This is a genomic window from Longirhabdus pacifica, assembly GCF_004115085.1.
GTDB classification, from domain to species: domain Bacteria; phylum Bacillota; class Bacilli; order Paenibacillales; family DSM-105158; genus Longirhabdus; species Longirhabdus pacifica.
In genome coordinates, this window is sequence record NZ_QXJP01000018.1 from 1 (window position 1) to 57,671 (window position 57,671).

Genomic DNA, 57,671 nt, shown 5'->3' on the forward strand with positions numbered 1-57,671 from the left:
CCACTCTCATAAAGTTTTACCATCTGTTGTTTAAATTCAGGTGTAAATGTTCTTCTTGTTCTTTTGGTCATTGTAGAACTCGCTCCTCTAATATATTAATTCTAGTCTACTTGACCTTAATTTTTCTGTCTAGCTAAGTGTAGCCGATCCACTTTTTTCCCATAGGAATTAATGAGTTTTGTATACGATTCCATTGTTTAATAGAGGACTCTGATTGTGACTGCTGTGCATGATATGCTTTCGAAGCAAGGTAATCTATCTGCTCTATAATTTTTTGACTATTTTTCTGTCCTAATTTATAAATACCTTCATTAATTTGCTGTAAATTTTCTACTACCGGGTTATACAAGTCGCTAAACTGTGCTTTAATGGAAGCGAACGTTTCTTGTAACTGTAACGTATCTTCTTTACGTAACCATGCCTCTTTTTTCTCATCAAAATGAAAAAACACATCTTCTACAGTAAGGTCATACTTGGTCATGTGCTTCTGAATCGCTTTTTCCACCATCGTATATTCTTGTCTTGGGATCAGAATAGGCAACTTCATTTGAAACTGCTGAAATACATCTTTTAGCATGCCCCAGTAAGCTAGTTCACTAGGTCCTAACACAGTTTTAAGCACTGGGAATACGTATTCTTGCATGATAGGCCGTGTGAAGACATTATTACTCAGCAGCCATGGTTCATGCGTCGCATATTTCTCTAACTGCGCTATGTCTAGATGCCATTGTTTCTTTTTATCAAAAATGTCTTTACCATCTCTAAACAATAATTTCCTTTTACCATCCTTTACGAAGAACATATTCATGCTTTGTTCTTGTACACTGGCTTCCGGCTGAAAGCCAGCTGCTTGTAACTGGTCATGAACTTGTGAAAGCAATGCATTCACTTCATTAGACTGTTGTATCATAGGGAGAAACATTTCTGTTTGTAGTGATCTCATTTGTTGATCTGCGGCATCGACTAACACTAGGCCATATTTTCCGAACAACCAACTCATGACACGAGCAAAAAAATCAGATAAGTTAGTAGATTGTTTAGAAAAAGTATAAAGTTTATCCAATATACTATCTTTAAAGTCTGTTTCTGGCAAAATATCCGCTAGATCTGTTATGACTTTATGCCACTCATTTTCATGAATGTCCACGTAGCTTATAGAACTGTGATTGTTTTCGTCTTCTTTAGCAATAGTTAGTTTACATGGTTGCTGACTTTTATCCATTACGTATGTATGATTCACTTCAGCCCAGTCGTGGTCTTCTCCTGCAATCCAGAACACTGGAATAACGGGTCTCTTTAATGTTTTTGCTGCTGCTCTTGCATGCTGAATAATGGTAATGGCCTTATGCATTACCATCATCGGTCCGGTAAATAATCCTGCTTGCTGACCACCAATGACAACAAGTGCATCATGTTGTTTTAATGCATGTATATGTTGTAGTGCTGCATCTTCGTTGTCTACAAATGTATTATAGGCAAGTAGTGCCTTCACCAGCATATCTCGATCTGCCTTTTTGTGATCGGCTTGATCAAGCCAATTTGCTCGTTCCTCTAGATGCGCTGCATCTTTTATATTATATTCATAGAACGATTCAACATTGGAAAAATTATGAATATAGGCTTCTGCCAGCTTATTTTTTGTAACGTTTATGGAATACTCAGTATTCATCTTTATCCCCTTTGTCTAAACACTTATAATCATAACTTTTTAAGAAGGTATATACATCGTAAAGTGTTCATTCATCTTTATCATAATTTTACATGGTTTTCAAACCGTTAGTCAAAGAGAAAAAATAAAATCGCCTCTCAAGGGCGATTTTATTTTAATCCATTTTATGTTATTCGGCATAGTGACAAGATGCCCAGTGACCTTCCTTCACTTCTACAAGTGGCGGTTTTTCTTCTGCGCACTTTTCCGTTGCCATCGGACAACGCGTACGGAAAGTACACCCACTAGGTGGATTAATAGGACTTGGCAAGTCACCACTTAACACGATGCGATCGCGATCTGCTTCTGCGTCTGGATCAGGTATTGGAATAGCTGACATCAACGCTTTCGTATAAGGATGAAGAGGATTTGCATACAATGCATCACTTGTCGTAATCTCTACGATTTCTCCTAAATACATAACCGCAACACGGTCACTAATCAATTTTACCATGGCTAAATCATGAGCAATAAATAAATACGTCAAGTCAAATTTGCGCTGCAAGTCTTTCAGCAAGTTAACGACTTGTGCCTGAATAGAAACGTCTAATGCTGAAATAGGTTCATCACAAACAATAAATTTAGGTTTAACTGCTAATGCTCTTGCAATACCTATCCTCTGCCGTTGACCTCCTGAAAACTCATGCGCGTAACGATTAGCATGTTCAGCGTTAAGCCCAACCAGCTCCAAAAGCTCTTCTACTCTCGCTTTGCGTTCTTTCTTATTGGCAGCAAGATTATGGATATCCAATGCCTCTCCAATAATGTCTAGCACGGTCATTCTTGGATTCAACGAAGCATAAGGATCTTGAAAAATCATTTGAATATCACGGCGTTTATCTTTCATTTGTTTCTTGGAAAGAGAGTAAATATCCGTATCATCAAATATCATTTCTCCACTAGTAGGTTCGTACAAACGCAACATCGTACGACCAACCGTAGACTTACCGCAACCAGATTCACCTACCATGCCAAGCGTTTCACCTTTGTTGATATGGAAACTGATATCGTTGACAGCTTTCAAATAGCTACCACCGCCAACATCAAAATGCATTTTTAAATTTTTAACGTCTACTAATGGTTTGCTCATTTTGATCTCACCTCTTGTGCTACAGGATCTAACAACCAACAACGTGCATATTGTGTGTCGCTAACATGATACTTATCTGCATCTTGTTTATTGCAAATATTCATCGCATAATCACATCGATCACAAAAAGCACAACCAGGTGGAGGGCTGAATAAATCAGGCGGAGTTCCGTAAATAGGTACTAACGGCTTATCTTTATCCTGATCTAAGCTAGGTACAGATTTTAGTAACCCTTTTGTATATGGGTGCTGTGGGTTTTTAAAAATTTCTTGAACCGTTCCTTCTTCCACTACTTTTCCAGCATACATCACGACAACACGATCACACACTTCGGCTACCACACCAAGATCATGTGTAATCATAATAATAGAAGTATTTAAGCGCTTTTGTAAATCTTTCATTACATTTAAAATCTGCGCTTGAATGGTTACGTCTAGTGCTGTAGTAGGCTCATCGGCGATGAGTAAAGATGGATCACAAGCAAGTGCAATGGCAATCATGGCACGTTGTCGCATCCCGCCAGAAAATTGATGTGGATACTGCTTTATTCGTTTTTCTGGGTTAGGCATACCGACTAAGTCCAACATTTCTACTGCACGTTTTGTCGCTTCTTTTCGACTTAGATTTTGATGTTTGATGAGCGGCTCCATAATTTGTGCACCGACCGTCATAGTAGGGTTAAGAGATGTCATTGGATCTTGAAATATCATGCCAATTTCTTTCCCTCTAACTTTTTGCATTTCTCTTTCCGTTTTCTTCAGTAAATCTTCACCATTAAACATAATAGAACCATTTTTAATTCGGGCAGGAGGCTGTGGAATAAGACGCATGATGGTTTGAGCCGTTACACTCTTTCCGCAACCTGATTCTCCTACAATGCCAATTGTTTCTCCTTTATTCACATGAAACTTTACACCACGAACAGCCTTTACTTCCCCTCCATGTACTTTAAAGGAAACTTCCAAATCATTTACTTCTAATAATTTTCCCATGCTATCCACCTCCTATTTTCTCATTTTTGGATCTAATGCGTCTCGAAGACCGTCTCCTAGAACATTACAAGCAAACATAATCAAACTAATAAACAAAGCTGGGAATAACATTCTCCATGGAAAATATCTCATCGCAGATAAACCATCATTTGCCATTGAACCTAAACTTGCAGCCGGAGGTTCAACACCAATTCCAAGAAAACTTAAAAATGCTTCTGCAAATATTGCAGATGGGATGGTAAGTGTTATCGTAACGATAATTGGTCCCATTGCGTTAGGAATTAAGTGCTTGAAAATCAAGCGTTTTGTATTAGCACCTAATGCACGTGCTGCAAGAACAAACTCTTGCTCTTTTAATTGTAAAATTTGACCGCGCACTATCCTAGCCATCGGAATCCATCCAGTAATAGATAATGCAATTATTATCCTGACTATACTATTTACGCTATCCCCCAGAACAACCATCAACAAAATAACAACAAGTAAATATGGAATAGAAGATAAAATATCTGCAAAGCGCATCATCACATTATCCGTTGTTCTACTGGAGAAAGCAGAGATACTACCATATATCACACCAATCGTTAAATCAATTAGTGCAGCAGATAATCCAATAAATAAGGAAATTCTCATACCATACCATATACGTTGATACATGTCCCTTCCTAAATCATCTGTACCAAATAAATGTTGAGATTCAAAAGACGGCGCTAAATTTTTATTTTCCAAGTCAGTAGTTCTATGATCATACGAACCATATAAAGGACCGAATATAGCAAGGAAAGTTAGCAGAGCAATAATGATCAATCCTGCCATTGCAAGTTTATTTTTTAGTAATCTTCGCCATGCATCTTTCCAGAAAGACACACTCGGTCTACTAATTACATCTAATTCTTTATTTTTAGTCAATGGCTGAAAGTCTGTAGCTTTATGTGGATTTTTTTGCATGGCTTACTCGCCTCCTTTACCTTTACCAGAAACTTTAATTCTTGGATCTATTACACCATATAATAAGTCAACGATGAGCACCATCACTAACAATATAATGGAATAGAATACGGTTGTACCCATAATAAGTGGGTAGTCCCTGTTATTAATACTTGTTACAAATTGCATCCCTAGTCCAGGAATACCAAAAATTTTCTCCACAACAAATCCACCTGTTACTACACCTGCAATTAAAGGCCCTAAATAAGTTATAACTGGTAGTAATGCATTTCGGAGTGCATGCTTAAATGTGGACACTAATCTGGACAAACCTTTTGCTTTCGCTGTTTTCATATAGTCTTGTTGTAATACTTCCAGCATGTTCGAACGAGTCAAACGAGCGATAACAGCAGTTGGTAAAGCAGCTAATGCAAATGCTGGTAAAATAGTTTGTTCAAATGAGTCTCCCCATCCTGCGGTTGGTAATATACCTAGTTTTAAAGAGAAATAATATTGGAACAATGCCGCCAACAAAAAGTTGGGTACTGACATGCCAATTACGGCTAAAATCATACTAATGTAGTCTGGTACTTTATTATGAAACATGGCTGCAATAACACCTAAAATTATTCCCATCCCAATAGCTAAAAACAAGGCCTCTAGTCCTAGTAAAGCTGATACGGGAAAACCATCATTAATAATATCATTTACAGTCTGAGCTTTATATTTCATGGACGGCCCAAAATCCCAAGTAGCTACTGACTTCAAATACTTTACATATTGAATAAATAGAGGTTCGTCCAATCCGTAATAGGCACGTAACTGCTGTTCAATTTCCTCAGAAACGGAACGTTCACTTGTTAGAGGATCACCTGGAATAGCTTTCATCATAAAAAAAGTAGCACTTACTATAATAAAAAGGGAGATGAAAATCATAACCACTCTTTGTAATATATATTTTGCCAAACGTTACACCCCCATTAATTACTAACACTTCAGATACAATTTTTGAGGTATATGGACCATTATCCATATACCTCAATGATTGAAAAGTATTTTATTTTTATAAATTCATTTTATTCATTTACTTTATATACATTTTTCAGCTTCAAACTACCTAAAGCAGATAAAGAAGCACCTTTAACAGTTGGCTGCTGCAACCAATTTTGAGTACTAAAGTAAATTGGAGCAATTGGCATTTCATCCATTAAAATTTGCTCTGCTTGCATTAAAAATTCATTGCGTTTTGCTTCATCTGGCTCTTCAGCAGCATTAGCTAAAGCAGTAGTATACTCTTCATTATACCAACGCGTATCATTATTACCACCTAGCTCTTTATATAGGTCTAGGAATGTAACAGGATCATTGAAGTCACCAATCCAACCCAATCGAGCTACTTGGAAATTACCATTATTAATGTCTTCAAGATATACTTTCCACTCTGTATTTTGCAAAGAAACATCAACACCTAGTGCTTGTTTCCATTGATCTTGAATTGCTTCAGCAATCTTTTTATGACCTTCACTTGTGTTATAGCTTAATGTAATTGGAGGTAATTCATCTGCAGTTATATTCATTTCTGCTAAAGCTTCATTAAATAATGTTTTTGCAGTTTCAATATCATTATCTTTAAAGTATCCTCCTGCTTTCAACTCCATTGTTTCAGGTAAAACACCCAATGCTGGAGTTTGTAAGCCTTGTGAAACATTATCTACGATCATCTGTCTGTTAATAGTGTATGCAAAAGCTTTTCTCATCTTAGCATTATCAAAAGGTGGCTGACTAGTATTAAACTTATACCAGTATATACCAACCTGTGGAATAGTATTTAGCACACCTTCATCTCTTTTAAAAGGAAGTACATCCGTTGGAATCGCACTATAAGGAGCACCTGCCCAGTCCAACTGTCCAGTTTCAAACATTGTTAACTCTGTGTTCTCGTCTGCAATCATAAGCATTTCAACCGTTTGAAGCTTAACAGAATCTGCATCCCAATAAGTATCATTTTTTTCTAAAATTATTTTATTTTGATGATCCCAACTAGCTACTTTAAATGGACCATTAGTTACGTAAAATTGACCTTCATCATCTGTCCAATTTGCCCATACGTCACCGTTTTCACTCACTGCCTTCTCATTGACTGGCAAGAAAGTATAGAATGCCGTTAATTCAAGGAAGTAAGCTGTTGGATTTTCTAATTTAACTTCAAGAGTACTTTCATCTATTACAGTAATACCGAGCTCATCTATACTCATTTCTCCCGCTTTAACAGCTTGAGCATTCAAAATAGGGTACAATTGACTCGCGTAGTCTGATGGGAAACTCGGATCTAACACTCTCTTCCAAGCGTAAGCAAAGTCATTTGCAGTCACTGGATCACCGTTTGTCCATGTTGCACCTTCACGAATAGTGAACGTATACGTTTTTTTGTCATCAGATATTTGAATATCAGATGCCATTGCATTTTGTGGCTCGCCATCTTTATCTAATACAGTTAGACCTTCCAATACGTTGGATATAACACTACCTGAAGAATTATCTGTAGCTAATGCAGGGTCTAATGTAGGTGGCTCTTCACCCAAATTAAGTCTTAGCGTTTGATCTTCCGCTAGGTCACTATCCATGTTTCCTTCATCTGTAGTCTCATCGTTGTTAGTTTCTTCTGTTCCATTTTCAGTTTCTGTTTGTTCATTTGTTGTCTCGTTCTCCTCTTCATCACCACCACAAGCAGCTAGAAAAGTTCCAAAAGCTAATACGAAGACTAAAAGCAATAAAGATGTCTTTCTGATCCCCTTTTTCATTCTATTTCCTCCCTTTAAACATTTGATTTTTGATCGTTGTCAATGAAAACGACCACAATTGAAAATTTACTCTTCATTTACTATATAATCATTAGTCCAAAAAAACAAGACAATTTTTTTAAACAGTGTCATATTTTCTCTCATTACACCGAGATGAATGTTTATACTGCTTTAATTTCTATTATAATTCCCGGTATTAGCAAAATAATGTAGGCTACAGTCAAAATAACAAAACTTAACCTCCAAACACTCTTTATTGCTTTTTTTATATTTATACTCTTTCTTACTTTTTTCTGTAGATATACTAACCCTGCACATGTGGTAATCAGGATAAAGAAAATAATATAAATACCCGCCGGAGTATCATAAACTTTGTTAATAAGTGCTGAAACAGATAAAATAAGGAAAGCTGTTGTGATGTCCATCGACAAAATGAAAGTTTTCTTAACATCTCTTTTCCACAAATACATTCCTCCCCAAATGAGGAAAAAGGTAATGAACGGTACTACTGAAAAAACTGCTGCTGCTTCTAATAAAGAATTCATGTAATCACCTTCATATTTTCATTTATGTGCTGCAAAATAAATAACAAAATATTTGCACTATTATTAATAAATACCATCATCCACTGATTTCTCATGTCATATATAAAAACATTTCAATTGGTTTTTATTTCAACGTAGGTAAATTACCTAAGATGTTCTGCTTCCAGTCCTTTAATCATACAATATAACATTTCATTCATCGGCACTTGTATCCCGTGGGATTTTGCTAATTTTATAATGACGCCTGTAATCCATTCCAACTCTGTCTGTCTTCCATTCAACATGTCCTGTAATGTTGAGGACTTATTTTCTCTAGTATTGCTGCATACAGTAATTAATTTTTTCCACATTTTATCTCTTTCCAAATCTGCATACTGATGCTGTGCAACAACCATCACCTCGTTGAACACACCTTTCATTAGTGTGTGAACATATGGATTGGTCAGTAGATCACCGTTTTTTATTTTCATCATACCAGTAAGTGGGTTAATGACAGCATTTATAATGAGTTTTTGCCAAGTTTCTTTCCTAATATTTTTCGACAGCGAAGAAGATATTCCTGCTGCTGAAAGTACGTCATTCATTTTATTTAGATATACATCATTCAAACTATTATTGATGTAGTGTCCTAATACCGTATTCCCATATCCAGTATGTATAACTTGATTTTTATTTTTCTTTAACACACCTTCTGTTGTTATGGCCGCATAAATGGAGTTTACGTCTATCTTTTCACTTAATAAATCTATATGTCCATAGCCATTCTGAAAGCACAACAATTTACTTTGTGATTGCATTAAATATTTTAACTGTTCTATGAATGTTGGGGTCATATGTTGCTGTTTTACAGCTAATAGAATCCAATCCACATTTAGTGAGGAGGCTTTACTTATAGGTAACGTGTTGATATGAAGATGCGTTTGTTGATTTCCATGTTGAAAAACAAGCTGATTATGTTGAATAGATGCAGCTTGTTCTTCTGTCCTTGTAATTAAAACAACATCCACTTCGTTTACATTTGATAGTTTTGCAGTTAAAAATAACCCGACCGCTCCACCACCAATAACTGCAATTTTCATTATTGCCACCTGCTTTTTATTTACTATATAAGTTAAATGGTTTTTTCATAAACTTGTATTAATCATTTCTTCATCTTATGTATGAAGTTATTTTCTTATCATTTTAATGGATTACCAGTGCATCTGCAATGCCACATTAACAAAAATGAACGTCTGTTTATTCTTCTATTAAAACACATACTTATTTTTCTTTCATAGGTTAATAACAACATAATAAAAAAGCTTCAAATATGAAGCTTTTTATGTGAATGCTATAAGATTATATCCAATTATTTTAAGGGTAATTGGATGGAGTACCATCACTGTTCTATGCGCTCCAAATTTCCGTTTGCGTCCATCTTAAATCTTTGTTTGTTATTATCTGTTTCTTCTGTAAGCACCGCCATTTTACGTGCACGGTCCATAATTTGAATTAACGCTTTGTAGTCGTCATTCACCACTCTGTAATCCGTTTGTACATTATCTACTTGTTGTTGCAAATATTCATTATGTTTTTTATATTCATCACGTTCTTTTTCTATCTGCATGATATCTTTCTCTAATTGTTTAACGATTCTAGCTTGGTCACTTTGCATCGTTTTCCACTGTTTGAGGAATCGTATAACTGCATCTACAGATATCATTTCCTCTGTTAAATGTTCTTCTTCTATCGCTACTGGATTTCTTTTTTGCGGCTGATTCATAGTCTCGAACATTACCGCTGGTTTTTGACTTGGTTTCTTTTTCTTTAATTTTGTTAGCTGCTGTCTTTGCGCTTTAGCAATTTGTATCGCCGTGTCATATGTTTTTCTTACGAAACTATTCCAACGGAAACCACAAGCGGCGGATGTCCTTCCTAGTCTTTCACCTACTTCTTCAAACGCCTTTAGTTGTGTTCCGCCTTCTCTAATATGTCTTAATGTTGTCTCAGCTAAAATTAAATCATCATCTGCAGTCCAGGCGTCTTGTCTCATTACTGCCATAAATTAAACCTCCTATTTCTTTAGTACATTATTCATTGCGCTAAACTCTTTATGTTATTTGTATGCCTATGATAGAATTCATAGAATATATTCTTCATACTATTTTTTATTTCCATATTGGGTATTAATCATACCTAAAAACTAAAATGTAATCATATAAAGATTCATAATGACAAAATTAGATAGCTTGCTTTATTTTTCGATTTCTATTCATTAGGATGAGGGTAAACTTGTATATCATTCTTGATCTTATATAGTTTTTTTAAAAAAGTTCATGTTTTCGTCAAGGTGTATCGTTTACAGGTAGATCATCGATATGTATAATGTAGGTAATACTGTATACATGCTAGAGAGGGGGCTTGCGGCATGGCACGTATGTTTAGAGTGCTTGGATTTTGGACCCTTGTCATTGGTTTAATGGCTTTGGCAGGACATATGACGGAGATGGCCTTGCTATTCTTTTTCCAAACAGCAGCGTTCGTTTTCTTAGGATATTTAAATTTATCTGAAAAAGCTTATGTTTTAATTTACTGGAGCTACTTGATCGTTGCATTTATGGGTTTTACGTATTGGACGTTCATTGGAATGGTATAGCTAAAAATAAAAACTCGACATCGTGTCGAGTCTTTTTATTTTTTATGTGTAATAAGTACCTTGAACAATTCACTCATTTGGTCACTCCACAATAATTGTCTGATGGCTCGATTTTGTTTGGATTGTTCGCTGAAAGGATCTCTAGCATCGTGATCTTGCAATAACTGCAGTACACCATTCTCTACAAGAAATTCTTTTTGCGTCATATAGTGCTGGTCTATAAAACCTGCTCGCTTTGCAGCATCCATACATTGTGAGAAATTCACATGTGAAGTCATATCTTGATCACCAACATGTTGATATGGTTCATCCAGTGCAATATGATCTTTATAGCAAAGTAAGGTACCCTGCATTCTATCCTCATTAATGATCTGCTCTTGCAAATCCCCATAATCAATAATGATTAACGAACCAGACTTCATTATCTTACCTATGTTTTCTATCCATGTTTCAGCAGCGAGATTGATTTCTATCTTTTGATTCTCCATAAGATGAATGTGCTCTATTTTTGACCGTAAAATCTCATTCTGTATTGGTCTGTATACTTCTACAAAACCAGCTTCATCTTCCCATGCAACATAAACTTCTACGTTTTCCCCTTGCTTTTTCTTTATCACATGAACAGGAAAGGCATCTAGCAATTCATTACATATCACAACACCTTCAATAGCTGGATGTTGTTCTAGAAACTCACTTTCGTCATATACATGGAAATTAGAAAAATCCTTGCACTGATCCCTTTGCAATCGTCGATGATATGGGCTACTTTCAATTGCGTGATACACTATGTTAAGACTACCTAATCTTGTTATAGCAGATAACGTATCGTATGCTAGTTTACCATTACCGCTTCCCCACTCTATAATATGAAGTGGTTTGGTGTTATTGGTGTGGCTGTAACTGATAAACATATTAGCTAGAACTTTGCCCATAACATCACCTATATTGGCACTTGTATAAAAATCGCCCGTTTTGCCAATTTTGATTTTATTTCTTCTATAGTATCCTAATTGTTCATGGTATAGGCACATATCCATATAATCCTTAAAAGAAATCGCCTTCCCATTACTTTGCTCTATTTTGTTTTTTATGACTTGCTGTAATTCTTTACTGTATTTAACATCCATCTTCATCGTCACCCTTTTCATGGACTAAGTTAATAAGTATAATAAACTTACTGTAAGATTCATGATTACATTTCAAATTCACTAAATAATGTTTCATGGTTTGTATTGAAATGTGCATGCAATCTTGTGTTTTACATTTTGAATTATATTTCCATACATACTTTATCATAATTAACATATATAAAGTGAAAGAAGTTGTTCATTTTATATACGAATAAGATGACATGATGATTATGCTGACTGTCATTTCTTTTACATGATGATGTAACGTGATGGATACAAAAGTGAGGAGACTACATATGACATTAACTAAAATCACAAAACTAATCATGTTAGCAACAATATCTTTTATTCTTTTCAGTGGTTGTGTAAGCGATGAGGAGAAAAAAGAAGAAATGAAACTACAGTTTCTAGAAGACTTACAACAACCTACTAGTTATGAAGTGTTTGGTGAGCTAACTTTACAAACGAATTTATCCACTCTTTTTGACGAAAGTAATCAACCTCTTACTTATCAAATGATGCAATTTGTTGAAAAAAGTACAACGAATTGGAATGGAACCGTCGATCTATCTGAAAATAGGCTAGATACTGATTTTACTATAGTCAATGCAGCGTCGAGTACTGAGCAACAGCGTGCTCATATTTTACTAGATGATAGAGCACTATATTTCCAACTTCCAATTCTAAATGAGGAACAAGAATATTTTTCAACCTATTTGAACGATGCCTCTCCTTTAAGGGAGCAACAAAAAATATCTACCTCGTTATTGTTATCATGGATAGAATCTAGTCCTAGCGAATGGTATACATTCACAGAAGTCAGCAATGAAGAGAGGACAACAACAAAAATGTTAATTGAAGTCAAAGATGAAAAGTGGGCACAGTTTATTGCAAGCTTTCAAGAACAAATTTCTACTTCAATGGAACAATTTAAAACAGATGAAGCTATTGCGGATCACCCTGCAGTGTCTTTGCTGGATCAAGCATGGATGACGGAGTTTAGTGAAAGTATGATCAACATCTCACTCCTTTCTCCACTTCAGATCACATTAGAATGGAATGAAGAAGGATACGTCATAAACGAAGAAGTCAGCCTTTCTTTTAATCATAACAATACAGAACAGCTTGTAAATTGGAAGCAAACATATTCCAACATAAATGAAATCAAGCTAACGGAAATAAAACAACCAGAACAAACCACGCCATGGGAAAAAATATTGTTGTTACTAAAATAGAAAAATGAAAAAAATGTATTCAACTTATATAGTAAGGGTGATGTTGGAGGTTAAAGTATGAAGCGGCATAATTTAAAACGACTCATCTTGCTTCTTATATTCCTAATCGTGTTTCCATCTGCACACAGTACTGCTGATCTTTTGGAACAAAGGAACATGGCATATACTGATCCTGTCCCTACAGATGAGTCTTACGAAAATCTATTTGAAGCAGGACTAAGTATATATGAAATGGAAAGAGAAATTACAAATTTAAGTGAAGAACAAACCATAGCAGAAAAAAATATTGTCACTATACAAGATAAAATGAATAAGCATGAAAAGGTACTAGATAAATTGCACATACAAGTGGGAGAGATTTTGAGGGCTTATTATATGGGTCATCGCCCTTCTCCCCTTGAACTTATTCTATCTTCAGGGTCCATAACGGAAGCTTTTCAAACCCTACTATTCACTTCACAAATCATACAACATGACGATAGTAAAATAAACAAGTTACAAACGGCTCAAACTGAACTTGAAGGAATGGAAGAGCAACTTATTACTACATATAACGAAATCACATTAAAAAAAGAACAACTCATCACTCAAAAACGAATAAAACAATCCCTTGAAGAACAATTTTCTTCTCAGGTCTCCGGATTAGAAGACAGTGAAGCTTTTCTAAAAGATATGGATACAGTCATTCATAACTGGGAAACCCAAGGACTACCTTTGTTTGGATTTTATTTCAAGCAACTCTCTATCGCAATGAATGATTTTAGCGAATTAATTTTTCAACATAAAGACAGTATAGAGACTGATGGGAATGAAATTACATTTACCATTTCTGAGGATCAGCTGCAACAATATTTTATTTCGAAAAATGAGATTTTCTCTAACTTACAATTCAGTTTTTCTGATAATAAGTTAATAGCTCAAGGAGAAGATCAAGGGGTAAAATTGTACTTAGAAGGGGAATTAGTCATTGTAGAAGAGCCTACTCATAAAGTCCAATTTCAGGCCATACAAATAAAATATAACGACTTCATTTTACCTGCTGTTACAGCTGAAAATTTCACTTCACAATATGACCTTAGTTTTTATCCTCAAGTTTTTGTTGAGAGTATTGTTGTCACGAACATCACAATGGAAAAAGGCTCATTCTCCATTACTGTGAATATGGATTGGAAGGATTTATTCTTTTAGATGGTTCCATCGGATATAGGTTATGCATGACACCCTCATATCTGATGGAACCATTTTATTTTAGAAAAACTTACATTTTGGAATATTTAAAATGATGTAGAATGTACTTCACGTAATAATCTAAATACTTCATTCCAAACTTCTTCACTTTCATCATTATTACGGTATGCTGTCTGCAATTGCATTTGTAGCTGGTATTTTTGACTTTCCAAATAGGGGTCTGACTGCAACATTACCATTTCTTCTATGCTCTCTATCAATACGTTTGCTTCATCAGGCAGCCACTTCATCACATAAGGTGTATAAGAAGTTGGGGGAAGTGTGAAATCAACATTTGATAAATCTCCGTTTGAGGTAGATGATGTGACATAGGATATCCATTCCATCGCTTCATCTTTATTTGACGAAGAAGAAGAAATGCTATAACTGGTTCCGTGCATAAACCCAGCTATTTCATTTTCCAACAATGTAAATACAGGAACAGGCTGCATCACCACATTTTCATCTCCTTGGCCGTATCTAATATAATCAGATAAAGGGACGAACTGCATCATATATGTACCATCTTTAATTTTTTGTAGTGGGACTTCGTCATCTTCTGATGAAGAGAAGACATCATTTACTGCCATATATTCCATATTGATGATGTTTTCTTGTTGCTCTCCTATGAGCTCAATAAATGGATTGAAATTTCCTTCTGTACTATCCATTAATGATAGAAATGTGATAAGTTCATAGGGAGATTGTATATTAACGTAAAGTCCACTTTTGTAAACTTCCTCTTCTCGCAGTGTGGTATACACTTTAACAAAGTCATCTGCATTTTTTATAGGAAGCGGTATGTCATACTCCAGAGACTTACTTTCGTTCAGTACAAGAACATAAGGATCCATATTTTTTGGCACTGCCCAAGTGTACCCATTCCATTGAATAGAAGGATATAAAGGCGAATATATGAGATCACTTAAAGAACCAAATGCGTTTGCATCCGCTAGTACACCAAGAGAAGCAAATTCACGTATCCAATCATTTTCTAGCAGTACAATATCTGAGGTGTCTTGAATCAGAAGGCTTTGTTTGATTTTTTCATATACATCAACTTGTTCAAGATTAATTAATTCAACACGTATATCGTTATTCGCAAGCATAAAATTGTCTGTTATGCTTTGTAATGCAGCAAACTCTTCTACTGAAAGAGACAATGTAACGGAAAGTTGTTTTACTTCATCCATTGTACTCACATTCATTGCATCATCTAAGTCTACTTCAAAAGTTCCTACAGGTATGGATTGTCCCTGCTCATCTTGATACACGATGAAAAATAAACAAAAAATTAAAATAACAAATAATATCCATCTTGAAAGTGAATTCATCTTCCACACCTCTTGTCTTTATGTTAGCAAAAAACGAACTCAATGTGAATGTATTTCCTTATCACCTATGGACATATATTCTCAATACAATATAGCGGAAGCTAAATAGCACATCATTTGCTATCCAGCCTCCTTTTTCAATCTTAATTCTGCTACGTTCTTGAAAGACTATAGTAAGTCTGTGGCCAGCTGTGCCAAATGAGATCTTTCTCCTCTCTTTAGCGTAACATGGCCGCTAACTTTCTCTTGCTTGAAACATTCTATTACATAAGTCAGTCCATTACTTTCAGCATCTAAATATGGATGATCGATCTGTTCAGGGTCACCCATCAACACGATTTTACTTCCTTCACCCACTCTTGAAACGATCGTCTTCACTTCATGTCTGGACAAATTTTGTGCTTCATCAATAATGATAAATTGTTCGGGAATCGATCTCCCTCGTATGTAAGTTAGGGCTTCTACTTGTATGCTGCCTAATCCAGCTAATATTTTATCAATATCACCTGGTTTTTTCGTATTAAACAAGTATTCTAAATTATCATATACAGGCTGCATCCATGGCCTTAATTTTTCTTCTTTTTCTCCTGGTAAATAACCAATATCTTTCCCTACAGGGACTACAGGGCGACCTATAAGCAGTTTTTTATATAATCTATCATCTTCCACTCTCATTAATCCTGCTGCAAGTGTAAGTAGTGTCTTTCCAGTTCCCGCTCTTCCCGTTAAGGTGACCAAAGGGATCGTATTGTCTAGCAACAATTCTAGTGCCATTCTCTGTTGTGCATTTCTAGCGGATATTCCCCACACTGGATCATTACTTAAATATAAAGGCTCAAGCATATCACCATTACTGTTTACTTTTAACAGAGCTGATTTACTTGATCCTCCTTCATCTTTTAGAATTACAAATTCATTGGGATACAGTTGAATTATATCTAAATTTAGCTGATTTACCTTTAAGCTACGAAAAGAATAATATTCATCGATAACAGAAGGATGAACAGTAAGTGTAGTATAACCTGAGAAAAATTGAGATCTTTCGGTAATATGGTCATTCATATAATCTTCTGCCGTAATACCAAGCACATCCGCTTTAATTCTTACAAGTGTATCCTTACTTACTAATGTAACGGGCTTAGGATTGTTTTTTTCAGATTGTTCATGGTGGTAATTCAAGGCAACAGCCAAAATGCGATTATCATTTGTCATTTCAGAAAAAGTGGTCTGTAATTTGCTGAAGCTACGATGGTTAAGCTCTACTTTCAGCATTCCCCCATTATCTAACAGTACTCCGTCATGAATTTTACCTTTTTTTCTTAGCTGGTCCAATAAGCGTGCCACGTATCTTGCATTCCTGCCAATTTCATCTACATTTCTTTTTTTTGAATCTACTTCTTCTAATACGATTGCAGGGATAATGACTTCATTGTTTTGAAAAGCATAAATAGCATTTGGATCATGAAGAAGAACGTTGGTATCCAATATCACTATTTTTGTATTTGTCAAATTAACACCCTCCTGAATTTGAAGCTTGGTTATTGGAAACATCATCTCGTGGTGTAAGAAGTAACTGATAAAAATAAGGAAATGCGTTATTGTACATTATGATTACAAACTTACTTGTATGCTTTTTGTTTATGAGTAAAGCCGATGTATCTTTTTTATACTATTGTCTTCCTCAAATATTAATAAAAAAACCCAATCCAATTGGATTAGGCTTTACTGTTCATTGTATTTGGGGTTGTCTTGAATGTCAGCTAACAGCTGCTCAGCCCTATCTTTATCTATATGTTCCTCTCTGAGCGTGCTGTCTTTTTCAAAACGAACTATATATTCGTCATCAAGCAAATGAACATCTAAATTTTTTACCACATGATCTTCAACTAAAATTTCTTCAAAAAATTGCAGTGTTTTCAACGCAGATACATCGTCTGGACGAGCTGCATACACAATCTTCATTTGTAACCAATTGTATATCGCTTGATTTAAATCCAACAGGAATCTATCCCTTCTTTACCTTGTTCTCTCTTCGCTCTTCTACAAAATATCTTATCCTAACTAAAAGCATGAGTCCTATGGCTACAAGTATACTATACACAATGGGGATGTTAGCATCATACTGAAAAACTAATAATAAGAACGAACCCATTGCTAATATGATGTATACGATCAAGCTTTTCAATATAGGAAGTTTACGTGTACGAAACACTTTGTTATATATATAGCTAACACCGATAAAAATAATGAGATAAATCACCCAGTTCCAAATTTGTAAACCAAATAATGAATCGGTGCCACTAAAAAAATCTACGAAATCAAACTTCGGTATTTCTACTGTTTCTGTATTGGCTGCTATGTGCATAAAGCTCCTCCCCCCAAATCTTCTCTCTACTAATTTTAACTGTTATCTCCCCTATTTGGAAGCACTTCTTTATGTTTATTATGTTTGTTATGTTTGTTTGAATTCTATTAGTATGGTTACGAATTTAAAGAGTCTCCTGTTAGAGAGACTCTTTGTTGAATGCCTATTTTTGATTAGCTAATTTCTTTTTCTTTTCTACCCGTTCTCTTTCACTTTTATTCAATACTTTCTTTCGTAATCGAATCGCTTCAGGAGTAATTTCACAATATTCATCGTCTTCGAGATACTCCAGCGCTTCTTCAAGTGACATGATTCTAGGTGTTTTTAATTTCACGGTATCATCTTTGTTAGCTGAGCGAACATTTGTTAAATGTTTCTCCTTACAAATGTTAACTACAATATCGTTTTCCCTATTGTGTTCCCCAACGATCATACCTTCATAAATTTCTGTTCCTGTTGTAACAAATAACGTTCCACGATCTTCTACAGAAAGCATACCATACATCGTAGCTGGACCACTTTCCATGGAAACAAGAACACCTTGTCTTCTACCGGTATGTCCTTCCGGTGAATATGGTGCATAGGAGTCAAACGCATGATTCATGACACCGTAACCTCTTGTCATCGTCATAAAGTCAGTTCGATACCCAATTAGTCCTCTAGCTGGTATTTTGAACTCTAGGCGAACTTGACCATTACCATTATTAATCATATTGACCATTTCCGCTTTTCTTTCTCCCAAACTCTCCATAACTGCGCCCATGGATTCCTCAGGAACATCAATCAACAAGTACTCTAATGGCTCCATCAACACACCGTCGATTTCTTTTATGATGACTTCTGGTCTGGACACTTGCAATTCATAGCCTTCTCTTCGCATGTTTTCGATCAAGATACCTAAATGCAGTTCTCCTCTTCCGGAAACGATAAATGCATCAGGACTTTCTGTTTCGATGACTTTCAAACTTACGTCCGTTTCCATTTCTTTAAACAGTCTTTCTTGTAACTTGCGAGATGTCACCCATTTCCCTTCACGGCCCGCAAAAGGACTGTTATTAACCACGAATGTCATCTGCATAGTAGGTTCATCTATAGTGAGAAGAGGTAATTGCTCTGGTTGCTCTGGATCGGCAATCGTCTCTCCAATGTTTATGTCTTTAATCCCAGCAATAGCGATAATATCTCCTGCTTGTGCTTCTTCTATTTCAATTCTGTTCAATCCTTTGAAACCAAACAGCTTCTCTACTCTCGCTTGCTTTTTCTTTCCTTCGTCATACATGACTGTGATGGATTGTCCTCTTTTCACGGAACCACGATTAATTCTTCCGATAGCAATACGGCCTAAATAATCATTGTAGTCCAATAGCGTGACTTGACATTGAAGAGGTTCATTCGGATTGTCTTTTGGAGCTGGAATAGAGTCAACAATCGTCTCATACAACGCCTTCATATTATCCGTCTCTTCATTAAGATCCTTCTTGGCAATACCTTGGATAGCCGAAGCAAATACGACAGGGAAATCTAATTGCTCGTCGGATGCGTCAAGCTCCATAAATAGTTCCAATACTTCATCAATCACTTCATCTGGTCTACCATTAGGTCTATCTATTTTGTTCACAACAACAACCGGAGTCAGTTGCTGTTCCAATGCTTTACGTAGCACAAACTTAGTCTGCGGCATACATCCTTCAAATGCATCCACTAGCAACAGTACACCATCGACCATTTTCATAATACGTTCTACTTCTCCACCAAAATCAGCATGACCAGGCGTATCCACGATGTTTATGAAATAATCTTGATATGAAATGGCCGTGTTTTTGGCTAATATCGTAATACCTCTTTCACGTTCCAAATCATTTGAATCCATTGCTCTTTCTTGCACCGTTTCATGCTCTTGAAAAATACCAGATTGTTGTAACAACTGGTCCACTAATGTTGTTTTACCATGATCGACATGGGCAATAATTGCCACGTTTCTAACTTTATCTCTTGAATACATTCAGTTTTGGTCCCTTCCACACAAAAATAAGCCCCGGTGTTATAGTTTGTCCGACGCTACATACAATATTAATATTATATGATTAACTTTCGAAAAGCACAATAACAATTACATAAATTATTGTTCCTTAACAAAAAACAAACATCGTTGCGTTTGTCGTTGAATTTTGTCATAATAGTGTAGTTCGCCTAATTCAGGACACTTCAGCACATATACAAATAACACATGCTGTGTTGAAATAGGCTTACGTTCTTTTTTACTGTATACCATATGTTCATTCGTGTATACATATAGTTGCTTCTTGTTTTCCCATACTATATAAATTGAATGAACTTGTTCATACAACTTATATAAAATAATATGCAGATTCAAAGGAGAGTGTGAGACATTGGACTTGATTTTTTCCAATGATTTTTTAATTGCTTTATTAGCGATCATCGCTATCGATCTTTTATTAGCTGGTGATAACGCTATCGTTATCGGACTAGCTGCAAAAAACTTACCAAAAGAGCAGCAGAAATCAGCGATATTTTGGGGTATGATCGGTGCGATTGTTATTCGAATTATCGCTACTGTTTTCGTAGTATACTTACTACAAATTCCTTACTTAATGCTTATTGGTGGACTAGTTCTTATTTATATTGCTATCAAGCTACTCACTGAAGATAATGAACAACATGATATCAAAGCAAGCAGCAGCTTATTCTCAGCTATTCGCACGATTATTGTTGCGGATGCAGCGATGGGATTAGACAATGTCATCGCTATCGGTGGTGCATCAGGTGGAAATATCACCTTAGTTGTAATAGGACTTCTCATTAGTATACCCGTAATTATTTGGGGTAGTACATTATTCCTTAAATTAATTGATCGTTACCCGATCATCATTTATATAGGTTCTGGTATTTTAGCTTTAACCGCAGCGAAAATGATTACAGAGGAAGAAAAATTAGCTGGTATTTTCAACGAAAGCTGGATAAAGTGGCTCGTGATCGGCATTTGTTTAGTTACTGTATTATTAACGGGCAAAATTGTGAATAGTAAAAAATCCTCTGTACCAACACAATCATAATATGAACAACAGCATGATATATTGAAAAAAAAGATCACTACGATGTGATCTCTTTTTTTATGAAGTTTTAAAATAAGTCCAATTCACTTGGCTGTTCTTCTTTGATGGAAATGACTTCGGTCTGTTCCACTGCTTTTTCAATTTCTTCGTCAAGCCACTTCATCCATGATTCTTGTTTCTCCACGACTTTCAAACTAGGATTTGTAGCTGGACTTTTTGGTAAAAATATAGTACAGCAATCTTCATAAGGTAAAATAGATGTCTCATACGTATCAATCTGTTTTGACATTGCAATAATTTCTGCTTTCTCCATCGTAATAAGTGGACGAAGTACAGGAATCGTATTTACTTTATTGATTACTGAAATACTGGACATCGTTTGACTAGCAACTTGACCGAGGTTTTCTCCTGTAATAATCGCCATCGCCTCGTTTTTATGTGCTAATTTTTCCGTTATTCTAAACATTGCTCTTCGCATAAAGGTAATCAGCAAGTTATCACTTCCACCTTGTGCAAGCTTCGTTTGAATGTCTGTAAAAGGAACAAGATGGAGACGAATTTCACGTGTATAACAAGTAAGTTTCCTAGTTAAGTCGATAACTTTTTGTTTTGCTCTTTCACTAGTATAAGGATAGCTATGAAAATGGACAGCCTCTATTCTTATTCCTCTTCTCATCGCTAAGTAACCTGCAACAGGACTATCAATACCACCTGACAACATGAGCATCGCCTTACCGCTACTTCCAACAGGCAATCCTTTGGCCCCTTGAATGATTTCAGAAAATATGAAGGTACCTTCTTTACGCACTTCGACCTTCAATTCTAAATCAGGTTCATGTACATCCACTTTTAAGTATTCTGTATGATGTAATATATAGCCACCAACCAAGTGGTTCATTTCTTGTGAACCGTGTGGAAATGGCTTATGCGCTCTTTTGGCCGTCACTTTGAACGTCTTCGGTTGATGTTTCAAATGCTGCATCACTTCTAACGCTTTTTGCTGTATTGCCTTCAACTCTGACTGAACAGCATAGACAGGACTAAAAGAAGAAATCCCTATCACTTTTTTCAAACGATCTGCAATATCTTCATACGGTTCTCCATGCAGCTCCACATAAACTCTGCCAAACGTTTTTGTTATTTTTGTTTTTGGGAAAGCCTCCATGACTCGACTAACTTCTGTTAACGCTCTATTTTCAAACTTGGAACGGTTTTTTCCTTTTAAAGTTAGCTCTCCCAAGCGTAATAATATTTGATCTGGTATCATGTCATTCACCCTCGAATTAAGTCTGTTTTGAATTGTATTATTGTTTCTTTGATGCACTGGCCTAACCTATCTATATCATGCTCGCTATGTTCATCACTAAGGCTGACTCGCAATGCACTTCTAGCCCGTACGGTATCTTGGTACATGGCTAAAATAACCCGACTTGGTTTACTTTCATGCGATGAACATGCTGATTTGGTAGAAATGTAAATGTGATGTTTTTCCAATGCATGCACAAAAACTTCTGCCTTTGTCACCGGTATAGAAAAATTAACAATATGTGGTGCCATTAACAACGCTTGTTCATGTGTATTCAGCATAACATCAGCACATGGTCCTAACCATTGGAGCAATCTTTCTCTTAGCTTTGTAATATGATCATATGCATTGGGTTGTCGTTCAAGTGAAATACGAAGTGCCTTCGTCATGGCCACTATTCCCGCTACATTTTCTGTACCAGAACGAAAACCGTGCTCTTGTCCACCTCCAACAAATAAAGGTGACAGCTGTACATTACTGCGCTTATATAGCAGGCCCACTCCTCTTGGACCGCCAAATTTGTGAGCAGAAAAGCTAACAGCATCCGCTTGCCACTTTTGAAGATCAACGTGCACCTTCCCAATACTTTGTACCGCATCAACATGAAATAAAACATGAGGAAACGATTGCAACAATTCTCCAATAGCCTCCACCATTTGGATACTTCCCATTTCATTATTGACATGCATGATGCTGACTAAAATGGTATCTGGTCTTAATGCTTCACTTAATTGTTGTAACGAAACTAAACCTCGCTCATCTACTGGTAAATAGGTGACTTCGAATCCTTGCGATTCAAGTTGCTTGAAACATTCATACACACTCGCATGTTCAATCATGGTTGTAATAAGATGTTTACCACGATGTTGGTACTCATATGCGATTCCTTTAATCGCTAAATTATTACTTTCTGTTCCTCCAGAAGTAAACACTACCTCTTTTGTATTTATATTTAATAAACGAGAAGTAACCTCTCTTGCTTTGTTCAGCAATTTTTCAGATTCTACTCCCAAATGATGTATGGAAGAAGGATTACCGAAATATTTTCCCATAATCTCCTTATACACTTCAGCAACTTCGTTATATGGAGGAGTAGATGCACTATGGTCGAAGTAGTACATACTGTATGCCCACCTTTCCCCTGCTCATGAATGTATGCATGATGTAATGAACACATCAACATCTTCAGCCTATATTTTTATTGTTTCCAACATATCATTTTACACCTCTCCATTATGTAGCGCAATTGTCAATTGTCATTTATATTATCCATGCACGTTACCTATCCCTTATCCATAACTTAATTGCAGAGAGGTGAGCTTTAGTGGTAATGTATACAATTATAATTTCACTTTTTTTCGCTGCAAATATAGGAGCAAGTGGTACAGCCGCATCCATGGGAGCAGCTTATGGATCAGGTGCAGTGAAAAGTAAATACTTAGCAGTTTCTCTAGCAGCAATATTTGCTTTTCTTGGAGCAAATATAGGTAGTTTTGAGGTAGTCAAAACGATCAGTGAAGGAATTGTGCCAGAATCCATTATTAATTTACCTCTTACTGCTATCATTCTTACGTCAGCCTGTTTGACACTTTTCATCGCAAATGTAGTGGGCATTCCTTTGTCTACTAGCGAAGTAACAGTTGGCAGTATTGTTGGGGTTGGCATCGTATATGGTGTCATTCATTGGTATATGTTATTTATTATTATAATGACGTGGATGATCATTCCTGTTTTAGCTCTTGTTTTATCTTATACATTAAACCACTATACCACGGCACATGAAAAAAAATGGCTGATTAAACATCCAACCACAATGAAAAAGTTTCTTATTGTGTTAGTTATTTTTTCAGGTTGTTATGAAGCATTTTCGGCTGGAATGAACAATGTAGCAAACGCAATTGGTCCCTTGATGAATTTAGATATGATGAATGTGACTACGGCTGTTTTTTGGGGTTCTATTTTCATGGCACTAGGCGCATTGACGATGGGCTTTCGAGTATTAGAAACGACAGGAAAAAAAATAACTTCATTATCTTTACTACAAGGCAGTATCGTATCCATCACTAGTGGCACACTTATTTTAACTGCGTCTATATTTGGTATCCCTGTACCTTTAACACAAACAACGACGCTGGGCATTATAGGTATTCAAAGCAAAAAAATTGGACTGGAAATTCGACATCAACCTGTCATTCGAAAAATTATAAAAGTATGGATTTTATCTCCTCTATATAGTTTACTTTTATCGTATTGCTTGATCCAAATATTTGTATTAAAGCAAAATACTGAATGGATTTTATGTATGGTGATCCTATGGATGATATGGTATTACAAAAAAATAAACCGCCCTTGAAAGGACGGCAAATGTTAACCCTTTAATACTTGTATTACTTTTCTTTTACTTGAATGAAACTTGACTGCTTGATAACAAGTTAAATAAAAAGCGGTAATAAAATAAAATAAGCTACAAATGAAGTCAACCCTAGCACGATAGACCATATACCTAAGGTAACATTGCCTTGTGTATAAGTGATTAGACCTACCACAGCTCCAGCTGGTCCTAAAACAGCTGGAAACATAAAGAAGGAGGAGATTGACAATATAATCGCAATTAGCCCGATCATATTGGAGCTTTCTTGCCCCTGCTCTCTGGCGATGTTGTCGCTCGGATTTGTTGGTACAACATCTGTTGGTATCACTTCTGCAGAGAACTCCTCATTTTCTTCAAATAAATCTCGGTGCAAAGGATTAAAATCATCTAACTTATTTTCTTCATCTTTTCTCTGCTCTTTGTCCATCTTCAACCTCCTGTTGCCTATACACGTAGTTCTAGCTTAACTTGTTTTCTTTGGTTTAAATGTATGGCAGCAGGTGTTCGATTCATTTTTAGCAGTATCTTTATGGTTATCACTAAAGTTTTCTCCAGCAAACTCTTGATCATAAGAAGCATTAGCATGTTCATCGATGTCGATCATAATTGTATCTGCACCACAAAGATTTCCTACTTGATGGTATACGCAATTGGAAACTGCACATTTCACTGATGGCATAGTGTCACCCCCTGTTAACAATATCCCCTCCTTTTCCGTTTATATACGTTTGTAAAGCAACACAAAAAAGCTGTTGCAAAGAACAGCTGTGGTCATTTTGTATACAGAACTTCTATGTTTAATACTATTGGTTATACACTTTCACCTTGGAGTCTTTTTTGTGTCACATAATCATTTTCATAATATGCCAGCGACTCACGCATGTTTTCAAATATGCTTGATAACTTTAGTGTTAACTCTTTTGCATCTTTATCTGGTTTTTTTCGAAAACAAATTGCATCTTGCCCAGTATATGCATATCTTCCATCTTCGGCGTAACTTTCATGTTTGGGATAGAAGAAGTTGTTCACACAACGATGATATACATTATATAATATTTTTTCTGAACGTTTTAAGTTAAATTCTGGTCTTCTTAATGCAATGCCTAACTTCTCATATTCCACTTCGGAAAATACAAGTAAATGACGCAAATCAGATAAATATCCACTGTAAAATTGCTCTAATTCTGTTTCCCCATTCTTTTCTAAATCTTTCAATGAATGATGATTTAAAAATGTTTCAGTATAAGAAATAACTTGTTTTAAACTTTCTTTTGTCTCTTTACATAACTGTTTGACTTGACTCTCTACCATGTTCTGATTTGACCTCCTTAAATAAACAACGCCCCACATCGTAGTTCGTTTCCACACCATACAGAGTGGATTAAATTACAAGTCCATGTTATCACAAAACGATGCAAAAAAGGTACAAAAATTAAATTTATGAATAATCCATCACCACATTTCTCAATCTAATAGTAACACGATGTCTCATGTAAGCAAACATACTAAAGCGGAGTGATAACATGAAAAAATCAGGTTTAATCATTGGAATTGGTGTCGTTGTTTTATTTAGTTTTTTTCTTTTTATGGACCGGGACCAGGATGAAAACACGGTAGAGGAAGAACGTTATTTGAAGCAACTGATTGTAGAAAAAGATAAAGAGATGACCATTCAAATGTCTACGTTACAGTACCAAAAGTCTTTACAAACTTTAATGTATGATTTTGATCAAAATAATGAAGGCAAAACAAACATAAGTAAAAAAATAACTAACTTTAAAAAAACAAATCCAAATGTGAAGCAAATTATTGCGTTAAAAAACGATTCACTTACAACCAGACCATATATAAATAGCACAGCACCATCTTCTAGTCCACTTCTAAATAGTAGAGAGCTGCAACCGTACATTAAGCAAGCAAGACAAGCGTTAGCTCGAAAGGAAAGGTATGCTTCTCCGATTGTTCCAATTGATCAGAGTGATTGTATGGTCATAGGCATGCCAGGCACCAATTACTCTCTCATTGGGCTCATCAATTTTCAAACAGGCTCTGAAGTAGAAACACATCAAAATAAAAATTTAAAACTTAAAGAATTTCCTCAAGATAATCAATACAATATTCAATCAGCTGATGGGGAGACATTAGAAAGAAAAAAAGTAGATAGTGCCGAAGAGAATAAAGGCGTAAGTCATTTCCATAAGCAAGAAATTGTAGTGAAATTTGCTTCTACGATATCCCAAAATGAACTGGAAAAGATGAAGCAAGACATTCAAGCGACAACGGCTAAAAAAATAGGATACACCTACGTATTTCAATCTAAAACGATGGAGATGGAACAACTCAAAAGTTACTTTGAAAACAACTGGGACATCTTGTATACAGAGCCTCATTATTTGTATATCACCAATTTTGGATTCAATAAAAAATCAACACCTACTGATGATTATGAGCCTTCTAACACAAAAACAAACCCTGAAAACATTCCAAATGATGCTTTGTTTGACAGTTATCAATGGAATTTACCGATTATTAATACGATTGAAGGTTGGAACTATTCCAAAGGCAGTGAAGAAATTAAAGTTGCTGTCATCGATACGGGTGTAGATTTAAATCACTCTGATTTGCAAGGGAAACTTTTAGAAGGAAAAAATGTATTGAACGAAAATCAGCAACCATCAGATGAGGTAGGTCATGGAACTCATGTTGCTGGCATCATTTCTTCTTTAGTCAACAACGAAGAAGGTATAGCTGGTATGAGTTGGTATAACAAAATTATGCCTGTAAAAGTATTGGATGATTCAGGAATGGGGAGTTCGTATGATGTAGCAGCTGGCATTATATGGGCAGTCGATAACGGGGCACGTGTGATTAACATGAGTTTAGGTAATTATGCTCAGAGTGAATTTTTAGCAGATGCCGTTCAGTATGCTTACGAGAAAAATGTTGTCCTTGTTGCTGCTACAGGCAACGACAGTACAGAACAACCGGGCTATCCCGCGGCTTACCCACAAGTTTTAGCTGTATCTGCTACGAATGAACAAAAAAATCGAGCTGTTTTCTCTAACTTTGGCGATTATGTAGATATCACTGCTCCTGGAGAAAACATTCCAAGCACGTATCCTGGCAATCAATATGCTTCTCTATCTGGTACATCGATGGCTAGTCCACATGTGACTGCACTAGCAGCGATGATTTTATCTAATCGTCCAGATCTTACAAATGAAGAAGTCATGAATATTATTCGCCAATCATGTGATGACTTAGGAAGTGAGGGAAAAGACAAAGATTTTGGCTACGGTCAAATTAATGTCAATCGTGCTTTAGAATACGCCTCATCTCATCCATAATAAAAAATTGTAGTAAAACTTAAAGGGCAGCCCGATGAGGACTGCCCTTTATCAATATAAGGTTATAGAAAGTTTGCCGTAAGCCGGGTTCTGTTCTTCCAGTGGTACAAGCGGAAACCATCCTCCCACCATCGAAGAGACAATCATCTATCTAGGCCATATATTGCTATATCGCTCAAGCGACCAACCTTACGCACCTCGGGTCAAGGCTGTATGTTCATCATACTGCGTTACTCTAGGTCTTGCTCCAGATGGGGTTTACCAGGAAATATGTCACCATATCCCCTCGTGGTCTCTTACACCACGGTTCCACCCTTGCCTGTGCGTGTATACACGCCATCGGCGGTCCATTTCTGTGGCACTATCCTTCAGCTCGCGCTGACTGGACGTTATCCAGCATCCTGCCCTATGGAGCCCGGACTTTCCTCTCGTGAAATTCACCAGCGATTGTCCGTCAAACTTTCTAACAGTTACAAAGTATACACATATTAGTCGCAATATGCAACCTTAAAATATTGCTAAATCTCCCATCTTATTTGCCGCTTTTCCGCAACTCGGAACGTTATACAAACTGAAATGGTTCTGTATTTTGTGCTGTACCCACTACTTTTGTATTACTTTTATGTTCTAACAACCGCTCTTCCAGATATGCTGCCATCTGTTGTATCATAATTTTTTCAATATGATGACCAGGGTCAATCAAAATCAATCCTGCTGCAAGCGCATCTTGAGCCGTATGGAAGTCAATATCTCCTGTAATATAAGCATCGCATCCTTTGAAAATAGCATCGGACATATACTTCGCACCTGATCCACCTAATACACCTATTTTTTGTACTTGTTGCTCCATATTTCCTACAACACGCAGCATAGGTACATCGAATTGTTGTTTTACCATTTGAACAAAATCAGCCAGCTTTAAAGGTTGCTCTAATTTCCCTACACGCCCTAAACCATACGCTTTACCCTCAACATTTAACACATATAAATCGTAAGCGACTTCTTCGTACGGATGTGCTTTTTTCATGGCATGCAGCACTTTTTTTAATTTACTCTCAGGTACAACGGTTTCTAGCTTTACTTCGCTTACCGTTTCCAACTTACCTTGCTTCCCTATGTATGGTTGACTTCCAGCTAGCGGAGAAAAAGTTCCGAGCCCAGCACTCTGAAATGTACAGTGACTATAATCTCCAATAGATCCAGCACCAGCATGACATACGGCGTTAAACACTTCTTCTTTGTTCTCTTCTGGCACGAATACAGCTAATTTATAAATGGATTCTGTGAAGGTAGTATGTAAAATTCCGACATGTTGTAAAGATAGTGCATCAGCCAGCATATCATTGATACCGCCATTCGCAATATCTAAATTAGTATGGGCAATATAAATAGCAATATCATGTTTCATACATTTCTCGACTAAACTGCCTGAAGGCGTATCGGTTTGAATATGCTTCATCGGTCTAAACATCACAGCGTGGTGAGCAAAAATAAAATTAACTCCCATAGCAATTGCTTCATCTACTACTTTTTCTGTTACGTCCAGCGTCACCAGTACTTTTTTGACTTCCTTCTGGAATGAGCCGATTTGTAGCCCAATAGGATCGTTTGGCACTGCCAATGATTTTGGTGCAAATTGTTCAATCCACTGTGCTATGGTTGCGCCTTTTGCAAACATAAACAAACCTCCTCCAAATCCTTTATTTTCTGCACAATACTTTCTTTCTTTTTGCCTGCATCTTCTCTTTCTGATTGACTTAATTGTGAAACAACTCTATGCAACTTAGCCATTTCCCATTCCCATTTTCTAAAAAAATCAGAAGTTGGATATTGGAGACAATAAGGGCCCATTAACATAATGTACTGTCGTTGAACAAGTACCCCGCATGGTAAATGCAATGTTGCAGGATAAAGCTCTTTCTGCATATGTTCTTCCACTAGTGGATTCGGTATCGCAACGAGAATAACGTAAAATTTTCCATCTTCTTCTATCACTTCTTCTCCAGATAAAAACCATCCATGATCATCTAGCCATTCTCTTACTCTTTCTTCTGCGACATTCGGTTGAAGAACAAGCTTTTTGACACCATGAAGTTTGTCCATACCAGCAGAAAGAATGGAAACAATTAAGCTTCCTCCCATCCCTGCAATACAAATGACATCAACCTCGTCTTTTTGTATTACATCTAAACCATCCCCATGACGGACATCAATGCGAGTCTCTAATTTACTTTGCTTCACTTGCCTAGCTGCTGCTTCGAAAGGACCTTTGTTTACTTCTCCTGCAACCGCATTAGAAGCAATGCCTTTTTGAATCAAATAGGTAGGTAACAAGGCATGATCTGAACCAATATCAGCAACGGAACATTCATATGGTATTTGCGCTGCAATTCTTTGCAGCCTTTTCGAAATAAGAACTGTCATCACATTCAACCTCACCTAATCATTACATCAATTAACGTAAAAATTAACTTATGTTATATTTGCTTTCAAAATTAAAAAGAGATAAAATAACAGTATAAAGATTCCATTACATATCTTTACAAATACAATACTATGCATAATATAGTGAATCATTTCATGTTGAAAACTGCAAAAAAAGCTTCTTAACGAAGCTTTTATGCGGATATAAATAAGTACAAATGATATAATGATGAAATAACTGATGTAACATTATGCATAGCAATGTATAATTTTATCACATGTAAAGTGCTAAGCTGAAATTAAAAGACCTATTCCAAGAAATCCTTTAATTTTTTGCTTCGACTTGGATGTCTCAATTTACGAAGTGCTTTCGCCTCAATTTGTCTAATTCTTTCTCTTGTAACACCGAAAACTTTTCCGACTTCTTCTAACGTTCTTGTTCTTCCATCGTTTAACCCAAAACGCAGACGAAGTACATTCTCTTCTCTCTCTGTTAGCGTGTCTAATACACCTTCTAATTGCTCTCGTAGCAATTCGTAAGCTGCAGCATCTGAAGGAGCTAAAGCATCTTGATCCTCAATAAAATCTCCAAGATGTGAATCATCTTCTTCCCCTATTGGAGTTTCTAATGAAACTGGCTCCTGTGCTATTTTCAATATTTCTCTTACCTTTTCTACACCAAGCTCCATTTCACTCGCTATTTCCTCTGGTGTTGGTTCACGCCCAAGATCTTGTAATAATTGGCGAGATACTCTGTGCAATTTGTTGATTGTTTCGACCATATGAACTGGAATACGGATCGTTCTAGCTTGATCGGCGATTGCTCTCGTAATCGCTTGACGAATCCACCAAGTCGCATATGTACTAAACTTATACCCTTTTGTGTGGTCAAACTTTTCCACCGCTTTAATTAGACCCATATTTCCTTCTTGGATAAGGTCCAAAAACAACATACCTCTACCTACATAACGTTTAGCTATACTAACGACTAGACGTAAATTGGCTTCGGTTAATCGTTTTTTCGCCTCTTCATCTCCGGCTTCAATTCGAATTGCCAAACTCACTTCATCTTTAGCTGATAAAAGAGGAACCCTACCAATTTCTTTTAAATACATTCTAACAGGGTCACTGATTTTGATTCCTGGTGGTAATAAAATATCACTACCAATATTGAAGTCTTGATTATCATCGTTATCATTGTTTGATGAGATGATATTATCGTCCGTATTAACCACTTCTATCCCTTGTTCAGAAAGGGTTTCAAAAAAATCATCGATTTGATCAGGGTCTTGATCAAAGTGACTCAGTTTTTCCATAATATCTTTATACGTCAGTGTCGTTTGCTTTTTACCCTGCTCAATCAGTTGTTCTTTTACTTGTTCCAAACTCAATTCTGATTCTATGTCAGTATGCTGTTCTTTAGTCATACGTCCAACTCCCTCCTCCCTAAATGAAGATTGTCTAGCTGTTACATTTCATTATGAACAGGATGTAAGTCTCTTCACTAGGGAAATATTTCACTTTACTGTATCCAAAACTTGTTACATTGCAACATAACACTTTTAAAACGTGCAGAACAGCAAACACTATTCTGTCACGTTTTGTTTGAGTTGTTTACTAAGTGTTATTATTTCGATTCCAATCTGTGCCGCTTTTTCTAGATCTCCAGCTTTATCTGCTTTCATCAATTCTTGTTTTTTTTGCTCTAACTGTTGCTGTTGTGGATATTTTTTTATAACATTAATATAATCATGAATAACAGCGGTAGAACTAGTGACCCCTTCACTTTCCATTAATAACGAACTTGCAGCATTTTCTAATTGACGCTCTTGTAATGAAGATAAAAATTTGTTTGCCTCCATAGTCTCATTGTCGGCAAAATAAGCATATAAATGTGCAGCTATTGCTGCATGAACTTCGACGTAAAAAAGGGAACCTAAATGCTCTTGTACATAAGAAGTAATCTCTTTACTCTGCATCATTAATTGAAGAAGTTTTTTTTCTGCAACTTGATAGGAAGTTAACATAGTTGAAGGTTTTCCTATATTTCTTTCATTCGTAACATTATTCCACGGTTTCTGTATATTATCCCCGACAGGTTTGTTTTTTTCTAATTGTTTCCTTATTTCATACATTTCATGTTTCAGTGTTTCAAACTGTATGTCTTGTTCTTGAGACAATTGTTTTAAATAAACCTCTCGTTGTGTCGGTGTAGTTAGATTAGCAATGATTTGAAGTGATGAACGAATGTATTTCAGCTTTCCGTCTCGATGCGTTAAATTACTCTGTTTCTTTAGCATATGCAACTTGAAGTCAGTTGATGGCAATGCATTACTTAAGATTTCATTCGTAAATGTGGAATGACCATGAGAAACAATAAAATCATCAGGATCTTGAGCTTCAGGCAATATTGCCACTTTCACCGCTAATTGCTGTTTCTCTAACATTGTCATACTTTTCATTGCAGCGTTAACTCCGGCTTGATCCCCGTCATAGCATAATATGACTTCTTTAGCATATCTTTTCATCAATGAGATATGATACTCCGTTAACGATGTGCCCATAGCTGCAACACCATTGAGCACTCCAGCCTCCCAAGCACGAATAACATCAAAGTAACCTTCGAAAAGCACAAATTGTTGTTTTTTTCGGGCTTCAGACCGTGCTAAGTGCAAGTTATATAATGTTTTACTCTTGTTAAAAAGATTTGTTTCGATGGTGTTAATATATTTAGGTCCATTACCATGATTTAACAACCTTCCAGCAAATGCGACAACCTTGCCTGATGCATTACAAATAGGGAACATAAGCCGATCACGAAACGCATCAAGAGGCTGATTGTTCACCATTTTTATCAATCCTAAAGTTGTTAATTCATTTAGGTTAAACTCTCTTTTCTGTAAATACTCACTCAAAGAAGAGCGCATAGTTGGTGCATAACCTAAGCGAAACTCTCTTATGGCCTTTGCTGTGAAACCTCTTTCTACACTTACATATTGCAAAGCGGATTTACCTTGATCTGTTTGGTGCAATACCGCTTCAAAAAATTTCGCAGCTTGTTCGTTTGCATCCAAGCTTTTTATCTTTTGTTTTTGCTCTGGTGATTGTGACTCATTTTGCAGATGTACAGCAATGCCTGCTTCTTCCGCTAACAACGTCATCGTCTCACGAAAGCTGTAACCTTCAATTTCCATTAAAAATTTAATGGCGTCCCCACCGATTTGACAACCAAAACACTTGAAGATCTGCAAATCATGTGAAACATGAAACGATGGTGACTTTTCAGAATGAAATGGACACAGACCTATATAGTTTTTACCTTGCTTTGAAAGTGATACATATTTCCCAACAATATCTACGATATTATGATGCTTTAGTACGGATTGTACAAAATTATCATGACTAGCATCATTGTTCATGACAAACCACCTTTAATATCTGTATGTTATTATTCGCTTCTTTTACTCTTTTTCCTGCATTTTTTTTAAAACTTTTGTCAAAGATTGTTGGAAATTTATTCTGTCCTTTAGATCAAAGGGCTTGGGACCTTTTGTATATATTTTCCTCCTTCTTAACTTCGCTTTTTCATGTCTTGATACTAAATGCCTATCAATATTATCCACATGATAAAGTGAACCTCGAAAAGAAATAACCTGTGATTTTTTGCTTATAGCCAAAGCTGCCAAGCCTAAATCCTGTGTAATCACAATACACTGCTTGTTTGCCGCATTTGCAATATACAAGTCAGCGGATTGATCACTTGCATCAACTTGAATCAACTCTACATGAGGAGAAGCCTCCAACAAATGATTATAGGAGGCTACCATCTTAACCGTAGCACTGAAAAGCTGAGCTGTCTCTATGATTTCTTGTTTAACAGGACAAGCGTCTGCGTCGACATAAATGATAATACTACTGTTTTGTTCTATTTTTATCACCATAATATAAGTATTTACGTTATTATATACGATAATAAAATAAAAAATCCTGCTCACGAAATGAAAAATATTAATAAATCTATATAACATACCGATTTACTTGGAGATTTTTTTTGGAAACTTAGTTTTTATACGTGTTTAGCTACTGTAAGTTTCTACTTTTTTTGGCTTACCTTCGTGTCATATCTTATATTAATTCATTAAGTTTAAAATGATGCTTGCTGTTTCTTCTATTGCCTTATTGGAAACATCAATAACAGGACATTTTATTTTATCCATCACTTTTTCAGCAAATATTAATTCTTGTTCAATACGATCCATCTGAGCATATTTGGCATCTTCTTTTAGTCCAAGTGCTCTCAACCGTTCTTTCCTGATTACATTTAGTGCCTCATTTTGAATAACGAGGCCAATCACTTTGTCAGGAGAAATCTCAAACAACTCGCTCGGTGGTTCTATCTCTGGTATTAATGGAACGTTAGCTACCTTGTACTTTTTATTAGCTAAATACATGGATAGCGGTGTCTTGGAAGTACGAGAAACACCAACTAATACGATGTCTGCTTTAAGTATCCCTTTTGTGTCTTTCATATCATCATATTTGACGGCAAATTCAACTGCAGCCACGCGTTTAAAATATCCTGCATCCAGTCGATGGATGACACCTGGTTTTCGCCTTGAAGGCTCTCCCAGCCTTTGTTCTAAACTTCCAACAATAGGACCTAAAATGTCAATGCATTCTATATTTAGCTCTCTCGACTGCTTCAATACATGATCTCGAAGACTGGGAATAACGAGCGTAAATACGATCATACCATCTGTATCTTTTATTGTTCTCATCACTTGATCAATGTCGTCTTTCGTTTTTATAAAAGGGATTCTCTGAATTTCAAAATTTCTACAAGTGAATTGAGCAATTGCCGCTTTCACCACGGATTCACCTGTTTCACCAGCTGAATCCGATATCACATACACAATGAGTGAATCACTTGTTGACATGAAGATACGTCCTTCCTTACCACACTATTTTTTTGAAATCAGCAAAGCTATGAATTAATGCGCCAACACGATGTAACAATGCTAATCTGTTCACTCTCAACGCTTCATCATCTACCATCACCATCACATGATCAAAAAATGTAGTAATAGGTTGTTCTAATTCTGTCAAATACTGCAGCGCTTTTTCGATTTGTTTTTGTTGAAGGGCTTCCTCCATTTTACTTTCGACATCCATAAGCATCTGATGCAACTGTGCTTCTGGCCCTTCCTCCAACAATTGTACATTAATTTGATCGGAATCTGCTTTTTCTGCTAAGTTAGAAACTCTGTTGAATGCTTCCACTGTTGGTTTCACTTCTTCAGTTATGAAATGCTTTAATGTATTCGTTTTGCTCATCGTTAGTTCAATATAATCAAAACCACTTTCCATTACGGCATCTACGATATCATAACGAGCGATATCCATAAGCGTATTCTTCACTCGAAGCGCAATAAATTGAGTTAATTCACTCTGTAATTTGTTAGCTTCTTTTTTCAATAAGTTTGCTCTATTGTGCGCTTCCACTGCAATCTGTAATAATGCTGAAATGGATAGGTCTAATTTTGCATCTTTTAATATTTGCACGATTCCAGCTGCTTGTCTTCGAAGTGCATAAGGATCTTGTGATCCTGTAGGAATAATTCCAATAGAAAAACATCCTACTAACGTATCCACTTTATCGGCCAAACTTAAGACAGCACCAACGATGGACTTAGGTGTAGCATCTCCAGCGAATCTCGGCTGATAATGTTCAAAAATAGCATCTGCTACCACTTGATCTTCTCCCGCTTTAAGCGCGTAGTCTTTTCCCATCGTACCTTGCAGTTCTGGAAATTCACCGACCATTTGAGAAACAAGATCGAATTTGCAAATACAAGTCGCTCTCTTCACTTGCTCAGTCGTTGGTTCATCCAACTGTAAATGAGTGGATAACGATTCAGCGATATGTTTCATTCTTCTCACTTTATCACCAATCGTACCTAATTCATCGTGGAAAACTATTTTCTCTAAGCGAGCAATAGCAGAATCGATAGACATTTTTTGATCTTCTTCATAGAAAAAGCGAGCATCAGCCAATCTTGCTCTTAACACTTTGGCATTTCCTTTTGCGACTTGCTCTATTCCATCTTCATTTCCGTTTCTAACCGTAACGAAAAATGGCAGTAACTCTCCTTCTTTATTTAATACAGGAAAGTAACGTTGGTGTTCACGCATGGATGTAATCAATACTTCTTTCGGTATCGTTAAAAACTCTTCTTCAAATTGTCCTGCTAATGCTGTTGGATACTCCACTAAGAACAACACTTCTTCTAAAAGGCTTTCATCGATTGGAATATGCCAGTCGTTGTCTGCTTCTAGCTGTTTAATTTGCTCCACAATCATGTGCTTACGCTTCTCTATATCGGCAATGACAAATTGCTGCTCCAATTTTTCCGCATATTCGTTTACATCACGGAGTTCAATGTCGTGACCTAAAAAGCGATGCCCTTTACTGCTGTTAGAAGTCGTAGTACCTGCAATTTCAAAAGGAATAACTTGTTCCCCATACATTGCTGTCATCCAGCGGATAGGACGAATAAATTTGATGTTATAGTTGCCCCATCTCATGTTTTTAGGAAATTGCAAAGACAAAATCATGTCCTTCAAATGTTTGGATAATAATTCAAAAGTGTCTACACCTTCTGTATTCTTTACCGCATGCACATACTCTACATCTTTTATCGTTTTATAAAATAACGCTTCTTCATTCACACCTTGACTTTTGGCAAATCCTAGTGCAGCTTTCGTCCAAGATCCGTTCTCATCTTCTGCAATCTTTCTAGAAGGACCTTTTACTTCTTCACTTGTATCTTCTTGTCTATCCGAAACATCATGAAACATCACCGCAATTCTGCGGGGTGTTGCATATATTTTACTGGAGGAAAAATGAATACGTGACTCGTTCAACCACGCATCAAGTTTTTCATGAAATTGATTTATTGCTCCACGTACGAACCTAGCAGGAATTTCTTCCATTCCAATTTCAATTAATAGATGTTTAGTCATTCATGTTTCCTCCCTGCTTTTTTAATAATGGGAAATCAAGTCGTTCTCTTTCTTCGAGGTAGTTTTTCGCACACTGTCTTGCTAATTTTCTCACTCTCGTAATATACCCTGTTCTTTCAGTCACACTGATTGCGCCTCTGGCATCTAGCAAATTAAACGTATGGGAGCATTTGAGGACATAATCATAGGCCGGTAACACTAATGACTCCTCTAATGCGTTTTTAGCCTCTTCCTCAAACATATTGAATAGCGTAAACAACATTTTAGTGTCCGAATGTTCGAAGGTGTATTTAGAATGTTCGAATTCTGCTTGATGGAAAATATCACCATAACGCACACCGTCAGACCATTCCAAATCATACACGCTTTCCTTATTTTGAATGTAAGAAGCTAATCTTTCTAGACCATACGTAATTTCCACGGATACTGGGTTGGCATCAATACCACCAACTTGTTGAAAATAGGTGAATTGGGTAATTTCCATTCCGTCCAACCACACTTCCCATCCTAGTCCCCATGCGCCCAAAGCTGGATGTTCCCAGTTATCTTCTACGAAGCGAATATCGTGTTTCAACGGATCGATACCAAGTGCACGTAGACTGTCCAAATACATTTCCTGAATATCATCTGGCGATGGTTTCAAGATAACTTGAAATTGATGATGTTGATACAATCGGTTCGGGTTATCTCCATACCTACCATCAGCAGGTCTTCTTGAAGGTTCTGCATAAGCTACATTCCAAGGTTCAGGACCAATACTTTTGAGAAAAGTCATCGGATTCAACGTTCCCGCACCCTTTTCTACATCGTAGGGCTGTACAATGATGCAATGATGCTCAGACCAAAATTGCTGTAAAGTAAAAATCATTTTTTGAAAGTTCAATACAATATCCTCCTCTTTGGCATAGGGATATATGTATACAAAAAAACCTCTGATCCCTATGTCGTAATGTTGACATAGGGACGAGAGGTTTCCCGCGGTTCCACCCTATTTGATAGTTAAAGCTTATAACTATCCACTTTATCTTGCATGTACTCAGGAAGGCCGTTCACTATTTGAGTTGATCAGGCTTCCACCACCCCTGACTCGCTAGCCAACTGAAAAATAGCTACTCATTTCCATCACCGTAACGTATCATTAATGAATTTAAATATTAGCACATCCCAATCATATTTTCAACGTTTTACAACCATTTATTCAACTGATCTATGAAATTTCTTGCTTTCCATTTTATAGGGATGTACATATCATAAAAATGACGAATGCATAAACTCACTTCATCTTTCATTTGTTGAGATACATTGATATTATTGATTTGCCCTAAATCAATATGCTGTAACCAGTAAATCATTTTCAATGTTCTTTCTGTGACTTTGATGGTATATGTATCTTGACTACTACATGAACTACACAAGCCACCACCCGCTGAGGGACTAAAACTTATTAGTGGCTTTTGTTCACCACATCTAGCGCAATGATGAAGGACGGGATCATACCCTGCAAATTTGAGCATTTTCAATTCTACAATTTGGGTGATAACGACAGGATCTTTATCCTGCTCAATAGCTTGCAGTGCTAATTGTAATTGTTGATACAGATAGGCACTTGCCTCTTCGTCATTCATTAATCGATCTAACAATTCGACGATATAAGAGCTGTAGGCTGAAGCATATAAATCAGCACGAAGAGCATGATGATGCTGTATCGCTTCACCATGCTTTAATGTTCCCATACCACTTGATCTATAAAAAGTAAATGTCGCTTCCGTAAATAGTTGGGTCACAGAGGATAATCGGCTTCTTGATTTCCTCGCACCTCGCGCCATCAAGCTTACTTTTTCCCCTTGCTCACTTAAAATGGTAATAATTTTATTACCTTCTCCGTAATCGGTTGTTCTAATTACTATCCCCTCAACGTTGTGTATCACAATCCTCAATCCCCAACTTTAAAATCAATGATATTGAATTAGATCTGATGCTTCCTCGTACTCCTCACTTATCGTATCCTCTTCTCTTTCTCTATGTCCAATATCACTCTGTTTTGATAGCACGTAGGCATCGACATCTCCAGTCATTAAAAATACGTTCCACCAGAAATCACTCATTGAACATATCCCCTTTCGCTGTAGTGAAGTTCACTTATGTCGTGCATTACTTAGGCTTGGTAAAAGAAGCAAAATCTATGCTATGTAAACATTGGAACAGAAAAGCATACGTAAAGTCATCATTCCATATTGAAACCTAAATCATGCAGCACTCTATTTTGGTTTCTCCAGTCTTTTTTCGTCTTCACCCACAGTTGCAAAAATATTTTAGAACCTAACAAATGTTCCATATCTTTTCTAGCTAGTTCTCCGATCTTTTTTAACAAAGCACCCTTTTTCCCTATAATGATACCTTTCTGTGAATCCCGTTCCACAAGAATGACAGCAGACAAGTGTACGATACCTTTTTTATCTGCAGTCATGTCCTCGATATACACCGCAGTCGAATGAGGTACTTCATCACGAGTGAAGTTTAATATTTTTTCTCGAATAAGCTCCGCACATACGAACTGTTCAGGATGATCTGTGATTTGATCATCTGGATAGTACTGAGGGCCTTCTTCTAAATATTTTTCGATTGTGTTCAGCAATTCCTGTACATTGTTCCCACGCAGGGCGGAAATAGGTACAACCTCAGCAAAGTCATATTGCTCACTATAAGTTGAAATAATAGGCAGTAGTTGCTCTGGGTGTACTTGATCTATTTTATTCAGGATAAGAAATACTGGTGTTTTCACTGATTTAAGCTGCTCTATAATAAATTGATCACCTTTTCCAAACTGCTCTGTCACATCGATGACGAACAAAATGGTATCTACTTCATTAAAGGCACTGCGAGCAGATTCCATCATAAATTGACCTAGTTTAGATTTCGGCTTATGTATACCCGGTGTATCTAAAAATACAATCTGTGTATCGTCTGTCGTATATACTCCGTGTATTTTATTTCTTGTCGTTTGTGGTTTGTCTGACATAATCGCAATTTTTTGACCTATGATTTGATTCATTAATGTAGACTTCCCTACATTCGGTCTTCCAACTAATGTAACAAAACCTGATTTAAAATCAGTCATTATTTTCCTCCTAAATATAGCTTGAAACAATTATTTTTCAAGCTCTCACCTTTATTCTTAAGTTGTTTTTTTATCATTAATCTTCGAGCGTAAATGCACCTGGCAACAATTGTGATACTGTCATTTGATTGGTGTCTCCATTCAGGTTACCCATATAGACCGGCATGTCTTTATCACATAACTCCACTAACACTTGTCGGCATACTCCACATGGTGTAATCGGATTTTCTGTTGCACCAACGACGGCAATGGCCTCAAAAGAACCAACGGTATATCCATCTGCGATAGCACTAAATAATGCTGTTCTTTCCGCACAGTTCGTAGGCCCATAAGCGCCATTCTCCACATTGCATCCTAAATACACTTTTCCATCTTTGGTGAGTAATGCACAACCTACTTTAAACTCTGAATATGGAGCATACGCTCTTTCCCTTGCAGTTAATGCTTGCTGCATGAGCTCTTCTTTTTTTATACTCATTTATGTAGTCTCCTTATTATGTCATTTTCTATTTAACCCATTAAAGATGTATCATTATTTTTGTTTATTTTGTTTAAATTTACTCCACATGGCATGGCTAAAAGTAAAAACAAGAAAAGAGATCATTCCTAAAATGACGAGTTGTTCCGTTAACGGTACTTCGTTTCGATGTTTATATAGCCAATATTGATTAAGAGGTTCATACAAAACTAGAATGCCAATACCTATCGCAATGATTGCGCTAAAAAGGACTGCAGCTGCAGCTGTATCTTTTGCTATTTTAGCTAAAGCACGATATTCCTTTGTTACTAAATCAACGGCAGCTTCCAACGCAGTATTGATTAATTCAAATGATATCACCACATTAATGATGATGACCACCACCATCAACTGTGTGGTAGATACACCAATCCACCAACATACCCATAACATCACTAAAGCGATGATATAGTGGATGCGCAGGTTGCGCTCATGCTTCAATGCAGCAAGCAGCCCCACATAAGCATAAAAAAAACTTTTCAAAAATGCTTTCATGATTTCACCTAGTGATACCAGCCTTGGTTAGCACAGCCTCTTGTTTTGCAAACATCAACTTTTCACTTTGCTCATCCTCATGATCATAACCGATCAGATGCAAAAAACCATGTACAAACAAAAAGCCGATTTCTCTTTGCAATGAATGATTATATTCTTCGCTTTGCCTTATTGCAGTGTGAACAGAGATAATAACATCTCCTAATAATGTAGACTCTTCCTGCTGATCATCTTCATCAAATATAAGTTCTATATCCTCTTCACCTTGTTCCTCCATCGCAAACGATAGCACATCGGTAGGGCGATCTATATTACGATACTGTTTATTTAATTCATGTATTGTATCGTCATCAACAAAACTAAGTGCCACTTCTCCATCGTTGATGCTTTCTTCACTTGCAGCAATGTGCAGCAACGTTTTGCACATTTCTATTAGTTTCTCATCAATGGTTATAGCTTCTTGACTATTGTTCCATTCTAATTGGACCGTCATTGAACTTGAACTCCCTTATGTTGAATTTTTTCTTTTTTCGGCAACTCAGGATACTCGATTCTTGAATGGAATATGCCTAACAGTGCTTCTTTTAAAGTTTTCCCAACCTGATCTAATTCTTTCAATGTAATATCACATTCGTTAAATTGATGGTCATCTAAGCGTAATTGAATAATGCTGTCGACCATTTTATCTATTTGCTCCATAGATGGATTACGTAAGGAACGAACTGCTGCTTCCACCGCATCTGCAACACCGATGATCGCTGCTTCCTTACTTTGTGCATTTGGTCCTGGATAACGATATTCTTCTTCTGTAATTTCAATTCGTTCACTTTCAGGTAGTTTCTCCTGCTCTTTTATCGCTTTATGATAAAAATATTTTAAAAGTGTTGTACCATGATGTTGCTCCGCAATATCACAAATTGGTTTTGGCAATTTGTACTCTTTTAGCATCTCCACCCCATCTTTAGCATGAGATACAATAATGGATTTACTTAATGCTGGTTCAATTTTGTCATGGGGATTTTCAATATTCACTTGATTTTCTATAAAATAGCTTGGACGTTTTGTTTTACCTACATCATGATAAAATGAGCCTACTCGACATAACAATCCGTTCGCACCTATTGCCTCCGCTGCCGTTTCAGACAAATTAGCTACCATCACACTATGATGATACGTTCCAGGTGCTTCGGTGAGCAATTTTCTAAGTAATGGATGATTCGGATTAGACAATTCTACTAATCGTAAAGTAGATAAGATACCAAAACATATCTCGAAAAACGGAATCAAACCAATCACAAGTACAGCGGTAATAATACCAGATGCAAATGAAAATGTCACCGCAAGTATAATCTCTTCTGTTGTAAAATCAGAACCGATAATGACCATAGAAGCTGTCGTCATTGCTCCGAAAAAAGCAATCCATAATCCACCTTTTAGTATTGCGGAACGTTGCATCGCTTTGTGCAAACAAAAGATAGAAACCACACTAACCACCATAGCTAAAAATCCGTATCGGTAATCAAAAATCAATATTTCTGGATTCACATTATAGATAATACTAGCAGTAATGCTGAATAAAATGGCAGTAATATAAGCTAAAGATCGATGAATTAATATCGTCGTTAACATACTACCCACTGCGATAGGTGCAATAAATCCTATCGTATAGTTATTAATAGATTGTCCAATTACTACAATATTCATAATAACTAGATTGATAGCGATAATAAGAACGAGCATCAGAAGTTGAGCATTGTTGGATTGAATAGGAAGTTCGCTTTGTCTAATGAAGAAAACAAAAGCAAGCACAAACAACACAACAACAATGAATAGACCGAGTTCAGACCAATAGTTTTTATCACTGCTTAAAAGATCCAACGCTGCAAGTTGTCTGTAAATTTCCTCTGTGATGACTTGTCCTTCTTTCACGATAATGTCACCTTTTTTAATCATTACTGGCTCCACATTATTCTGTGCTTCTTCCACTGCGATTATAGAAGCCTGTTCATCATAAAACGTATTAGGAACAATAGCAAATCTTGCTATCTCTTGCACCAGCTCTCGTTGACTTGCAAAAGACAACGTTGAAGCGTTGACAAGTTCAGCTACTTCTTCTCTAGCAGAATCGACATCTTCAAATCTTATTTGATCATCAAGTAATTTCGACACAATATCTTTTGTCACTAATTCCATATCGTTTATTTCCGCAGCTGTTAACCCAAGAAATTTAAAATACACGTCCGCTGTAATTAAATACTTGCTTTCTGTCAATTGAGCAGAAACTTGTTCATCTAACTGAACATTATCACTAATTTTATTTCGTATCGACTTTTTATACACCGACTCGTAGTGCTCATCAAAAAACGTTTGATAAATGAGCAGTTTATCATCACGCGTAAACGCTTCATCTGTATTTACTTTTTCTAATTGATCATAAATTTCTTCTATAAAATCATTAGCCGAAATCGATAACGTCGTATACTGCTCTTTCACAGCTGCAGCAGCGGCTTCTCTCGCCCTTTCTGTAGCCGTCTCATCTTCTAAATCCGTAGAAGATTTGATCGACATAGTGCTAACCGTATTCGGATCAATTTCATATGTAGAAGGGACGGTATGTCCAACTAAAGTGAAATAGAACATTAATCCTATAACGAAAAATAAAACAATACGAAGTAATATGCTTTGCTTCCAGCCCTGAAACTGAGAAATTTTTGGTAATGAAAAACGTTTTAACATATGAGGTCAATCCTCTCTTTACTCATCTTTCAAACGTATCGTATGCTTGTATAATTTGTTGTACTAATGAATGTCTCACTACATCTTGATCTGTGAAAGTAATAAAACCAATCTCATCTACCGTCCTCAACACTTTTTCCGCTTCCACTAGCCCTGAAAACTGATTTCTTGGTAGATCGATTTGTGTAATATCGCCTGTAATGACCATTTTTGATTCAAATCCTAGACGAGTTAAAAACATTTTCATTTGTTCTGGGGTCGTGTTTTGTGCTTCATCCAAGATGATGAAGGAATCGTTTAATGTTCTCCCCCTCATATAAGCAAGTGGTGCAACCTCAATAATACCACGCTCCATGGCCTTCTTCACTTGTTCCACACCAAGTACTTCATGCAATGCATCATAAAGAGGGCGCAGATAAGGATCTACTTTCTCTTGTAAATCTCCTGGTAAATAACCTAAACTTTCTCCTGCTTCTACTGCAGGTCTCGTTAATATAATGCGTTTTACCCTGCCTTCTTTTAATGCACGAACAGCAAGAACTACCGCTAAATATGTCTTCCCTGTCCCCGCTGGACCAATGCCAAACACGATATCTTTTTTTAAGATGGTGGACACATAATGGCCTTGTCCCAATGTTTTTGCAATAATTTTTTTCCCTTTATATGTTTTCATTATTTCTTGTTCATATAAGTCCAACAGTTGTGTTACTTGGCCTGATTGCGAAAGTTGAAGCGCATACACAATATCTCGTTCTTTCAATGTAATGCCTCTTCTAATTAACTCCAGCAATACATCAAATAACTGCTTTAACTGATTTGCCTCTTCCACATTACCTTCAATAACAAGCTCCTCTTCACGCGTATGCACGGACACTTGTGTATGTTGTTCTATTTGTTTGATAAACTTATCTTGTGGACCAAATAGCGCTAGTCCTTCTTCTACATTGGTGAGTTCTATTTTAATTTTCTCTTGTTCTTGTAGCGAATTCTTCAAATAATTTCATTCTCCTTGCTCTGGCGTAGTTTCAATGATCGTTTGTTCCACAACAATATCCTGTTCGACTTCAAAAAATACTTTCATATAAACTTTAACATTGTCCTGCTTTTGATGCAAAATGTTTTGTGTAATAATTTCTGCATCTGTACCAGCATATTGTATGAGTTCCGCTTTTGCCTCTTGCAATCCACGTTCACGCGCTTCCTCTAATGATATTTTATTACTAGTGGATTGACTCTCTCTTACCGTTTCATTTAGTATACCAAATGGAAGCGAATAATTTCTCCACGATAGTGTACTATATTCCAAATCACTTTCATATGTTTTAAATTCATCTCCACCAAAACCCCATATTTTTAATGTCCAATCTCCAAACCTCACGTATTTATTACTATCGCTGTTTCCTGTGTATGTTTTTACTTTTTGTTCAAGAGGAATGGCAATATCATACTCGTACCATACTAATCCTCTCACTTTTCCTTCAGCAACTACAATTTTATTGTTTTCCTCATCCCCCAGCACACCAGAAATAAGTATATCCCCTTGTTTCACTCTCATATTAGGTCTCACTTTAGGCGATCCTCTTTCCGCAAAAATTTCTGTAATAACTGCATCATGTTTCGCTACAAAGTGCCGGGGGTTTTTCAGTTCTTTTTGTTCTTTCAAAATGGACTCCACTACTTCTATTTTGAGCTTTGTCCCTTTCATCTCTACACCGATCCAACTGGTATCTGGCAGCATTTGCATAAGCTGAGCAGCAATCTCATTCACATCATCTAATCTAAATTTAAACTGATACCGGTGTAAACCTAGTTCATCAGCAGCTTCTAATATTTGATCTGTATGTATGTTTTCATTCCCATTGACCTCAACATTCCAAATCATTGCAGAGTTAATATATATACCTAAAACAAATAGGGCTACTCCCACCATTAAAAATTTTCTTCTCATCCATTTATGCAAAGTAAAAGGGAGTCCAGATCGTTTGATAATACGTGAGCGAGAGCCTGTCTTTTTTAAGAGCATGCGAATGTTTTTGTATTGAGATGGGGTCATATGCCATCTCATTTTGTCTGGAGCAATCTTCTTAATATTCCAAATGGAAATATTGGATCTCACACATTCGTTAATGAGGACGTCCAATAATTTACCGCTAATTTCGACCTCTATATATCCTGTTATCGTTTTGTATATTTTGTTTATCATCGCGCTACTCCCCCATTAGCTATCAAGATAACGGTAACCTTCAATTGTTCCCTCTAACATCATTTCTTCGCTTAAAATCGTTCTTATTACTAAATCTTCTCCTGTAACTTCTATTCTTCCATTAGGAATTTTTAGCAGTAATTTATTAGAAGTAAACTGAATAATACCTTCGTGATTCTCGATATAACATTGCATGTTTCCAATCATGGTTATTCTTGGCAAGTCAAACACTACATCTTCCGGTAAATCAAGCAGCCGAGTTGTCATTTTTTTAAATTTCTTATTGAATTGGCGCATATAGAGCCCCCTATACTAAAATACATACAAATACGCCTATACAAAAATATGCTTTTGTTATTACATTTATGTGGATGCTCGCAAGTTAATTTAAAAATTTAAAACATTAAAATAGTTATATAAAAAGGTACGCGAGGGGCGAAAGACATATGTATAATAAAAAAACCTTCCCTGATTATTCAAGGAAGGTTTTCTACCTGCTATATTATTTTATCTTCTTTCTTGCCATCTTCTTTTTGCTAACGGAGGACCATAAATCTCTTTCCATTTTAATCCCTCAGCAGGTGACAACGTATTTTCATTTCTTTGAACTGCCGGTTTTTGTATTCTCGAGTTCATTGTAATTTGCCCACGTCCGCTCATAGAAGTATTGTCACCCAGCACACTAGTTAATGGTTTGTATGCATTTTCTCTAGATTCCACTCTTTCTGTATATGCTCTAGATAATTCAGCCTCTTCCGTTGTGCTTTTATTTTCACCAAAAGGATTTAGATCTTCTAACACATCTTCAATCTCTTCTAACACCTCTTCAACTCTAGAAGGTTGATGCTGTGTAGGTTCATTGCGCTGTTGAGCTTCCTGTTGTGATCGTGATGGCTGTTGTTGTGATTGTACTACTTTCCTCTTCAACATATTGAAAATAACGACCGCGATAATCACAAACAGAAATGGAGAATTAAACAATGCTCCGACTAATTCAATCAAAATTTCAATTGCCATCTCTATCGTCATTACTGATCACCGTCTAAATTGTTATTATCTACTGCATCCTCTCCAAATGACGTGCGCATTTTTGTATCCGATTCAATGTTTTTCAAATTCATGTAATCCATTACACCAATATTACCAGTGCGCAATGCTTCTGCCATTGCAAGTGGAACTTGAGATTCCGCTTCCACAACTTTCGCTCTCATCTCTTCGACTTTCGCTCTCATCTCTTGTTCTTTCGCTACAGCCATCGCTCTACGCTCTTCGGCTTTTGCTTGTGCAATATTTTTATCTGCTTCCGCTTGATCCGTTTGTAATGTAGCTCCGATATTTCTACCTACGTCTACGTCCGCAATATCAATGGAAAGAATTTCGAATGCTGTACCTGCATCTAATCCTTTTCCTAATACCGTTTTAGAAATATCATCTGGATTTTCTAACACTTTTTTATGTGCGTCTGCAGAACCTACCGTTGTAACGATACCTTCACCGACACGAGCGATAATGGTTTCTTCACCCGCACCACCGACAAGGCGATCAATATTTGCTCTCACCGTTACACGTGCTCTAACTCTAACTTCGATACCGTCTTTTGCCATTGCAGCAACGACTGGTGTTTCAATGACCTTAGGGTTAACGCTCATTTGTACGGCTGTTAACACATCACGACCAGCCAAATCGATGGCTGCTGTTCTTTCGAAGCTCAACTCAATGTCTGCCCGCTGTGCTGCAATTAACGCATTAACCACACGGTCAACATTACCACCAGCTAGAAAGTGACTTTCCAGTTGATCTGTTGTTAAACCTAGTCCAGCTTTTGATGCTTTAATCATTGGATTAACGATACGGCTAGGTATAACCCTTCTAAAGCGCATTGCAACTAATTGAATGATACTAATTCTTACTCCTGATGCTAATGCTGCAATCCAGAGCATGAATGGAAAGAAGCTAAAAAATACACTTAAAACTAAAACACCAAGTCCGATAAATATTAACGTTGTAATCGTTGACGGATCCATAAATAAAACCTCCAAATTTAATTATTTTTTTGTTCTACAACTACTCTAGTGCCTTCTACTTCAATAACAACAATAGGCGTATTGGATGCAATAAATTCACCTCTAGTAACGACGTCAATTCTACGATCCTCAATTTTAGCTGTACCAGCAGGTCGTAGCGTCGTTAAAGCAACACCTTCTGAGCCAATGAGATTCGTCATGACAGGCTGAGATCTGTAACCTTCCTCACTCGTAAATTTGTTGCGTAAAATAAATTTATTCCAAATACCTCGATGTTTAAAATACTTAAATACTATAGCTGCAACAATTAAAGAAACTCCAAAAGCAATCGCTAACGATACAAATGCCACTTGAGGATCTTGTGCCGCAAGCATCACGCCAACAATAATGGAAATGACACCTGAAGCTCCTAGTATGCCGAAACTTGGAACAAATATTTCAATTAAGAGTAGTAAAATACCAGCAACAAATAAAATAATGTGTTCGATTTCAGCAAATCCAGCAATGTAATTGCCGAAAAAATACAATCCAAATGCAAGTACGCCGACAATACCAGGTACACCGAATCCCGGAGCAAGTAATTCAAACACAATACCGCCTAAGCCAATAATAAACAGCAGTGTAACGACGAATGGCTCACTCAATAATCCAGCTAACTTCTCCGCTACACTTTTATCGACTTCAACGACTTCTGCAGCTTCTAACTGCAAAAATTCGATTACTTCATCCAGTGTCGATAACTCTGCTTCCGCATATCCTACTTTGTTAGCTTCATTAGCAGTTAAGTTCACTAGTATACCTTGACCGTATACTTTATTTAATTCTGGAGACTCCACAACAAGCTCGTTATCTACCATACCTGCTGCGTAATCTGGATTTCTACCTCTTAGTTCTGCAGCTGAAGTCATTGCACTAAGCCAAGCAGATACGGTCTTAGGATCGTCAATACTTTCACCCGTCAAACCATTAACAATGGATGCTGAACCTATTGTAGAACCCGGTTCCATCACAATGTTTGTCGCATTTAACGAAATATACGCTCCTGCAGAGAGTGCTTTTTTTATAAAAGCCGTCGTTGGTACAGTACTGGAACGAATTCGTTCTCCAATAGCATAAGCACTTTCAATGCTTCCACCAAACGTATCTACTGAAAGTATGATATGTTCTGCATCGTTTTCCTCCGCTTTGGAGATGGCGCGATCGACATACTCTGCTAAGCCTCCGTCCACCGTACCTTCGATGGCAATGACATACACAGCATCAGATTGAGCTTCCACGTTTGTTGCGGGGATAATCATTATTGTACTTAGTAGTAATAACAACATCATTCCAAATGCAAATTTCCCCTTGTTCATTAATCTCATCATGTATTCACCCTTTCATTTACAAAACTTTATGCACAGTAATTTGCGGTTTAAATGGAATAAAATTATTATGAATGTAAACGATTACCACTATGCATAAATTGGGAAAATTAGAAGAATAATGACTCTACGACCAACCACATCGTAAACCGCCATAACATTTCTTCATCATAAGTATATGTACGGATAAGGTAAAACAAGGTTTCATTTTTCTATAAAATGAATGAAATGATTAAATGTTTATCATATTTTAAAAAAATGAAATGCACAACAAGCACCCTTTTGACAGGGTGCTTGTTTATTTATTGTAAATGTTGTTGTACTAATTGATTTACTAACTTTCCATCAGCGCGTCCTTTGACTTTAGGCATAAGTGCGCTCATCACTTTTCCCATTTCCTTCTTAGAAGAAACACCAAGTCCTTGGATGGTCTGTTGTACAATTTCCTTAATCTCTTCTTCAGACAACTGTGCAGGAAGGTACTGGGTAATGATATCAAGCTCTTTTGTTATTTTTTCTACAAGGTCAGTTCTACCAGCATTTTCAAATTCTTGGAGAGATTCTTTTCTTTGCTTTAATTCGCGATTTAAAACATCAAGCACTTCATCGTCTGTCAGCACGTACCCTTGGCCATTATTGATTTCTACATTCTTTACAGCGGCACGGAGCATGCGAATTACAGATAACGTAAACTTGTCCTGACTTTTCATCGCCAATTTCATGTCCTGCGTTAAACGCTCATTCAAGCTCATCTAATATCCTCCTAGAACTTTCTCTTGCGTGCAGCCTCTGACTTCTTCTTGCGTTTCACACTTGGCTTTTCGTAATGTTTACGTTTTTTAACTTCCGCCAAGACACCATCCTTGGCAATCGTTTTTTTAAAACGACGCAATGCAGTATCAATCGTTTCGTTCTTGCGAATTTTAGTTTCAGACACCAGCTTTCCCTCCCTCCGAGCAGACCGTCCGAAAAACAGACTCCAAGAACATTATATGTAATCCCAGTATACGTGTCAACTATCTAACTAGTTATACGCTTAATTTGGTTCCACCTAACAAATGAAAATGAATATGAAATACTTCCTGTCGTCCATCTTTTCCACAGTTATTGATTAGCCTATATCCACTTTCTTTCACGCCCAATTTCTCGGCTACTTTCTGAGCAGCCAGCATCATTTTACCGATAAGTGGCGATTGCTCCTCTGTTAAATCATTCATAGTAGCTATATGCTGTTTAGGTATAATTAAGGCATGTACTGGAGCTTTCGGAAATTTATCATGAAAAGCTATGAGGTCCTCGTCTTCATAAATTTTATCTGAAGGAAGTTGACCGTCACGAATAGCACAAAAAATACAATCCATCCGTTATCCCCCCAATCTATATGTATTCCATATCTATACCACTTTATGTGATGTGATAGTATGTTAACATTATATCATTATAATTGACTTTTTTGGTATTATACTAACGATGAAAAAGATAACTTATTTATTATCAGTAAAATGAGGTAAATGAGTACAACTCATTCCTTGTATTTTAAATACAATTACATCCTTTTTTTATGTGTAATTATGTTACAATCAAATAGACTATATAAGATAAAGGAATAATGGTTACAAGTTTACGACTCAGTAGCCACTCGTAAAGGTTGTCATATGGAAATTTCTTCATCTTATGCATAGCGGTAATAAGTTGATTGAACAACTTATTTAACATTATATTTATATTATATGAATAAATACATTCAGCAGGAGGCATAATCATGAATCCTTTAAGTGGGAAAAGCTTCATTCTACGCGTAGAAATGGATAAAGTAGGAATGAAGTTTGCAGAAATGGCCACAGCTATTTCTGAATTAGGTGGAGATATCGTTGCCATTGATGTGATTTCTACATATCAAACTACAACCATTAGAGATATAACCGTAACAACAGTAAAAACAAATATTATAGATCTAATCGTTAATGAATTGGAAAAAATGGAAGGTTTAAAAATTGTCAACGTTTCAGATCGCACCTTCCTTCTTCATCTAGGTGGGAAAATCGAAATTAAATCTAAAAATGCAATTCAAAATCGAGATGACTTATCGAGAGTTTACACACCGGAAGTATCCCGAGTTTGTATGGCTATCCAAAATGACCCTCAAAAGGCATACAGCTTAACCATTAAAAGAAATACCGTAGCTGTTGTTACGGATTCGAGTGCAGTCTTAGGTCTAGGAAAAATTCACCCTCATGCCTCTATGCCGGTCATGGAAGGGAAAGCTATGCTTTTTAAAGAATTGGCTGATGTTGATGCTTTTCCTGTCAGTTTGAGCACGAATGATACAGAAAAAATTATCGAAACAATCAAACATATTGCCCCAACATTCGGTGGTATTAATTTAGAAGATATTGCATCTCCAAGATGTTTTGAAATAGAGGAAAGACTAAAGCAAGAATTAGATATTCCTGTCTTTCACGATGATCAGCATGGAACAGCTGTTGTATTATACGCAGCTTTAATCAATGCACTTAAAACTGTAAATAAAAAATTAAGTGATGTTAAAGTTGTCATTTGCGGTATAGGTGCTGCAGGAGTAGCATGCAGCAAAATGTTGATGGCAGGTGGAGTAAAAGAAATCATTGGTGTGGACCGTGAAGGTGCATTAGTGAAATCTAAAACCTATGATCAACCAGTATGGAATTGGTACGCACAGCACTCTAATCCAAATGAAAATGAAGGATCACTTAGTGAAGTGCTAAAGGGAGCAGACGTATTTATCGGTGTTTCTACAGCAAACATCTTAAAAAGAGAAGACATTGAACGAATGGCAACCGACCCTATCGTGTTTGCGATGGCAAATCCTGTGCCAGAAATTATGCCAGAAGAGATCGAAGATATTGCTGCAGTTATTGCTACGGGTAGATCCGATTTTCCAAATCAAATCAACAATGTGCTTTGTTTCCCTGGGATTTTTCGTGCAGCATTAGATTGCCGTGCATCCACCATTAACGAGGAAATGAAACTTGCTGCTGCAGAAGCGATTGCCGGGGTCATTAGTGAAGAAGAAGTAAGTAAGCATTATATTATACCAAGTGTGTTTAATAAAAAAGTCGTGAAATCTATTCGACTAAAAGTCATTCAAGCGGCGATCGATACGGGTGTTGCCCGCAGAATTCCTCGTGATTTTCGCTCATAGTTCTGTTGAAAGACGGTACAAGTTGTTGAAACGTCATATAGAAAAAAGAGAAGTTCGACGAACGATTGAGCTTCTCTTTTTTTCCTTAACAATTTCACCAGTAATAAGGCAATAAGGCTAAGCCTGTTAGTGCTGCTAACGGAAAGAAAAATCTTCGAAAACGTGGATAGAAAAAACCAGGATAGCCATAACCAAACCCATAAGGATAACGATAAAATTGATTCACATGATAATTCCCACTAAATGAACGAGTCGCATTTTCATCACAGTTTGGGACAGCTAAGTATACATTCTCATCATCTATATTCTCTACGATCCCATCATAAGTACCGCCATTTGTTGTTTGTACCATAACATAACGGTGCATATACTTTTCACACAGTTTCTTCATCCGTTCTTTATTGTCCATCCTTAGTACACCTCCTATTCTAAGATATTCATCTATAGGCAGAAGGCTACTAATATTTTCTACGTAAAAATGTACATACAATGGGTTTGGAAGCTAAAGTTAATATAGCGTGGGTTAACAATATGAAAAGGAGGAAGGAACTTGTCTAGAAACACAAATAACAGAGCTAAGCAGAAACAAATGGGCAATCAACACGATGAAGAAACGGCCAAATCCAAGAAGAAGTAAGTAAAAAAGGATTTATGCTGTATACAAGCATAAATCCTTTTTTAACAACAATACATAGAATGAAAGTTTGAATCGTTTCTAATTCGCTAATTCGTTAAATCTACTACTGTAAGTTTTTAATCTCTTCTTCAGATAGCCCAGTAAATTTTTTAATCGTTTTGATATCAACATTTTCTTTTAACATTTTTTCCGCAATACCTTGAATTCCTTTTTCTAAACCTTTTTCAATTCCTTGTTCGATGCCTTTTTCAATTCCTTGTTCGATTCCTTGTTCGATTCCTTTTGCAATTCCTTTTTCCCAAGCTTTTTTCTCTATCGCTTCAAACACTTTATTCATTTCCATCACCTCCAAAAATTCATCAATTTGTTCATCGGATAAAAACTTGTGCGACATTGCTAATATCATGGCTAATATTCTATTTTGTATTTCCTCATTCTTTATTTTTCTAGCTATTTGCCCAGAATCAATAACTCTTTCCGAACGTGACTCGGACGTTTTCATCAAAGGAAGTAGTATAAGCTTTGCCAATTCTTCTTGCGAAAATTCTTCTTCGTTTTCTGCCTTTTTCATTAACTCAACAGTAATCATGTCTCCATCATAATTATTCAAAAATATATTACTTACATGATATGTGATGGAACCGTAGTTACACTCAGATTTAGCAGATAGAACGTCAGCACCATAAATGACTGCAGTGCGAACTGGCTTTTTATATTTATCATATAGTAATGCATCATACTTCATAAATCGATCTAAGTCCTCTTGTTTACTTGTGGTTTGAAACTCTAAATGCAAATACGTATCGTCATCAAGCAAACAAAGAAAGTCAACTTCAAGATCCGTAGTTTCAACAGTAATAATGTTAGTTGGGATCATTTGCACAACATGTCCGACATCTATTCCTATCGCATGCAAAAAATCGTCTTGAAATAACTCTGAGATACATTTAAAAACAATATCATAATTATTTCGGTGAATAAGATACGATGTTGATTTGTTTTCTTTCAAAATATCACCTTTCTTCTTCATAAACTATTATACCATTTCCATTATTCAAAAATCATATTTGTAAAATATATAAACTACCGCAAAACAAAAGAGTTTTTCATCGAAAAGGGTTTATGCTTGTATGCAGCATAAACCCTTTTCGATGAAAAACTATAACATTGTTATATGAAATATACTAATGCTAGAAATTAGACATAATTATAGATAACAAAATAGATGATAAAGATTACAATACTCGGTAAGCCTACGAATACAATATTTATAGACATCTTTACTCTTTCTCTTCTGTCCTCTCTGCTTTCTCCAGCAGTATTGGCCCTAATCTGATCTCCTGAGATAAATGCACCCAACAAAATACCTGAAAGCACAATAGCTCCTAAAGCAATCCATCCACTGCCTATAAGGATAAGCTGCATATCTTGTTTTATGCCGGCAACAATCATAACGATGACAGATAGAACAGCACCTATAAGTAAAGATTTTTTCAAACTCCACAGCCCCTTTTTCATTTGCAACAATTGTAATTCGCGAAACGTAAAGGAAGTATCGTAGAAGTATTTAGCTTCTCCTTTTTGTCCGTGTTATCGTATGTTTTTAACTCATCATATAGCATATCACTTACTACATACTTTCCATGCGTATGGTACTTCCTTCTCCTGCATCCGTCGCTGGTATGATCATTAATTTTTTCGGCAGTCGTTGTTGCAACTCTGGAACATGGCTAATGATGCCTATATTTAATTGGTCAGATTGTATTTTCTCTAATGCCGTAACGACTGTCTCTAGTAATTCAGGATCTAACGTACCAAAACCTTCATCCAGAAAGAAAAATTGTAACGGGTACTGGCCATTCAATTGTATTTGCGCAGAAAGAGCCAATGCTAAGGATAGTGATGTTAAAAAAGTTTCCCCACCTGATAGCGTCGTTACCGGCCTCTTCACGCCACCATTTGCATCGTCACGAATAACGAAAGCACCATTTGAGTCTATTTCTAAGGCGTAACGCTGTCTAGATAGTTGACTTAAACGAGAAGAAGCATGCCTACTAATATGCAGCAAATGTTCTTCTGCTATGAATTCCACAAAAGCATTTCCACGGAAAATCGTTTGCAGCGTCTGTAAACGTTGAAATTCATCACGCAGCCTTTGTAAATCCCCTTCTAATTGCTGCCAACGCTCATGTTTTCGCGTTATATCTTCGTGTTCTTGCTCCACTTTTGCTTTCCACTGTAATGCCTGTTCTAACGCTTGCTTCACTTCCAGTTCTTTTTGCTGTAATGCATGCCACGCTTCTTCGCTAATGTGATGACCTGCAAGTTTGCTTTCATATTGGTTCATTTGTACGATATTGTGCTTCACTTGTTCTTCGTAATGCTGTAGTTCGTTTTCCCACTGAGGAACTAAAGCTTCATCTTCATATGCAGCTTGGATATCGTCTTCATGTTGAAAAGAACTAGCCGTGAATGCCTGCTGCCACGTCTGCTCTATTTTTTGTAATTGCGTCGTATTCCATTGTAATTTTTGTTCCACTGACGTGACATTTTTATCACTTTGTATTGTACTGGCTTGTGCTTTCTGTGCCATTTCCTCTGCTTGCTGCAGTTGCATTTTTAGTGCATGTAACGTCTCTTCGATTTGCTGTTTTACACCTCGTGCTTGCTTACCGCCTAACCATTGTTGTAGTTGGGACTCTTTTTGTAATATGTCCTGCTCGTGATGTGTTAAAGCTGTCTTTGCGCTATGCAAACTTTTTTCTGCTTCCACTTTATCTTTTTGCATAGAAAGTATTTGTTGCTGCACTTGTTCAATGAACGTGATGCTTTTTTCTATTCGTTCATTGAGTTCACGCTGTTGCTCTTCTTTTTGTTCTAAAGCAGTAATCACATCTTCTACTTGCTCCATTGCTATCGTTGGAAATTGCTTTTGCCAATCGTTTTGCAGCTGATTCCAAGTTTCGTTGATATCATGATATTTTTGCTCGTTCATACGCAGTGTGTCTTGCAGGTTTTGTGCAAGAAGCTGTTTTGTTTGTATTTGTGATTGGAGCTGTGACATTGCATCTATTTCACGTTGCAATGCAGACATCACTTTCTCTTGCTGTAGTTTGATTTGATCCATATATTTTTCCAGAATAGATAACTTGGATGATATTTTAGCTACTATACTGTGGGAAGGAGGAAGAGATTCGTTGTGACTTTCATCTTCACCGTTTTTATCTTTATGGAATATGGAAGTATTCATCGTCGTAACTGCAGCTTCAGATACGGCATGATCGTTAGCTTGCCATGTAAAAAGTGCTTCTTGCTTAGAAAATGCATTGATGTTGTGCGCTAATTGTTGAATGTGACGCATTTGGCGTTCTCTATCCATCTGTACATGACGCAATGTCATCTGTAGTGGCTCTAACGTTCTTTTTAACTCTTGTAATTGCTGAACATCATGCTGCTCATGTTCAGGATGTTTCTCCATCTCTACGATATGGGGATGATGGGAAGAACCACAAACAGGACAGGCCTTATTTCCCTCTAGTTGCTGTGCTAGCTGCACGGCATAACGCTTTAGTTGTTGACCATGTAAATACGTATCCCATTGTGCAATGGTTTGATCTAGCTCCATTTCTAATTTCCCACTATCTACTACGGCTATGCTCAACTCTTGATCTATTTTTTCAACCTGCTGAAAGTGAGCTTGAAACGTGGTGAGATATTGCTGCATTTGAAGTTGCAATGTATCTTGTTGTTGTTTTTCCCCTTGCCATTGGTGTTTGTTCTTTTCCAGTTCTTGCTCTGCCTGCACTAATTGTTGCCGCACCATTTGCATTTTATCTTTCATGACCTGCGCTTTTGTGACCTG

The 57,671-nt window shown here is 36.6% G+C and carries 55 protein-coding genes, 1 other RNA gene and 1 other annotated feature (1 of these 57 running past the window's edge); of the genes, 7 read left to right on the top strand and 49 right to left on the bottom strand.

The window, feature by feature from the left end; genetic code table 11:
* Positions 1-133: 133 nt before the first annotated feature.
* From bshC to D1Z92_RS12520, 9 genes are all read right to left on the bottom strand, one after another.
* On the bottom strand, positions 134-1,669 hold the full coding sequence (gene bshC / locus D1Z92_RS12480; protein WP_128896012.1) for a bacillithiol biosynthesis cysteine-adding enzyme BshC: 1,536 nt from the start codon (positions 1,667-1,669) through the stop codon (positions 134-136).
* Between the two features lie 169 nt (positions 1,670-1,838).
* Positions 1,839-2,798 (bottom strand): ABC transporter ATP-binding protein, encoded by a 960-nt coding sequence (locus D1Z92_RS12485; protein WP_128896013.1) that lies wholly within the window; start codon positions 2,796-2,798, stop codon positions 1,839-1,841.
* Entirely contained in the window at positions 2,795-3,790 is a 996-nt protein-coding gene (locus D1Z92_RS12490) for an ABC transporter ATP-binding protein (RefSeq protein WP_128896014.1), read from the bottom strand. Before D1Z92_RS12490 ends, D1Z92_RS12485 begins: the two co-directional genes overlap by 4 nt.
* Before the next feature lie 12 nt (positions 3,791-3,802).
* Positions 3,803-4,738, bottom strand: a complete 936-nt coding sequence (locus D1Z92_RS12495; protein ID WP_128896015.1) for an ABC transporter permease — start codon at positions 4,736-4,738, stop codon at positions 3,803-3,805.
* Between the two features lie 3 nt (positions 4,739-4,741).
* Positions 4,742-5,683 (bottom strand): ABC transporter permease, encoded by a 942-nt coding sequence (locus D1Z92_RS12500; RefSeq protein WP_128896016.1) that lies wholly within the window; start codon positions 5,681-5,683, stop codon positions 4,742-4,744.
* A gap of 110 nt (positions 5,684-5,793) precedes the next feature.
* Positions 5,794-7,518 carry a peptide ABC transporter substrate-binding protein gene (locus D1Z92_RS12505; protein WP_240666722.1) on the bottom strand — a complete coding sequence of 575 codons (1,725 nt, stop codon included), beginning with the start codon at positions 7,516-7,518 and terminating at the stop codon, positions 5,794-5,796.
* Positions 7,519-7,679: 161 nt separating this feature from the next.
* On the bottom strand, positions 7,680-8,063 hold the full coding sequence (locus D1Z92_RS12510; RefSeq protein ID WP_128896017.1) for a DUF3397 domain-containing protein: 384 nt from the start codon (positions 8,061-8,063) through the stop codon (positions 7,680-7,682).
* Positions 8,064-8,206: 143 nt separating this feature from the next.
* Positions 8,207-9,142 (bottom strand): 2-dehydropantoate 2-reductase, encoded by a 936-nt coding sequence (locus D1Z92_RS12515; protein WP_128896018.1) that lies wholly within the window; start codon positions 9,140-9,142, stop codon positions 8,207-8,209.
* A 299-nt stretch (positions 9,143-9,441) separates the two neighbouring features.
* On the bottom strand, positions 9,442-10,104 hold the full coding sequence (locus D1Z92_RS12520; protein ID WP_128896019.1) for an RsfA family transcriptional regulator: 663 nt from the start codon (positions 10,102-10,104) through the stop codon (positions 9,442-9,444).
* Between the two features lie 366 nt (positions 10,105-10,470).
* Here D1Z92_RS12520 and D1Z92_RS12525 point away from each other — a divergent pair, with 366 nt between their 5' ends.
* Positions 10,471-10,698 carry a DUF2626 domain-containing protein gene (locus D1Z92_RS12525; RefSeq protein WP_128896020.1) on the top strand — a complete coding sequence of 76 codons (228 nt, stop codon included), beginning with the start codon at positions 10,471-10,473 and terminating at the stop codon, positions 10,696-10,698.
* A gap of 35 nt (positions 10,699-10,733) precedes the next feature.
* On the opposite strand, the gene D1Z92_RS12530 is transcribed toward D1Z92_RS12525, so the two are convergent.
* Complete coding sequence (locus D1Z92_RS12530) at positions 10,734-11,825, bottom strand: class I SAM-dependent methyltransferase (RefSeq protein ID WP_164931610.1); 1,092 nt, start codon at positions 11,823-11,825, stop codon at positions 10,734-10,736.
* A gap of 299 nt (positions 11,826-12,124) precedes the next feature.
* Between D1Z92_RS12530 and D1Z92_RS12535 the strand changes: the two genes are divergently transcribed.
* Complete coding sequence (locus tag D1Z92_RS12535; RefSeq protein WP_128896022.1) at positions 12,125-13,063, top strand: hypothetical protein; 939 nt, start codon at positions 12,125-12,127, stop codon at positions 13,061-13,063.
* 57 nt (positions 13,064-13,120) lie between these two features.
* Positions 13,121-14,251: a coiled-coil domain-containing protein gene (locus tag D1Z92_RS12540; protein WP_128896023.1), complete on the top strand. Its 1,131-nt coding sequence runs from the start codon at positions 13,121-13,123 to the stop codon at positions 14,249-14,251.
* A gap of 86 nt (positions 14,252-14,337) precedes the next feature.
* On the opposite strand, the gene D1Z92_RS12545 is transcribed toward D1Z92_RS12540, so the two are convergent.
* The 5 genes from D1Z92_RS12545 to typA all read right to left on the bottom strand — a co-directional run bounded on the left by D1Z92_RS12545 (position 14,338) and on the right by typA (position 19,991).
* Positions 14,338-15,624: an ABC transporter substrate-binding protein gene (locus D1Z92_RS12545; protein WP_128896024.1), complete on the bottom strand. Its 1,287-nt coding sequence runs from the start codon at positions 15,622-15,624 to the stop codon at positions 14,338-14,340.
* Between the two features lie 168 nt (positions 15,625-15,792).
* A complete protein-coding gene (locus D1Z92_RS12550) occupies positions 15,793-17,133 on the bottom strand; it encodes a PhoH family protein (RefSeq protein WP_370741289.1) in 1,341 nt (446 codons plus the stop codon).
* Positions 17,134-17,346: 213 nt separating this feature from the next.
* Complete coding sequence (locus D1Z92_RS12555) at positions 17,347-17,622, bottom strand: hypothetical protein (protein WP_128896026.1); 276 nt, start codon at positions 17,620-17,622, stop codon at positions 17,347-17,349.
* 7 nt (positions 17,623-17,629) lie between these two features.
* On the bottom strand, positions 17,630-17,989 hold the full coding sequence (locus tag D1Z92_RS12560) for a YlaH-like family protein (RefSeq protein WP_128896027.1): 360 nt from the start codon (positions 17,987-17,989) through the stop codon (positions 17,630-17,632).
* 163 nt (positions 17,990-18,152) lie between these two features.
* Positions 18,153-19,991 (bottom strand): translational GTPase TypA, encoded by a 1,839-nt coding sequence (gene typA / locus D1Z92_RS12565; protein WP_128896028.1) that lies wholly within the window; start codon positions 19,989-19,991, stop codon positions 18,153-18,155.
* Positions 19,992-20,379: 388 nt separating this feature from the next.
* On the opposite strand from typA, the gene D1Z92_RS12570 reads away from it, so the two are divergent.
* Positions 20,380-21,063 (top strand): TerC family protein, encoded by a 684-nt coding sequence (locus tag D1Z92_RS12570; RefSeq protein WP_128896029.1) that lies wholly within the window; start codon positions 20,380-20,382, stop codon positions 21,061-21,063.
* A 67-nt stretch (positions 21,064-21,130) separates the two neighbouring features.
* Here D1Z92_RS12570 and thiI read toward each other — a convergent pair whose 3' ends face one another.
* Both thiI and D1Z92_RS12580 read right to left on the bottom strand, forming a co-directional pair.
* On the bottom strand, positions 21,131-22,330 hold the full coding sequence (thiI, locus tag D1Z92_RS12575) for a tRNA uracil 4-sulfurtransferase ThiI (protein WP_128896030.1): 1,200 nt from the start codon (positions 22,328-22,330) through the stop codon (positions 21,131-21,133).
* A gap of 5 nt (positions 22,331-22,335) precedes the next feature.
* Positions 22,336-23,490, bottom strand: coding sequence for a cysteine desulfurase family protein (locus D1Z92_RS12580; protein WP_128896031.1), 1,155 nt, complete (start codon positions 23,488-23,490; stop codon positions 22,336-22,338).
* A gap of 209 nt (positions 23,491-23,699) precedes the next feature.
* On the opposite strand from D1Z92_RS12580, the gene cysP reads away from it, so the two are divergent.
* On the top strand, positions 23,700-24,722 hold the full coding sequence (gene cysP, locus D1Z92_RS12585; protein WP_128896032.1) for a sulfate permease: 1,023 nt from the start codon (positions 23,700-23,702) through the stop codon (positions 24,720-24,722).
* Positions 24,723-24,801: 79 nt separating this feature from the next.
* On the opposite strand, the gene D1Z92_RS12590 is transcribed toward cysP, so the two are convergent.
* From D1Z92_RS12590 to D1Z92_RS12600, 3 genes are all read right to left on the bottom strand, one after another.
* A complete protein-coding gene (locus D1Z92_RS12590; RefSeq protein WP_128896033.1) occupies positions 24,802-25,167 on the bottom strand; it encodes a hypothetical protein in 366 nt (121 codons plus the stop codon).
* Between the two features lie 36 nt (positions 25,168-25,203).
* On the bottom strand, positions 25,204-25,419 hold the full coding sequence (locus D1Z92_RS12595; RefSeq protein ID WP_128896034.1) for a DUF1540 domain-containing protein: 216 nt from the start codon (positions 25,417-25,419) through the stop codon (positions 25,204-25,206).
* A 131-nt stretch (positions 25,420-25,550) separates the two neighbouring features.
* A complete protein-coding gene (locus D1Z92_RS12600; protein ID WP_128896035.1) occupies positions 25,551-26,051 on the bottom strand; it encodes a DUF3907 family protein in 501 nt (166 codons plus the stop codon).
* A 212-nt stretch (positions 26,052-26,263) separates the two neighbouring features.
* On the opposite strand from D1Z92_RS12600, the gene D1Z92_RS12605 reads away from it, so the two are divergent.
* Positions 26,264-28,087: a S8 family peptidase gene (locus tag D1Z92_RS12605; RefSeq protein WP_128896036.1), complete on the top strand. Its 1,824-nt coding sequence runs from the start codon at positions 26,264-26,266 to the stop codon at positions 28,085-28,087.
* Positions 28,088-28,151: 64 nt separating this feature from the next.
* Here D1Z92_RS12605 and rnpB read toward each other — a convergent pair.
* The 25 genes from rnpB to D1Z92_RS12730 form a co-directional block, all read right to left on the bottom strand.
* Positions 28,152-28,550, bottom strand: an RNA gene (gene rnpB, locus D1Z92_RS12610) — RNase P RNA component class A.
* Between the two features lie 99 nt (positions 28,551-28,649).
* Positions 28,650-29,765, bottom strand: a complete 1,116-nt coding sequence (locus D1Z92_RS12615) for a Nif3-like dinuclear metal center hexameric protein (RefSeq protein WP_128896037.1) — start codon at positions 29,763-29,765, stop codon at positions 28,650-28,652.
* On the bottom strand, positions 29,741-30,511 hold the full coding sequence (locus D1Z92_RS12620) for a tRNA (adenine(22)-N(1))-methyltransferase (RefSeq protein WP_128896073.1): 771 nt from the start codon (positions 30,509-30,511) through the stop codon (positions 29,741-29,743). The genes D1Z92_RS12615 and D1Z92_RS12620 overlap by 25 nt, the downstream gene beginning before the upstream one ends.
* 308 nt (positions 30,512-30,819) lie before the next feature.
* Complete coding sequence (gene rpoD / locus D1Z92_RS12625; protein ID WP_128896038.1) at positions 30,820-31,938, bottom strand: RNA polymerase sigma factor RpoD; 1,119 nt, start codon at positions 31,936-31,938, stop codon at positions 30,820-30,822.
* A 159-nt stretch (positions 31,939-32,097) separates the two neighbouring features.
* The gene (dnaG, locus tag D1Z92_RS12630) at positions 32,098-33,930 is read right to left on the bottom strand and encodes a DNA primase (RefSeq protein ID WP_128896039.1); all 1,833 of its coding nucleotides are present in this window, start codon (positions 33,928-33,930) and stop codon (positions 32,098-32,100) included.
* Between the two features lie 42 nt (positions 33,931-33,972).
* Complete coding sequence (locus tag D1Z92_RS12635) at positions 33,973-34,452, bottom strand: YaiI/YqxD family protein (protein ID WP_128896074.1); 480 nt, start codon at positions 34,450-34,452, stop codon at positions 33,973-33,975.
* A gap of 189 nt (positions 34,453-34,641) precedes the next feature.
* The gene (locus D1Z92_RS12640; RefSeq protein WP_128896040.1) at positions 34,642-35,448 is read right to left on the bottom strand and encodes a pyruvate, water dikinase regulatory protein; all 807 of its coding nucleotides are present in this window, start codon (positions 35,446-35,448) and stop codon (positions 34,642-34,644) included.
* 16 nt (positions 35,449-35,464) lie between these two features.
* On the bottom strand, positions 35,465-37,534 hold the full coding sequence (gene glyS, locus D1Z92_RS12645) for a glycine--tRNA ligase subunit beta (protein ID WP_128896041.1): 2,070 nt from the start codon (positions 37,532-37,534) through the stop codon (positions 35,465-35,467).
* Positions 37,527-38,417, bottom strand: coding sequence for a glycine--tRNA ligase subunit alpha (gene glyQ / locus D1Z92_RS12650; protein WP_128896042.1), 891 nt, complete (start codon positions 38,415-38,417; stop codon positions 37,527-37,529). Before glyQ ends, glyS begins: the two co-directional genes overlap by 8 nt.
* A gap of 73 nt (positions 38,418-38,490) precedes the next feature.
* Positions 38,491-38,669, bottom strand: a binding site (T-box leader).
* A gap of 49 nt (positions 38,670-38,718) precedes the next feature.
* Positions 38,719-39,462 (bottom strand): DNA repair protein RecO, encoded by a 744-nt coding sequence (gene recO / locus D1Z92_RS12655; protein ID WP_164931611.1) that lies wholly within the window; start codon positions 39,460-39,462, stop codon positions 38,719-38,721.
* A gap of 24 nt (positions 39,463-39,486) precedes the next feature.
* Entirely contained in the window at positions 39,487-39,639 is a 153-nt protein-coding gene (locus tag D1Z92_RS12660) for a YqzL family protein (protein ID WP_128896044.1), read from the bottom strand.
* A 119-nt stretch (positions 39,640-39,758) separates the two neighbouring features.
* Positions 39,759-40,652, bottom strand: coding sequence for a GTPase Era (gene era, locus D1Z92_RS12665; RefSeq protein WP_128896045.1), 894 nt, complete (start codon positions 40,650-40,652; stop codon positions 39,759-39,761).
* Between the two features lie 76 nt (positions 40,653-40,728).
* On the bottom strand, positions 40,729-41,130 hold the full coding sequence (cdd, locus tag D1Z92_RS12670) for a cytidine deaminase (protein WP_206099757.1): 402 nt from the start codon (positions 41,128-41,130) through the stop codon (positions 40,729-40,731).
* A gap of 54 nt (positions 41,131-41,184) precedes the next feature.
* Complete coding sequence (locus D1Z92_RS12675) at positions 41,185-41,664, bottom strand: diacylglycerol kinase family protein (protein WP_128896046.1); 480 nt, start codon at positions 41,662-41,664, stop codon at positions 41,185-41,187.
* 4 nt (positions 41,665-41,668) lie between these two features.
* The gene (gene ybeY, locus D1Z92_RS12680) at positions 41,669-42,157 is read right to left on the bottom strand and encodes an rRNA maturation RNase YbeY (RefSeq protein ID WP_128896047.1); all 489 of its coding nucleotides are present in this window, start codon (positions 42,155-42,157) and stop codon (positions 41,669-41,671) included.
* Positions 42,154-44,400 carry an HD family phosphohydrolase gene (locus D1Z92_RS12685; protein ID WP_128896048.1) on the bottom strand — a complete coding sequence of 749 codons (2,247 nt, stop codon included), beginning with the start codon at positions 44,398-44,400 and terminating at the stop codon, positions 42,154-42,156. Before D1Z92_RS12685 ends, ybeY begins: the two co-directional genes overlap by 4 nt.
* 22 nt (positions 44,401-44,422) lie before the next feature.
* Entirely contained in the window at positions 44,423-45,394 is a 972-nt protein-coding gene (locus tag D1Z92_RS12690) for a PhoH family protein (protein ID WP_128896049.1), read from the bottom strand.
* A 6-nt stretch (positions 45,395-45,400) separates the two neighbouring features.
* On the bottom strand, positions 45,401-46,603 hold the full coding sequence (yqfD, locus tag D1Z92_RS12695; protein ID WP_128896050.1) for a sporulation protein YqfD: 1,203 nt from the start codon (positions 46,601-46,603) through the stop codon (positions 45,401-45,403).
* Between the two features lie 15 nt (positions 46,604-46,618).
* The gene (gene yqfC / locus D1Z92_RS12700) at positions 46,619-46,900 is read right to left on the bottom strand and encodes a sporulation protein YqfC (RefSeq protein ID WP_128896051.1); all 282 of its coding nucleotides are present in this window, start codon (positions 46,898-46,900) and stop codon (positions 46,619-46,621) included.
* A gap of 210 nt (positions 46,901-47,110) precedes the next feature.
* Complete coding sequence (locus D1Z92_RS12705; protein WP_128896052.1) at positions 47,111-47,632, bottom strand: hypothetical protein; 522 nt, start codon at positions 47,630-47,632, stop codon at positions 47,111-47,113.
* A complete protein-coding gene (gene floA / locus D1Z92_RS12710) occupies positions 47,632-48,627 on the bottom strand; it encodes a flotillin-like protein FloA (protein WP_128896053.1) in 996 nt (331 codons plus the stop codon). Before floA ends, D1Z92_RS12705 begins: the two co-directional genes overlap by 1 nt.
* A 17-nt stretch (positions 48,628-48,644) precedes the next feature.
* Positions 48,645-49,994: an NfeD family protein gene (locus D1Z92_RS12715; protein WP_128896054.1), complete on the bottom strand. Its 1,350-nt coding sequence runs from the start codon at positions 49,992-49,994 to the stop codon at positions 48,645-48,647.
* A gap of 299 nt (positions 49,995-50,293) precedes the next feature.
* The gene (locus tag D1Z92_RS12720) at positions 50,294-50,743 is read right to left on the bottom strand and encodes a GatB/YqeY domain-containing protein (protein WP_128896055.1); all 450 of its coding nucleotides are present in this window, start codon (positions 50,741-50,743) and stop codon (positions 50,294-50,296) included.
* A gap of 11 nt (positions 50,744-50,754) precedes the next feature.
* Positions 50,755-50,928: a 30S ribosomal protein S21 gene (gene rpsU, locus D1Z92_RS12725; protein WP_128896056.1), complete on the bottom strand. Its 174-nt coding sequence runs from the start codon at positions 50,926-50,928 to the stop codon at positions 50,755-50,757.
* A gap of 91 nt (positions 50,929-51,019) precedes the next feature.
* Positions 51,020-51,352 carry a histidine triad nucleotide-binding protein gene (locus D1Z92_RS12730; RefSeq protein ID WP_128896057.1) on the bottom strand — a complete coding sequence of 111 codons (333 nt, stop codon included), beginning with the start codon at positions 51,350-51,352 and terminating at the stop codon, positions 51,020-51,022.
* Positions 51,353-51,750: 398 nt separating this feature from the next.
* On the opposite strand from D1Z92_RS12730, the gene D1Z92_RS12735 reads away from it, so the two are divergent.
* Positions 51,751-53,172, top strand: a complete 1,422-nt coding sequence (locus tag D1Z92_RS12735; RefSeq protein ID WP_206099758.1) for an NAD-dependent malic enzyme — start codon at positions 51,751-51,753, stop codon at positions 53,170-53,172.
* 94 nt (positions 53,173-53,266) lie between these two features.
* Here the strand turns inward: D1Z92_RS12735 and D1Z92_RS12740 are convergent, their stop codons facing one another.
* The 4 genes from D1Z92_RS12740 to D1Z92_RS12755 form a co-directional block, all read right to left on the bottom strand.
* On the bottom strand, positions 53,267-53,581 hold the full coding sequence (locus D1Z92_RS12740; RefSeq protein ID WP_128896059.1) for a hypothetical protein: 315 nt from the start codon (positions 53,579-53,581) through the stop codon (positions 53,267-53,269).
* Positions 53,582-53,912: 331 nt separating this feature from the next.
* Positions 53,913-54,839, bottom strand: a complete 927-nt coding sequence (locus tag D1Z92_RS12745; RefSeq protein WP_128896060.1) for an Rpn/YhgA-type helix-turn-helix domain-containing protein — start codon at positions 54,837-54,839, stop codon at positions 53,913-53,915.
* 167 nt (positions 54,840-55,006) lie between these two features.
* Positions 55,007-55,306, bottom strand: coding sequence for a DUF5316 domain-containing protein (locus tag D1Z92_RS12750; RefSeq protein ID WP_128896061.1), 300 nt, complete (start codon positions 55,304-55,306; stop codon positions 55,007-55,009).
* A 133-nt stretch (positions 55,307-55,439) separates the two neighbouring features.
* Positions 55,440-57,671, bottom strand: partial view of an AAA family ATPase gene (locus D1Z92_RS12755; protein WP_128896062.1) — the 3' portion only. The gene runs 1,275 nt beyond the window's last position; the window shows 2,232 of its 3,507 coding nt (coding positions 1,276-3,507); the start codon falls outside the window, past its right edge — the gene reads right to left on this strand; the stop codon is at positions 55,440-55,442.

What these genes read in the sequence shown, in the direction of transcription:
- bshC (WP_128896012.1), bottom strand. Translation starts at nt 1,669, where the DNA reads ATGAATACTGAGTATTCCATAAACGTTACAAAAAATAAGCTGGCAGAA.
- D1Z92_RS12485 (WP_128896013.1), bottom strand. Translation starts at nt 2,798, where the DNA reads ATGAGCAAACCATTAGTAGACGTTAAAAATTTAAAAATGCATTTTGAT.
- D1Z92_RS12490 (WP_128896014.1), bottom strand. Translation starts at nt 3,790, where the DNA reads ATGGGAAAATTATTAGAAGTAAATGATTTGGAAGTTTCCTTTAAAGTA.
- D1Z92_RS12495 (WP_128896015.1), bottom strand. Translation starts at nt 4,738, where the DNA reads ATGCAAAAAAATCCACATAAAGCTACAGACTTTCAGCCATTGACTAAA.
- D1Z92_RS12505 (WP_240666722.1), bottom strand. Translation starts at nt 7,518, where the DNA reads ATGAAAAAGGGGATCAGAAAGACATCTTTATTGCTTTTAGTCTTCGTA.
- D1Z92_RS12510 (WP_128896017.1), bottom strand. Translation starts at nt 8,063, where the DNA reads ATGAATTCTTTATTAGAAGCAGCAGCAGTTTTTTCAGTAGTACCGTTC.
- D1Z92_RS12515 (WP_128896018.1), bottom strand. Translation starts at nt 9,142, where the DNA reads ATGAAAATTGCAGTTATTGGTGGTGGAGCGGTCGGGTTATTTTTAACT.
- D1Z92_RS12520 (WP_128896019.1), bottom strand. Translation starts at nt 10,104, where the DNA reads ATGGCAGTAATGAGACAAGACGCCTGGACTGCAGATGATGATTTAATT.
- D1Z92_RS12525 (WP_128896020.1), top strand. Translation starts at nt 10,471, where the DNA reads ATGGCACGTATGTTTAGAGTGCTTGGATTTTGGACCCTTGTCATTGGT.
- D1Z92_RS12530 (WP_164931610.1), bottom strand. Translation starts at nt 11,825, where the DNA reads ATGGATGTTAAATACAGTAAAGAATTACAGCAAGTCATAAAAAACAAA.
- D1Z92_RS12535 (WP_128896022.1), top strand. Translation starts at nt 12,125, where the DNA reads ATGACATTAACTAAAATCACAAAACTAATCATGTTAGCAACAATATCT.
- D1Z92_RS12540 (WP_128896023.1), top strand. Translation starts at nt 13,121, where the DNA reads ATGAAGCGGCATAATTTAAAACGACTCATCTTGCTTCTTATATTCCTA.
- D1Z92_RS12545 (WP_128896024.1), bottom strand. Translation starts at nt 15,624, where the DNA reads ATGAATTCACTTTCAAGATGGATATTATTTGTTATTTTAATTTTTTGT.
- D1Z92_RS12560 (WP_128896027.1), bottom strand. Translation starts at nt 17,989, where the DNA reads ATGCACATAGCAGCCAATACAGAAACAGTAGAAATACCGAAGTTTGAT.
- typA (WP_128896028.1), bottom strand. Translation starts at nt 19,991, where the DNA reads ATGTATTCAAGAGATAAAGTTAGAAACGTGGCAATTATTGCCCATGTC.
- thiI (WP_128896030.1), bottom strand. Translation starts at nt 22,330, where the DNA reads ATGATACCAGATCAAATATTATTACGCTTGGGAGAGCTAACTTTAAAA.
- D1Z92_RS12580 (WP_128896031.1), bottom strand. Translation starts at nt 23,490, where the DNA reads ATGTACTACTTCGACCATAGTGCATCTACTCCTCCATATAACGAAGTT.
- cysP (WP_128896032.1), top strand. Translation starts at nt 23,700, where the DNA reads ATGTATACAATTATAATTTCACTTTTTTTCGCTGCAAATATAGGAGCA.
- D1Z92_RS12590 (WP_128896033.1), bottom strand. Translation starts at nt 25,167, where the DNA reads ATGGACAAAGAGCAGAGAAAAGATGAAGAAAATAAGTTAGATGATTTT.
- D1Z92_RS12595 (WP_128896034.1), bottom strand. Translation starts at nt 25,419, where the DNA reads ATGCCATCAGTGAAATGTGCAGTTTCCAATTGCGTATACCATCAAGTA.
- D1Z92_RS12600 (WP_128896035.1), bottom strand. Translation starts at nt 26,051, where the DNA reads ATGGTAGAGAGTCAAGTCAAACAGTTATGTAAAGAGACAAAAGAAAGT.
- D1Z92_RS12605 (WP_128896036.1), top strand. Translation starts at nt 26,264, where the DNA reads ATGAAAAAATCAGGTTTAATCATTGGAATTGGTGTCGTTGTTTTATTT.
- D1Z92_RS12615 (WP_128896037.1), bottom strand. Translation starts at nt 29,765, where the DNA reads ATGTTTGCAAAAGGCGCAACCATAGCACAGTGGATTGAACAATTTGCA.
- D1Z92_RS12620 (WP_128896073.1), bottom strand. Translation starts at nt 30,511, where the DNA reads ATGACAGTTCTTATTTCGAAAAGGCTGCAAAGAATTGCAGCGCAAATA.
- rpoD (WP_128896038.1), bottom strand. Translation starts at nt 31,938, where the DNA reads ATGACTAAAGAACAGCATACTGACATAGAATCAGAATTGAGTTTGGAA.
- dnaG (WP_128896039.1), bottom strand. Translation starts at nt 33,930, where the DNA reads ATGAACAATGATGCTAGTCATGATAATTTTGTACAATCCGTACTAAAG.
- D1Z92_RS12635 (WP_128896074.1), bottom strand. Translation starts at nt 34,452, where the DNA reads ATGGTGATAAAAATAGAACAAAACAGTAGTATTATCATTTATGTCGAC.
- D1Z92_RS12640 (WP_128896040.1), bottom strand. Translation starts at nt 35,448, where the DNA reads ATGTCAACAAGTGATTCACTCATTGTGTATGTGATATCGGATTCAGCT.
- glyS (WP_128896041.1), bottom strand. Translation starts at nt 37,534, where the DNA reads ATGACTAAACATCTATTAATTGAAATTGGAATGGAAGAAATTCCTGCT.
- D1Z92_RS12660 (WP_128896044.1), bottom strand. Translation starts at nt 39,639, where the DNA reads ATGAGTGATTTCTGGTGGAACGTATTTTTAATGACTGGAGATGTCGAT.
- era (WP_128896045.1), bottom strand. Translation starts at nt 40,652, where the DNA reads ATGACTGATTTTAAATCAGGTTTTGTTACATTAGTTGGAAGACCGAAT.
- cdd (WP_206099757.1), bottom strand. Translation starts at nt 41,130, where the DNA reads ATGAGTATAAAAAAAGAAGAGCTCATGCAGCAAGCATTAACTGCAAGG.
- D1Z92_RS12675 (WP_128896046.1), bottom strand. Translation starts at nt 41,664, where the DNA reads ATGAAAGCATTTTTGAAAAGTTTTTTTTATGCTTATGTGGGGCTGCTT.
- ybeY (WP_128896047.1), bottom strand. Translation starts at nt 42,157, where the DNA reads ATGACGGTCCAATTAGAATGGAACAATAGTCAAGAAGCTATAACCATT.
- D1Z92_RS12685 (WP_128896048.1), bottom strand. Translation starts at nt 44,400, where the DNA reads ATGTTAAAACGTTTTTCATTACCAAAAATTTCTCAGTTTCAGGGCTGG.
- yqfD (WP_128896050.1), bottom strand. Translation starts at nt 46,603, where the DNA reads ATGATAAACAAAATATACAAAACGATAACAGGATATATAGAGGTCGAA.
- yqfC (WP_128896051.1), bottom strand. Translation starts at nt 46,900, where the DNA reads ATGCGCCAATTCAATAAGAAATTTAAAAAAATGACAACTCGGCTGCTT.
- D1Z92_RS12705 (WP_128896052.1), bottom strand. Translation starts at nt 47,632, where the DNA reads ATGACGATAGAGATGGCAATTGAAATTTTGATTGAATTAGTCGGAGCA.
- floA (WP_128896053.1), bottom strand. Translation starts at nt 48,627, where the DNA reads ATGGATCCGTCAACGATTACAACGTTAATATTTATCGGACTTGGTGTT.
- D1Z92_RS12715 (WP_128896054.1), bottom strand. Translation starts at nt 49,994, where the DNA reads ATGATGAGATTAATGAACAAGGGGAAATTTGCATTTGGAATGATGTTG.
- D1Z92_RS12720 (WP_128896055.1), bottom strand. Translation starts at nt 50,743, where the DNA reads ATGAGCTTGAATGAGCGTTTAACGCAGGACATGAAATTGGCGATGAAA.
- D1Z92_RS12730 (WP_128896057.1), bottom strand. Translation starts at nt 51,352, where the DNA reads ATGGATTGTATTTTTTGTGCTATTCGTGACGGTCAACTTCCTTCAGAT.
- D1Z92_RS12740 (WP_128896059.1), bottom strand. Translation starts at nt 53,581, where the DNA reads ATGGACAATAAAGAACGGATGAAGAAACTGTGTGAAAAGTATATGCAC.
- D1Z92_RS12745 (WP_128896060.1), bottom strand. Translation starts at nt 54,839, where the DNA reads ATGAAGAAGAAAGGTGATATTTTGAAAGAAAACAAATCAACATCGTAT.